Source organism: Nonomuraea sp. MTCD27, from assembly GCF_041950495.1.
Taxonomy (GTDB): domain Bacteria; phylum Actinomycetota; class Actinomycetes; order Streptosporangiales; family Streptosporangiaceae; genus Nonomuraea.
In genome coordinates this window covers 1-55,748 of record NZ_JBGNUW010000029.1, presented here as the reverse complement: position 1 = coordinate 55,748, position 55,748 = coordinate 1, and the positions used below count along the sequence as shown (strand labels likewise).

Genomic DNA, 55,748 nt, shown 5'->3' with positions numbered 1-55,748 from the left:
CTCCCAGTAGTTGCGGGCTGATGAGACGGTGAACGCTTCGGCGTGCAGGCGGCTGCGCGCGGGCATCGCCTGGTGCAGCGTGGCGAGAGCACGGGCCGCGTTCTCGCGGATGCCGGACAGGACCGTCGGCACGGTCTGGAGCGCGACCGCCGTGGCGACGGCCTGGTCCTCATCGAAGACGACCGGCGGCAGGCGGGTAGCACGACCGAGCCGATATCCCCCACCCGCTCCGCGGACGGCCTCGATCTCGTACCCGAGATCCCGGAGCGTATCGATGTCGCGACGTACGGTTCTCACTGACGTTCCAAGCCGGGAGGCGAGTTCCTCGGCGGTCAGGGTCGCACCGATCCCGAAGATGGACAGCAGCTTGAGCGTCCGCGCGGAGGTAGCAGCCATGATTGTCGGATTTTCTCACCTGTAGCGGTCACTCGATGGCAACTATGCCGGTGATGGTGGCCCGCATGACCGATTCACCGAGCCCCGGAGGGGGCACCCGTACCACTGAGGCTTCTCCGACACCCATCGCCGGCGCCGGCGGGACCGCGGCGCTGTTGGTGGTGCTCTTCGGTTCCTTCATGGACCTTCTCGACGCGACGATCGTCACCGTCGCGGCCCCGGCGATAGCCCGGGACCTGGGTGCCGGCGACGCTCAGATCCAGTGGACGATCGCCGCCTACATCCTCGCCCTGGGCGCGGGCCTGATCACCGGTGGACGCCTCGGCGATCAGTACGGCCGCAAGCGGTTGTTCGTGATCGGGCTGGCCGGATTCATGCTCACCTCGGCGCTGTGCGCGCTGGCCGTCGATCCGGGGATGCTCATCGGCATGCGGGCCGGGCAGGGGCTGACCGCCGGGATCATGGTTCCGCAGGTGTTCGGGATCATCCGGGCGTCATTCGCTCCGGGCGAGCGTGCCAAGGCGTTCGGCGCCTACGGAGCGGTCCAGGGCCTCGCCTCGGTCGCCGGCCCGCTGCTGGGCGGGCTGCTCGTCGACACCAACCTGTTCGACCTGGGCTGGCGGACGATCTTCTGGATCAACGTGCCCGTCTCGATCCTGGCGCTCGTCATCGGCGCGAAGGTCCTGCCGGAGTCCCGCTCCGCCTCGACCGCGCGACCGGACCTCCCAGGCGCGCTTTTCGCGGCCACGGGCATCCTTCTCCTGCTGCTGCCGATCGTCCAGACCGAGACATGGGGATGGACCTGGGCCAGCTACGCCCTCCTCGCAGCCGGAATCATCGTGCTCGGGATCTTCCTCGCCCACGAGCGCCGCCTCACCGGACGCGGAGACGAACCCGTCTTCGACCCGGCTCTGCTGAGAATCCGCGCCTTCGCAGTCGGCCTGAGCGCTTCGGTGCTCTTCTTCGGCGGCATCGGGTCGTACTTCCTCACCCTCTCGATCTACCTCCAGAACGGAACCGGCCGCACCGCATGGGAGACCGGCCTGGTGATCCTCCCGTACGCGCTCGGCTCGATCATCACCTCCGGCCTCGGCGTCGCGCTCGCCGCCAAGGCGGGCAGAACGCTCCTGATCGCCGGCTCGCTCACCATCGCGGCATCCCAACTCGTCCTGTGGTACATCGTCAAGGACGGCAACGATCCCGGATACTGGCTCCTCGCCCTCGCGCTCTTCATCGGTGGCCTCGGGCTCGGTCTCGCCGCACCCGTTCTCGTCAACGTCGTCCTCGCAGGCGTCCCCGGACGCAACGCGGGCGCCGCGGGCGGGGTGCTCTCCACCGTCAACCAGATCGGCGGCGCCGTCGGCATCGCCGTTCTCGGCACGATCTTCTTCACCTCCGTCACCGGGTCAGCCACCGGAGCGCCGGTGCCGGCCGACTACGGTCACGCGCTCAGCATCGTCCTGATCGTCTCCGCCGGGCTCTACCTGATCACGGTGCTCGTGCTGCTCGCACTCCCGAAAGCCGCAGTCGAGCATGCCGAGTAGAGAACCCCTGCCGCCCCCACGTCACGAGCGGCCGACCGGTCGGCAAGCCCGTACGTGATCAGGTACGTGAAAAGGGCCGATATCACGTACATGAGCGATCATGCGACGGCGGCGAGCCCCCAGGGCATCGGCCCGCCGGACCGCTGCGCGACTTCGGTACGTCCCATGACATGGTGGCGGCGACCTTGGCAAGCTGCGCAATCACGAGGTGGTGGCGGCGTTTCTCAACGTCCCACGTGAGGTTTTCGGCCCGGAAGCCACGAGTCTGAAGGCCGCCGACGCGGTCCACGAGGTCATCCGGACCCGGTTCGACGAGCGCGGGCGGGCCACCAGCTCTGTCAGTGCCCCTTGGTTGCAGGCGCAGATGATCGAAGCGGCACGGATCGGGTCGGGTGACCGGGTGCTGGAGATCGGTTCCGGTGGCTACAACGCCGCCGTCATCTCCGAGATCGTGGGACCGGAAGGGCACGTCGTCACCGTCGATATCGATCCATGGGTGTGCGAACGTGCGAGCAGATTCCTCGCCGAGACCGGCTACCCGCAGGTACAGGTCGTTCTCGGCGACGCCGAACACGCGGTCGACGATCTTGGCCCGTTCGACGCCATCTTGGTGACGGTCGGGGTCTGGGACTGCCCGTGGGGCAAACTGCTCGCACCGGGCGGTCGCCTGGTCGTTCCGCTGATCTTCAAGTCGACCACCAGGTCGATCACCTTCGTCCAGGAAGGAGATCGGCTCGTCGGCCGTGACCCCACCGTGTGCGGGTTCGTCGCGCTGCAGGGCGAGGGCGCCCACCGGTCCCAGGAAGCGGAACTGGCCGGCGGTGCCGTCTCGTTGACGATCGACGGCGGACCTGAACTCGACGAGGCCGCGCTCAACCGTGCCCTGGAGGGGGACCGGACAGAGTTGTGGACGGGGGTCACGGTCGACAGCCATGAGTCGTTCGAGACACTGAACCTGTGGATCGTGACCGAGGACGATCTGTTCGGGCTCATCTACCGCGACCCCGCCAGTGAATGCGCCCTCGTTCGCACCGCCGCCCGCTGGTTCTGCCCGGCACTCATCGCGCCCGACAGCTTCGCCTATCTCACGGCCCGCGAGGCCCACCGTGACGACCAGAGTGGCAAGGTCCGGCATGAATTCGGCATTTACGGACACGGCCCGCAGGGCGCCGATCTGGCCCGCCGGCTGCATGATCACGTACTGACCTGGGACCGTGACCGGCGGCACCGCCCCGGGCCCGGCTTCACCCTCTACCCGGCGGGCGCCGCGGTCCCCGAACCTGCCGTGGGACGGGTATTCCGCAAGCGCCACACGCAGCTGGTCATGCAGTGGCGGACGTGATCAGGGTTCAGGCCGAACCCCGCGGGGTGCGAGCGGCGGTGGAGGCGGCGTCTGGGTGGTATGCCCGGACGCAGGCCGTAACGTGTTCACGGGATGGGAGCGCAGACGCCGGTTGCCACGGGCGACCAGGGCGACCGCCCTGGTCGCCCGCGCGTGCGGTGGCGCCACCGCCACCGGTGACGACCGCGACCGTTCCGTCCAGCGATGGGTGTCTCATGCCGTGGGGTCGAGGACGGCGCGGAAGCGGGCGTCGCCGTTGATCATGTGCTGGTAGGCCTTGGGCGCCTCGCTCAGCGGGAACACCTCGTTGTGGGACCGGATGCCGTGGTCGAGGGTGAAGTGCAGGTTGTCCTCGTTCTCGATCGCGGTGCCGGTCAGGCTGCCCCGCACGACGTGCTCGCCGAAGATGAGGTCGCTCGTGGCCACCTGGATCGGGTCGGGGGCGGCTCCGACGACGACCAGTTCGCCGCGCCGGCCGAGCCCTTGCAGCAGTGGCGACATCGACGCACCGGAGGCGGCGGTGGCAACGATGACCGCGGCCCCGCCGAGCTGGCGCAGGGCGGCGCCGGGGTCGGTCTGCGTGCTGTCGATGTAGTGGTGGGCGCCGAGTTCGGCGGCGAGCGTGGCCTTGGCGGTGCCCCGGGCAATGGCGACGACCCGGTGGCCCAGCGCGCGGGCGTACTGGATGCCGAGGTGGCCGAGGCCGCCGATGCCCTGCACCGCGACCAGTGAGCCGGGCCGCGCCGAGGCCGAGATCAGCGCGTTGTACATGGTCAGGCCCGCGCACAGCAGTGGCGCGCCGGCGAGAGCGTCGAGGCCGGGCGGGATCCGTACGAGGCCGGTCGCCCGCGCGTAGGTCACTTCGGCGTAGCCGCCGTCGATGCCGGTGCCCGTCTGCGGCTGGTCGGAGCAGTTGACGAAGTCGCCGCGCCGGCACGCCTGACAGGTGTTGTCCTGGCCGCCGAGGAATCCGACGCCGACGCGGTCGCCGACCTGCCACGTCGGATCGACCCCGTCGCCGAGGGCCTCGATCACGCCGATGATCTCGTGGCCGGGCACGATCGGCGCCGAGGGATCGGGCCGCAGCCCCTCCACGGCGAGGACGTCGGTGTGGCAGATGCCGCAGGCCTCGACCCGGATGCGCACCTGACCGGGTGACGGCTCGTGCCGCTCGCGCTCGACGAGGGTGAACTGCCGCTGGCCGGTGACGATGAAGGCCCGGTAGGTGGAGCCCTGGCCGGCGGAGGCCGGATGGGTGGAGCCGCGGTAGGTGTTCTCGCTCATGCCGGCAGCTCCCTTCCGGCCTGCTCGCGTACCAGGTAGTCGGCGTACCAGTCCGGCCAGTTGGGGTCTTCGGCGCCGGTGCGCGCCTCGTGCTCGCCGTGCGCGGCGGCCGCGCGGCGCAGCGCGGCGGCGAGGTCGGCGGTGGAGGCGTACGTGGTGGCGGACGGGTCCACCCGTCCCGGGAGCCGGGTGGTGACCTCCTGCAGCACCCAGCCGTTGCCGTCCGGGTCGCTGAACGACAGGAACGAGCCGTAGCTGCTGCGCTGCGGATCCGCGCCAGGGATCCGGGCGTCGGTGCCGGCGTGGTGGAAGACGCCGCCGGCGTCGTGGAAGACCTCGCTGGGTTCGGCGCCGAGCCGCTTGAGTTCGTCGTGGGCGGCGGCGATGTCGTCGACGATCAGGTGCAGGCCCTGCGCCGAGCCCGGCGTCTGCGACGTGACCGACGTACCGAAGATGACCGAGGCCGGCGAGCCGGGCGGAGTCACCTGCACCACCCGAAAGTCCTCACCGGTGGCGATGTCGGCGTCCAGCCGCCAGCCCAGTCCCGTGTAGAAGTCCTTGGCCCGGTCGACGTCCGCGACCGGTACCACGACCACTTCTAGCTTCATGTCCATGATGTGCGCCTCCTGCGCTTGGTAGGAAATGCCGGCAATGCGAGAGGCTCGCGCAGCCGGCTGCGATCGCTTGTCCTCAGTCGAGGTGGGAGACCTGGTAGTGGGTGATGCGCCAGCCGTCTTCGGTCCGTTTCACGAGCACGCTGAGCCACACGTGGAGGGTGGGCCGGTCGGTGAAGGTGAAGTCGACGGCGAGGTAGCCGAGAACGAGGTCGTCGGCGAGGGCCCGGGTCTCGACGATGCGGTAGGCGGCGGCCAGCCCGGGCGGCTGCGAGTCGTAGTAGGCGGCGATGCCGGGCCGGCCGACGCTGTAGGGGCGCAATCCCTGGAAGATCGCGTCCTCGGTGAACAGGGCGGCGACCTGCTCCGGCCGGTGTGCGTCGACGCCGGCTCTCCACCGGTCCAGGACGTCCCGGAGCACCGCTTCGGTGTCGGTGTTCATGGTCAGTGTCCTGCGCTCATGCCGCCGTCGACATGGAGGATCTCACCGGTGACGAACGGGGCCTGCTCCAGGAACACGACCGCGTCCACCACGTCGCTGATCTCGCCGAGCCGGCCCACCGGGTGCAGCCCGGCGAGGACTTCGTGGGTCTCCTCCGGGTGCATGGGCGTCTTGATGGTGCCCGGCGAGACGGCGTTGACGCGGATGCCGCGCTTGGCGTACTCGATGGCCAGGGACTTCGTGGCGGACTGCAGGCCGCCCTTGCTGAGGCTGGCCAGCACGGACGGGACCCGGGCGTCGGCGTTGTCGACCAGGCTGGTGGTGATGCTGACGACGTGACCGCCGCCATCCTGAGCGAGCATGCGCTCGATGGCGAGCTGGGTGATGTGGAAGAAACCGTCGATGTTGACTCCCCTGACGGCGGCGTAGTCGTCCACGGTGTAATCGGTGAACGGCTTCGCCACGAAGATGCCGGCGTTGTTGACCAGGCTGTCGACCCGGCCGAAGCGCTCGATGGCGGCGGCCACGGCGCGTTCGGCGGTGGCGCGGTCGGCGACGTCGCCCTGGACGGTCAGGACGCTCGGGTCGGTGGAGGGAGCGATCGTGCGCGAGACGGCGACGACGCCGTAGCCGAGCTTGCGGTAGGCGTCGACGACGGCGGCGCCGATGCCCTGCGAGGCGCCGGTGACGATGGCGACCTTCTGAGAACTCATGATGACCTTCCTTGAAGAGTTAGTAGACAACCGGTCGTCTATTTGGGTGAACGTAGACGGCAGGAGAAGGGAAGTCAAAGGCGTACGCCGCCCGCGCCAGGATCGGCTTTCTCCTACCTGATAGGCGTAGGCTCCTACCGCAGGTCAGCGGCGGTGCGGGGAGCCAGGGGGCAGCCGGGCGTCCGAGCTTTGGATGCCGAAGTCCCCTCGTCGCCCAGGGCCTCGGCGACGGCCAGGACGGAGGGGCGGGTGGCGCCGCGACGCCACACCGGGGACCAGGCCCAGTGGAGCTCCGGCGTGACGACGGACGCAGGACGAGGTCCGGGGTAGCGGGGGTGTTCTGGCCTTTCGGCGAGTTGACGCCGGTCGGCGCCGATGAGCCGGGCCCGCGGTCCGCGCTGCTTCCTCTGGCCATCGCGGGCGGTACGGGCAGTCAGGTCAGGAGGGAGCCAGTTGGCGTAACCGAGCCGTAGCGGCTCCGATCCGGACAGGTGGCGGACCCGGCTGTGGAGGTTGTCGGCGGCGGCCGGCAGCTCTGTGGTGCGCGGCAGCGGGGCGGCGCCGACCGGGGTCAGCTCTTCGGCGACCGCGGCGAAGTCTTGCGAAGCTCTACGAGCCTGGGTGCGAGGCTGTGCCTACCACCAGGGAGGACGCCGGTCGTGGCGGCCGGCCAGGGGAAGCGCGCACCATGAAACCATGACCGCCCGATTTCGAGTGATCTGCCCATGACCGGACGATCCCTGACCGCCGCCCTCCCGGTCCGGACCGGTGCGGCTGCGCTCCGCTCGCCCTGGGTCCACGTCGGCCAGGCAGCCGCGGCGCTCGCCGCGGGCATGGGGATCGGCCGGTTCGTCTACACCCCGATCCTGCCCCTGATGCACGCCCAGGCCGGCTTGTCCGCGACGACCGGGGCGAACCTGGCGACGGCCAACTACGTCGGCTATCTCCTCGGGGCGCTCGCGGGCAGCGTGTCGCCCGCGCTGATCCGCAGGCCCGCCCCGCTGCGGGCAAGCCTCGTCGTGCTGACCATGAGCCTGTCTGCGATGCCGTTCACCGGCGGTGCGGCGGTGTGGATCACGCTGCGGCTGATCGCCGGGGTGAGCAGTGCGCTGATCTTCGTCACCGCGGCCAGTTCCCTGCTCAGCCACCTGCGCGAGCATCCCACGCACCTGCCGGGCTGGGCGTTCGGAGGCGTCGGGGGCGGCATCGCGCTGTCCGGCCTGCTCGTGCTCGTGGTGCGTTCGGCCGCCGACTGGCGGGCGGCCTGGTGGGCGTCGGCCCTGCTGGTCGCGCTGCTCACCGCCGCCGCATGGAACCTGCGCCCGGAGACCCCGCCGGCCACGCCCGCCAGGTCCGGTGGGGTGAAGGCCGGTGGAGCGGCGCTGCGGGGTCGGTTCGCCGTGCTGTTCACCTCGTACACGCTCGAAGGCGTCGGTTACATCGTCGCGGCCACGTTCCTGGCGGCGGCGATCGAGGAGACGAGCCCCGGGTGGGTGGGGAGCTGCGCCTGGGTGCTGGTCGGGGTGGCGGCCGTGCCGTCCGCGGCCTTGTGGGCCCGGCTCGGGCGCCGCTGGTCGGTGCCGGGGCTGTTGCTCACCGCCCTCGTCATCCAGGCGGGCGGCATCGTGCTGCCGGCCCTGGTGCCGGGGGTGACGGCCGCGCTCGTCGCGGCGGTGCTGTTCGGGGCGACGTTCATCGGGGTCAGCACGCTCTCCCTGGACGCGGGCGCCCGCCTGCGTTTTCCCCGCTCCGTCGCGCTGCTGACCGCCGGGTACTCCATGGGCCAGATCCTCGGTCCCCTGGTCGTGGCCCCGCTGCTGCGCCACGGTTACCACCGGGCGCTGATCCTGGCCGGCGCCATCGTTCTGGCGGCAGCCGTGGCCGCTGCTGTGCTGCGCGTTAGCTACCCGCGCCACTCCGCTTAGCGGCGGGGGTCAAAGGGCCTCGGGCACCTTGTTCTGCGCCTGGGCGCCGGGGATCGGCAGGCAGTTCGCCCACATGGGACCGAGCGGGTGCGGGTCGTTGGAGAGCATGCGAGCAGCACCTGCCTCTCCAGCTGCGCCACCACCGACCGCGCGGCCTCCCGGGAGTCGGCCACGGTCACCTTGCAGGTGCCCGGAACTCGGCCATCGGGTTGGCCTGGGGTGGGTTCGGCGTTCCCGTTCTGGTGGGCATGATCGCTGCTCATGGTGCTGTGGTCGCTTCATGCCCGGCTTGCCGGGTTGGCTGGTGCTGCCGGCTCGCTCCCCGCCGACCTCATCGACCGGCATCAGCTTGCCTGCCGGCCCATCCGGGACATGGCCCTCAACCAAGATCGAGAACAGGCTCAAGAAGTGTGCATCAAACGCCCTTCAGAACACGATCAAGTGCCGCCCGGCCTGCAGGTCGCCAGCTCGGTTTACCGCCGGGAAGGCCCCGATCTCCGTTCTGCCCCATGAGCATCAGGAAGAGGCTCTTCATAGCGGCCAGCCCGCGGGCGCGCCGGATCGTCGCCTCGTCGGCGTGCGCGTACGCGTCGAAGAACCGTGCGGCCGCGCCCGCGGGCAGCAGCACCCACGCGGCGCCGAGGTCCCACGCCGGGTCGCCGGCGAACAAGGCACCGAAATCGATCACGCCCGAGAGTGTTCCGTTCGAGACGATGACATTGGCGGGATGGAGGTCGCCGTGCACCCACACCGGCGGGCCTTCCCACTCGGGGGCCGCGACGGCATCGGCCCAGACGGCCCGGACGGCGCGGACATCGCCGACGGCGTCGGGGTCAATGGCCTGCAAGAACTGCTCGAAGCCGCCCGTGCACCTCTTGGGGTGAGCGCCGAAGTCCGAACTGGCCGGGGCCTCGGCGGGCGCCTCCCCATGGAGCGCCTGGAGGAAGCCCGCCAGTGTGTCGGCCGCGTGGGCGCCGCGGCTGATCGAGCCGTGGTCCAGCGGCTCGCCGGGAACCCACGTCATCACGGTCCAGTGTTTGGGGAAGCGCGCGGACGGTTCGCCGAACCGCACCGGGGTCGGCACCGGGAGCGGCAGGCGCGGGGCCAGCACGGGTAGCCACCGCCGCTCCTTGAGCTGGAGCTCCGGGGTGGGGTCCATGCGCTGCATGCGCACGGCCAACTCGTCCCCGAGACGCCACATCTGGTTGCCCCAGCCACCCGCCACCTCGCGGATGGCCAGCCCTGCAAGGTCTGGATGTTGATCCTGCAGCAGGTCGCGGACCAGGTCTGCGGTGATCTCGATCTCGGTGTCGGTCATGCGAAGTCACAGTACTGAGGTGGCAGGCGGAGCGGCTCTCGCTCTCCGCGCGGCCGGTTGGAGGAGATCCGTGACAACCTCGTCGCCCGCATCGCTGAGGCCGAACGCGAAGGCTGGCTCGGGGAAGTAGTAGGACTCAAGGTGAGCCTCGTCGGCGCAGAAGACAAACTTGCCCAGATCGACCGGCGTTCCCACCAGCGAACAGTCGTCGGCCTCGGCATGCCTACCGCCAGGAGTAAAGATCATTGAGCACCGAAGTCGTACATACAACTCGCCTGCTGTGACGTTACTGTGAGCGGATGAGTGAGGAGTTGTCGCCGCAGGTGTTCTCGAATCGCTGGGCTGAGGCCGTTGGTCCCGGCGGCCAAGGTTCGCCTCGTGATCTCTGCGGGTGCATCGAGCAGACCAGCACCAAGCCGCAGCGAACGACCCGCTTCCACCGAGAACGCCAGGACACCACGGCATCCGGATGGATCCGCCTTCTCGAGCTGATTGAAGAGGCAGCAGCCGACGGAAGGGAGGTCTTCAAGCCGCTGGTCGAACTCACCGCGGAACAGCGGCGCCAGGTCGTCACGCTCCCGCCAACCATCGCCAAACTCACCTCGGTGAAACACCTCGTGCTCTATGGCAGCAATTTGGTGCGTATCCCGCCTGAGATCGGCGCTATGCGAAGCCTTGAGGAGTTCACCCCGTACACCTCCTACCGCCTGCACTGGTTCCCGTACGAGATCACCCGGTGCCCCAACCTACAGCGCAGCACGGTGAGCACCCGCGCCCTCTACGGTAACTACAAGCGGCGACCGCCCTTTCCGCTGTTGTCGGCCGTAGCGGCAGGCACCCAAGACATTGGCCTCGAAGACCTAGACCCCGGTGTATGGGGTGCCTCCGCCATCCGTACGTGCAGCGTTTGCGATCAGCACGTCGAAGGCGTGAACCTCCGCCAGGTCTGGATCTCCCTATGGACGTCGGGCGCTGACATTCTGCCCTTGCTGGTCAACGCCTGCTCGACGGCATGCGTCGAGGCGCTTCCCGTGCCTGCCGAAGGCTACGTCCAGATGCCGCACACGGGCGGGCCAAGGGTCGAGCAGCCCTCCGCTGGCCGACGACCTCGTTAACGTGGTGCGGACCCAGCAGAAGACCGTAGTTCAGAGAAGCCTGTGTCAGCTGTGCTCTTCTTCGCGTTGATCCAGCTCAGATGCCTCGACGTGAAGAAATTCGCGCCAACCCGATCGACCGCCTCTCCGAAGCCAAGGATCAAGGCTGGCTCGGTGAAGTCTCCGCGATCGAGAGCACTCTCGCCGCCGCTGAGCAGAAGCTTCAGGCCATGCGGGCAGCGGCTGCGCGCACAAGCATCGTGAGCCTGGGTATGCCCAGTGTCCACCGTGACCCCCTCGCCGGTGAGTGGCCCAGATCGCCAGTGGGGGAACAAAGCTCGCAGGCTCAGCCGATAACAACGCGGCCATGTCTTGACCTGAGAGGACGGGCGGGATCCCGCCCAGCAGGCTCGCCAGCGCTTTCTTAGCATCGGCGCAATTAGCGATCCGTATTGTTGAATGGTGATCACCCGACGAGCTCTGGAGAATGGCATGGTGCTGACCGAAACAGCCTCGGAGGCGTTACCGAAGCAGCGGAGGAGGTGGCCATTCTTCGTGTGTCTCGCGCTCCTGGCTTCGATCGTCGCCTACACCCTGGTGTTCGACGTTTCCCAGTGGCGCAACGACGAGAAGCTGGCCCGGCTGCACGAGCGGGTGAGCATGCTCTCCCTTCCACCCGACACCGAGCATGATCTGCGGGCCGAGGCGAGCGTGGTGGGTCTTCTGTCGGGCAACAGCAACCATTGCGACTATCTGGTCCACCTGGCCCTGGTCACGAAGCTGTCCGATGCCGAGATTGCCCGCTACTACGAGTCCGTCACGGTCGAGGGCATCGAGGGCGGAGAGCTCTCCGGCACCGTATACGTCAACCCGAGCGGGTCATGGCGAGGAGACGACTCCAAGGACGTCATCGTGGAATTCTTCGACGGAGGCCACGAAGCCGGGTTCGACATGCGTTGCCACTGACCCAAAGCCCCGGCCATCGCCGCGACACGCCGAACAACCTCCTCCTCAGAACTGAATGTGGTCACAAAGAGTTGAGCTTGGATGATCTGGCCTGATGTCTCATCGACGACTCGGACGGGCAGATAGCCGCGGCTGCGTTGGCTGTGCCGGTCGTGGGGGGTGGTGACGCGCCGGTAGGTGCGCCCGTTCAGAACGAAGCTGTCGCCCTCGGCGGCGGTACTGGCCCGCTCCAAGAGCGCGCGAGCGTGTTCGCGATGAACGCCCAGGTCATCGCCTCCCCGAACGGGACGATCCGGTGGACCTCTGGCGCGCTGCCCGGCAAGGCCCACGACCTGAGCGCCGCCATCTGGGGCATCCTGCGCGCGCTGGAGCAGGCCGGGATCATCACCCTGGCCGACAAGGCGTACCAAGGAGCCGAAGGCCCGGTACGCACCCCGTACAAGGGCAAGAACAAACCCGAATCCCAGAAGCAGGCCAACCGCTCCCACGCCAAGCTCCGGGGACCCGGTGAACGGGCGAACGCCCAGCTGACGAGCTGGAAGATCCTCCGCAAGCTACGCTGCAGCCCTTCGCGGCTGGCAGCTCGCGCTGCTGGCCGAGGCCGCCCGGTAGGCGCGTACGCGGAGGTATGGCGCATGATGACGATCCTCCTACCCGCGCTGTGCCCGGCTCGGGCGAGGCCGTGGGTCGTGCACACCGAGGCGGTGACGCTTGCGGCGGACGTCACGGTGGCGGGTGCGGTCGCAGGCGGTACGCCTGACTTCAGATAATGGCATGTCACTGCGGCTCGGCACCGAACGAATTCGCATATTCAGGGTGGCCGTAAAAGGACGGAGGAAGACGTGTCTCATACGTCGCCAAAGCGAAACCTCCCTCCCCCTTGGCTGCGTGAAAGATACTCTCTAGCGTGCGGATCGGGCGGTCGGTGGTGAGGGAGACTGCGTGCTGGACCAGCGGAACCATCAAGGCAAGTTCGCTGAAGACTACGTGAGGGTACTTGCTTCGGCTGCGGGTCTTCTCGTCTATCAGGACGATCTCGACTATGACGGCATCGACCTGGGCTTCCGATATCCCGGAAGGACGGGATATATTGCCTCGCCTGCTATCGAGGTACAGGTCAAGTCATGGTCGGCGCCGCTGTGCAAGGGCCCGGATCTGCAATTTCGCGGACTGAACGAGGTGCAGTACAACAAGCTCGTCGCCGGTCCGTTTCTCGTTCCGCGTTACCTGTTCCTCGTCGTGGTCCCGTCGGAAAGCGACCGCTACGCACGTGTGGAGACCGAAGGGCTGACGTTGAGCCGGCTCTGCTACTACCGCGGGTTCGAGGGTGAGCAACCCGTCGCCTCTCCGAGTACCAAACGGCATGTCCCTATCCAGGTGCCGTTGGGGAACGTTCTCACGGTCCGCGCGTTACGCGAGCTCGTCGGGGCGCCCACGGGGTTGCTCGCGTGATGAGGAGTGTGTCGGTTTCCGATGTCAGCAGCTATCTGGCCTCTACTGGCTGGGTTCGCCAGCCGGAGGGCTGGAGAGGTGCGGCTGTCTGGGTGCATGACGGCGATCACGAGATCCTGGTGCCGGGGGCGGACGATCTGGCTGACGGGCCGCGGCGGCTCAGAGAGATCTTTTCGCTGCTGGCGAGGGTGGAGGGCCGCTCTGCCGAGGACATTGCGTCCGACATCAGCTCGCCCATGGCCGATGTCCAGTGGTACCGCGCACCCATCGTCCCCATGAATGGGCAGTTCGGGTTGGTTGACGCGGTCACAGCTCTCAACAGCGCCCAAGCCGCCTTGAGCGCGGCGGCTCGTGCCGCTCTGAGCGGTCCTCGGCCGGTGTTCGACGGTACAGCACCAAAAGCAGTGCGTGATCTGCTCGCTCGCGTATGGATCGGGCCAATCGTGCCGTCTGCAGACCTCCTCACCGTACGCATTCCGTTACAAGAGCAAAAGTCCGACGACCCTCCGCTGGCGCGCCGCACCTTGACCCTGCTCCAACGTGCCACGCTGCTCCTGCGCGAAGCCAGCGCCGAGGTACACAGCACCGGCGACATCAGCGTCTTCGACGGCATGGTCCGGGACGGCGTGTCGGCCGAATTGTGTGTCGCGCTCGCCCGATTCGCCGGACCCGATCCCGGAACCCGCTTCGAGGTCGGTTTCCGCTGGGCCCGAGCGCTGCCCTCCGAGGTGCCCGCGCAGACAGTGGTCTTCGAGGCCGAGAGCGGGACGTTGCTGCGCCGCGTCGCCCATAGGCTTCGGCGTCTCCACCGCGAAAGCGCTTCGGTCACGGGCTTCATCGGCACTCTCTTCGACAACGGGGGCGAGGATCGGTTCCGCGTTCACGTACGTGGCCAGGTGTCGATCGGAGAAGACGAGCCGCGCGGCTCCATATGGGTGCGCCTGCCCGACGAGGCGGCCTACGACGTAGCCGTCGATGCGCATCGAAACCGAACCGTTGTGCGTGCCGTTGGCACGCTCATGGACGTCAACGGCCGTCGTGAACTCATCGCGACCAGCTTCAGCAAAGTTGTGGACGATCGATCCGAGGAGAGCTGACCATGGAGAACACCGCGTTCGGAACCCGGGAGCGGGCCTTGCTCCTGGGTCTGATGACGCTCGGCGGGACGGCGTCCAACCCGGAGCTTCGTGCCCACGTCGGGGACGCACTCGACGGTGAGCCGCGGCGCCGTGTGAACAAGCGTGCGCTCGTCGCGAGCGAGAAGCTGGGCAGGTCCTACCACCACACGCTCACCGAGGATGGCTGGGCCTGGTGCGTGGCAGAGCTGGAAGGCTCGGCTCCGGAACGCGGAGGGTCGCTCGGCCGCACCCTCTACGGTGTCCTGCGTGTGATCAAGGGATACCTCGACGCGACCGACCTGAGCCTGGCCGAGTTCGTCGTCAAGGCCCGCGAAGGCGGGGCCGCGGCCTCGGGCGATCTGACCAAGGCGATCCGCGACGCCTACTGGCACCTGGTTCGCGAGCCGCAGGACTGGGTGCTCCTGACACAACTGCGAGCACAACTGGGAGACGCTTCCCGTGAGGAGGTCGACGAGGCGCTGCGGCAACTGGAACAGCTCCCGGATGTTCATCTGGTACCGGAAGCGGACCAGAAGACCCTGACCGACGAGGACAGGAAAGCGGCCGTCGTCATAGGCGGTGTGAGCAAGCACCTGCTGGCGATGGAGGCCCGATGAATGAGAACGAGGAACGGGCGCTACATGCCATCTCCAGAGTCCTCAACTGGGCGACAACGGCCGAGCATGCTTGGAACCCGCCCCCCTTCCACGTCGACGGCATGCATCCGCGGGCGGAGCAGCTGATCCTCGACGGCATCGATGAGGCGTCCGTCGCATCCCGGACCAGCCCGCTCGGCGTGGTGATCCAGGGTGAGGGAGGCGCCGGCAAGACTCACCTCCTCGGCTGGGTGAGGAGCAAGATCGCGCAGGCCGGCGGCTACTTCTTCCTCGTGGACTTCAGCGCGGGAGACGACTTCTGGCATCGGACCACGAGTGCGATGGTCGAGGACCTGGGCCGGTCGGTCGCAGGCCCGGACACTCCGAGCCAGGCGATGGTGGCCCTGCGCGCCCTGGCCACCCTCGCGGGAGCCGATGACCAGATCAGGGCAGCGATGGATCGTGAATCGGGTATCACCCGCAGCGACCTCGATGCTCTGGTGAACGGGCTGGTGGCCAGGAACCGGCAGTTGCTGCGGTGCCGCGACACCATCCGGGCGCTCGCCCTCTACGCCGCCGCCTCGGGTCCGGCCCTCGACGTCGCTCACGATCACCTGATGTCGACCGAGGAAGCCGAGGAGGGCGATCGCAAGGCCTGGGGAATGGGCCGAGGAGTCAAGAAGCCGCACGACATCGCGGTCGAGCTGTCGATGATCCTCGCGCTGACCGGCCCCAGCGTCATCGCTGTGGATCAGATCGACGCGCTCCTCGAGCACTCCCGCGTGGCCGCCGCCACGGGCTCCGCCGCGCTGCCGCCTGATGCCGAACCGCGGAAAGATGTGATCGACGAGATCGCGAGCGGCCTCATGGCCCTGGTGCACGCCACTCAGAGAACGCTCTGTCTGGTGGCCTGCCTGCCCTCGTCGTGGAATCTGATCAGGAATCGGGCCATCGGAACGGCACAGGACAGGTTCCGGCCAGCCCTGATCCTCACCACCATCGCGAGCGCGGACATCGCGCAAGTCCTGATCGAGCGAAGGTTCGCCGTGGCATTCGCGCACGCGGGTTTCACCGCGCCCAGCCCCGCCTGGCCCATCGCTCCTACCGCGTTCGCCACAGCGCCTGGTCACACTCCCAGGACACTGCTACGGCTCATCAGCGCACACGTTGCGACATGCCGGGCAGAAAGCGAAGTACGTCCGCTGGAACGTTTCGATCGAGAAGAACCAGCTCCCGCTGTCACATCTCTCGTCGAGACCGCTCCTTCCGTGCCGGAGACGAACCTGGCCCGGCTCGACGCGCGATTCGCCGGATTGCGCGGAGGGGCTGACGTATCGAACGCATTCGATCCGGAACGGGAAGACGAACTCGCGCCTCCCTTGCTCGCCGCCGGTCTTAACGCCTGGATCAAAGAGCAGGACAAAGCGGGCATAGCCTTCTCCGTCGATCCGCCTCCGGGCCGCCGCCCCAGCCTGCACGCGAGATTGCGGCAGGCACTGGACCCCGATTCCGAGGAGCAGCGACACTGGACGTTCCGGATGATCGGCGCGCCGCACCACATCGCAGCACTCAAACGGCTGAACGACGGCATCACGGCGTCCGGCCTGGGCCCGGAGACGCCCGACCGTTGTTTCGTCGTGCTCCGCAACCTCGCATGGTCGGATGGGCCGGCCACTCAAGCTCGCCTGAAACAGCTCAAGGAGTGGGGTGGGCAATCACTCACCGTCCGGGGTGACGACCTGCGCGTGTTCGAGGCGCTGCGGCAAATGGCAGCCGATGAGGACCCGGAGTTCGAGAACTGGCTGCGTGCCCGCCGCCCGGCCAGTGATACCGAGCTGTTCACCAGCCTGCTCGGCGCGCTGACACTCATCGATCCATCACCGCCGCCTCAGCCATCGACCACAGGATCCGAACGGTCGGCAAGGGACCTCCTGGAATCCGCCGACGGCCGCACCGCGGTCATCCCGGTCGGCAGGCGTCTGGATACCGGCACCGATCTCGAACTGAAGCTGAGCACCCTCACCCGCCACACGGCCGTGTTCGCTGGATCCGGCTCCGGCAAGACCGTGTTCCTGCGGCGGCTCATCGAGGAGTGCGCGCTGCACGGGGTGTCGTCGATAGTGCTCGACTCCAACAACGACCTTGCCCGGCTGGGTGATCCCTGGCCCAGCCCGCCTCATGGTTGGAGCGACGAGGACGCCGGCAAGGCGGCTCGCTATTTCGCCGAGACTGAGGTCGTGATCTGGACTCCGGGACGTTCTCGAGGACGCCCGCTGACCTTCCAGCCGCTCCCCGATTTCGCACCAGTGCTCGATGACCGTGACGAGCTGGACTCCGCGCTTGGCCTGGCTGTCGAAGCGCTCGCCCCTCGGGCGAGCGTGGACGGGACGAGTGCCAAGGCGCGTAAGGGGAAGGCCATCCTCCGCCAGGTGCTGGGCTACTTCGCCCGCTCGGGCGGTGGCGACTTCGCCGCGTTTCTCGGTCTGCTCGCCGCCCTGCCGCTGGAAGTCAGCCAGATCGACCGCGCGGATCAGATCGCCGCCGAACTGGGACAGCTCCTCACCGCCGCGACGATCAACGACCCCCTCTTCGCGGGCCGCGGTGAGGCGGCGAACCCCGAGCAGTTGCTCAGCCCATCCACGGGCAAGCGGGCACGCGTCTCCGTCATCAGTTTCATCGGTCTAAGTGATGAGGCGAGACCAGGATTCGTCAGCCAGCTTCAGATGGCCCTGTTCTCCTGGATCAAGCGGAATCCGGCTCGTGGTCGCTCCCTCAATGGCCTGTACGTGATGGACGAGGCGCAGGCGCTCGTACCGGCGACACCGAAGACCGAAGCGCTGGCCAGCACACTGACCCTGGCCTCACAGGCGCGTAAGTACGGCCTCGGCCTTGTCTTCGCCACCCAGACACCGCGGGGCCTGCACAACCACATCGCGGGAAACGCCACAACGCAGTTCATCGGGAGGATCAACAGCCCCACGCAGATCGAGGTGGTCAAAGGGCTGGCGCGAGCCCGCGGAGGCCACGCCGACCGAGTTGGACGACTGGAGACCGGGCAGTTCTATGCCGCGAGCGAAGGCATACCCGAGGTGCTCATCCGGGCACGACAGTGCCTGAGCCATCATCCCGCCGATCCACTCACCGAACAGGAGATCATCGAGCGGGCATCCCGCTGATATCGCACATTGGCTCTGTGAGCCGGGTTGAGCGGGATCAGCCGGGCGCGCACCGCCGCGTTCAGCGCGGTCCGCAAGGTGGCGTGGATGCGTACCACCGTGGCGGGCGACAACCGGCGGCCGCCCGGCGAGGGACGCGCGGCCGGCGCCGCGAGGAGATCGTTGACGTCGCTTGAGGTCAGCTGGTGCAGCCGGATCCGTCCCAGGCGGGGGACGAAGTAGCGGCGTATCCCTGCTTGGGCGACGGCCACAGTGTATCCTTGGTGGTCAGCCACTGCTCGAGGGTGTATCCGGTCCCGGCGCCGTCGCGGTCAGCGCCTACCAGCGCCTTGTCGGCGGTCTCGGCTTCCTCGCGGTCGGCGTAACCGCTCTGGCGGGTGCGCCACCGACAGGCGCGAACACTGCGTCCCTCGCTGATGTCCGGTCTCGGGATCGACACAACCGCATCTCCTGCCGACCTGCGCATGAGCCAGTGCGCCAGGAGCGGGCGCGAGAGCTTCTCAAGCTCAGCATTCAGCCTTGTCTCGTCGGATCCGTGTCGTCGTGTCCTTGGATGGCTACCGCCAGGGAAAAGACATCCCCAGAATCAGAGATACAGGCGCTATCGGTCTCGGGCCCCGAGGCTGGCCTGATCGGCGGCGGTACGGCCGGCCGCCCAGCCCTCCCGATCCCAGGACGTGCGGACCGCGTGCGACACCAGGTTCGGGAACATGCGCTCGACCGCCTGCTCTACCTCCTGTTCGCGGGCCGCCAGCACCGGCACCAGGTCGGTGCCCCGGCCGGCGCTCTCCTGCGCGACCACACCCGCCGTGGCCTCGGCGAGCCGCTCCCCGATCCTGGAGGCGAACGCCGACAGGAACGACTGGCGGAACGTCTTGTTCCTCGACCGGCCGGTGCCGTGCTTCTTGGTGCCCGAGTTCACCAGCGCGGTCTGCGCCTGCACCAGCAGCGAGGTGAACAGCACCTCCACCCAGGACAGGTCCGCCCAGAACCCCAGCACGGTGGCGAACCCCAGCTCTTTCGACCAGATCACCCGGCACCTGTTGGCCTCGGCGATGAGGTTGAGCAGCACGGCCTTGGACTGCTCGTACGGCGCGTCGATGCCGACCCGGATGCCCGCCGGGGCCTCACCTCCGCCTGGCTGCGCCTCCAGCATCGCCGCGTTGATGCTGTACTTCGCCATCAAGCTCTGTGCCGCCGACGTGAACGTCTCCGCCTCCGCCTCGTACGTCGTCGACTCCGCCTTGGCCAGCAGCGCCCGCACCCGCGCGAACGTCTTCTCGCTGACCGCGTGCGGACGTGCCTGGACCGTACGGCGAGCGGCCCCGGGCCGCGGGCTCAACGACTCCAGCCGCGGCAGCCCGGTCAGCAACCCCAGCAGTTCCAGCCCACCGGAGACGGTCACCAGTCGGCTGGCCCCGTCGCGTGCCTGCCGCGCCGCGAGGTAGCCGCCCGTCCACCACACCGTGGCCTCCAGGCCGGCGAGTTGGTCGCGCCAGCGCTCATCCACCGTGGCCGGCGGGTAGGCCCGCATCTCCCAGGCGATGAGGTCGGCCGCCGTCCGCCCGTGCCAGTCGGTCAGCCGCCTGGCCGCGATCCTGACCACGTCGGCGGGCTGCCAGCCGTTCCGCCACAATCCCGAGATCGCACGGGTCACGACCTCCACCAGGACGCGATCGGCGTCGTCCCGGTCGGCCAGGAAGGCGGCGGCGGAGTCGAAGGCTGCCTCATCCTCGCGGGCAAGGGCCTCCATCGCCGCGCCGATCAGCTCATTAGCCTTACTCACACGTGCCGTCCATCTTGAAGAAAGTCCGCCAGAACCCTACCGCGACGGAGCCTCGTCCCTGCTCACCGGCGCGGTGGAAGGCGGCCAGGTCGTGACCGTCCCCGGCTGACCCGCCTTCCAATGACGATCAGAGCCGAGCATAGGGGGTGTCCATGGCAGGCCACCCGTACGCGCCGGTGTACCGCTCGAAGACGTAGTCACGCGGCGTGGTGGTATTCGTTGGTCGTGCCTGTGGCGACGGGTTTTCGGCGGACGTCGGTGCCGGGGACTGGTGCGGCCGGTGCCCGTTGTGCTGGATGGCCGTGCTCGACGAAGACCAGCACGTACACCCGGTTGAGCGGCACGGTCTCGATCACCGGGAAGTCCGCATGCCCTCGCGGCCTGTCCCGCGCCGAACGGCTCGGACGGCCGCGATCACGCCGAGATGAACGGCTCCGTCAGATGCGGTGTCGCCAGGTGCAGCGTGGTGGCGGTTGCGCGGCCGAGCATGCGCTTCCTTGAGTGCCTGGCCGCCTCAGGGTCGATCTCGTGCGCGTAGGCGAGCTCGGGGTGGAGCAGTTGGAGCGCGTGCACGAGGAGGTCGCCGGTGACGAGCGCCAGCTCGCGCCCGTCGGCGACCAGCACGCTCTGGTGCCCGGGCGTGTGACCGGGCGTGGCGACCGTGCGCCCGGCGCGCAGCGGCGTGTCCCCGTCGAGAAGCCGGAGCCGGCCGGCCGCCGCGAGCGGGTCGGTGAGGGTCTCGCGGAGCTGCGGGTTGAGCGCGTCGAGGGCGTCGAACTCGGCCCGCTGGAGCAGGTATTCGGCGTTCGGGAAGTAGGGGCGGCGGTCGCTGGTCGCGCTGCCGGGCGCGGCGGAGCCGCCCGCCGCGCTGCTGGTCGAAGCGTTGCCGTCCGCCGCGCCGCCCGCTGATGGGACGGCCGCCTCGGTCACGACCGCCCATCCGACGTGATCGGTGTGCAGATGCGTGAGCACCACGGTGTCGACCTCCGCCGGGTCGATGCCCGCGGCGGCGAGTGACTCGGGGAGCGCACCGGGGACGGGGGCCCACGAGCCGGCCGGGCTGTCCGCCGGACCGATCCCGGCGTCGACGATGGTGAGGCCCTTGTCGCTGCGGATCGCGTACGCGCGGAACTGGAGCCGCCAGCGGCCCTCGGCGTCGACCGCGCCCGGGTCGTAGCGGTCGGCCTCGGCCCACTGAGCGGCCGTGGCCTCGGGGAAGGCCTCGGCGCGCGGGGAGAAGAACGGGCCCTCGCCATCGGCGAGGGCGATGATCTCGGTCGAGCCGATCCGGAGGCGGGGAACGCTGAGGGACATGGCGCGATCCTGCCATGCCCTGCCACGCCGGTGGTGGCTCGCCCCACCACCGGCTCCTGTACGTGCCGTGCTCGCGCGCCTCGGCCTGTGTGAGCACGACGATGAGGTGACGCACGCCGGCCCGCACCATGGCCGACGCCATCCTAAGCATCCGGCGTCAATGACGGTTCGCACGGCGAGATCGGGATCAACACCCGGCTGGCGGCTGGCGAGTGGCGGGCTCGAACGGCGTGTCCGTCGTGCTGGCCGGCGGCTCACCCGGCGGCTCACCCGGCAGCGGCAACTCCTCGGCGTGGTCCTCGTGTGGTCCGGGCTGCGCCCGCGCGGCGAGCACCGTACCGGGGCCGTTCCGGTGGGGGAGGAAGCGGGGAAGGGAACTGGCCGCGCCGTCAGGGGCTGTCGGTGGGGAACCGTTCGTGCCCCAGCACCGCGAGCAACTGCAGCTTCTCGTAGCCCTCGCTGCGAGGAGGAGCGGTGAGCACGAGCAGCGCCTGGGACTGATCCTCGGTGAACAGCACCTGACAGTCGAGCTCGATCGGGCCGAGCTCGGGATGGATGAGCGTCTTGTGGTCCTCGAAGCGCCTGGCGACCTCATGTCGTTCCCACAGCTCGGCGAACTCCGCGCTGGCCTTCCGCAGGGCCCGCACGAACTCTCCGGCCCGCGACTGCGGGCCCATGGTTCCGTACGCGGCACGCAGGTTCGCGACCAGGGCGCGGCTCTGCCGGTCACGGTCGTCGGCCGGGTAGCGCAGCCGCTCCGAAGGATCGGTGAACCACCGGTAGATCTCGCTTCGGGCGAGACCCGTGTAGCCCGACTTGTCGCCGAACAGGGCGTCGGCCATCCGGTTCTGCACGAGCGTCTCGCCCAGGCTGGACAGGATGAGCGCCGGGGTGTCGCTGAGGCGGTCGAGCACGCGCAGCAGCGCTGGAGCGACATGCGAGGCGGCGGACACGGACGCCGGGGCGTTCTGCCCCGCCATCTGGAACAGGTAGTCGCGCTCGTCAACCGTCAGCCGCAGTGCCCGGGCGATCGAGGCGAGCATCTGCGGGCTGGGTTGCGGGGCGCGCTGCTGTTCGAGCCGTGTGTAGTAGTCGGTCGACATCGCGGCGAGTCCCGCGACCTCCTCGCGCCTGAGGCCCGGGGCACGGCGGCGCGCTCCCGGGGGGAGCCCGAGGTCCTCCGGCCGCAGCGCCTCACGACGGCGGCGCAGGAAGTCGGCGAGTGCTGCACGGTCCATGTGTCCAGTATCTGCCCGTGCCCCGAGGAGCGACGACCGTGAGCCAGGGATCGTCGATCCCCCGATAACCGCTCTCTGCACCGGCGCCGGCCGGCGAGGAAACCTTGGAGCATGAACATCTCCGGAAACACCGTCTTCATCCCGGGCTCCACGAGCGGCATCGGCCTGGCCCTCGCGATCGCGCTGCAAGCCGAGGGGAACACCGTCATCGTCGGCGGCCGGCGCGCCGACCTGCTCGATCAGATCGCCGCCGAGCACCCGGGCATCGACACCGTACGGATCGACACCGCGGATGCCGCGAGCATCGAGTCCGCCGCCCAGGAGGTCCTGGCCAGGCACCCGGACCTCAACGTCCTCGTCACGATGGCCGGCATCATGCGCGTCGAGGACTGGCACAAGCCCGACGCCTTCCTGGCCTCGGCCGAGGCGGTCATCACGACCAACGTGCTCGGCCCGATCCGCCTCATCGCCGCGTTCATCCAGCATCTGCAGACGCGGCCCGACGCCACGATCCTCACCGTCTCCTCAGGTCTCGCGTTCGCACCCCTCAAGATCACGCCGAGCTACAACGCGTCGAAGGCCGCGATCCACATGCTCAGCGAGTCGATCAGGCTGCAACTCGCCGACACGAACGTGAAGATCGTCGAACTCGAGCCGCCGTCCGTCCGCACCTCGCTGCTGCCCGGCCAGGAGGACAGCGAGCACGCGATGCCGCTCGAGGAGTTCGTGGCCGAGGTCATGGCACTGCTCGAGTCGGCGCCCGACGCGAAGGAGATCCAGGTCGAACGCGTGAAGTTTCTCCGCTACGGCGAAGCGCGCGGCGACTACGAGCAGGTCGTGGAGATGCTCAACGCGTCCGACCCGCACGGGAAGTAGTCCGGGCTCCCCGGGTGGCGGCGGCGTGCCACCCGGGGGTGAGGATTCGTCGCTCCGCCCCTCTTCCCATCTGGCCGGCGATCCCACATGGTGGGGGTCTGCAGCCGACGTCGATCAACGGAAGGCGCCCGGGACCCGGGTCAACGAGCCCTTCCGGCACGGAGAGGACTCGCCCTTCCATGGCCCTTGCCAGCGTCTTCCTGCCCATCGCTCTGGCGATCATCATGCTGGGGCTCGGCCTGAGCCTGACGGTCGCCGACTTCCGCCGCGTGCTCGCCTACCCCAAAGCCACCGTCGTGGCGCTGACCTGCCAGATCCTCATCCTGCCCGCCGTCTGCCTCGGCCTCGTGCTCGCCTTCGGCTTACCGCCCGCCCTCGCCGTCGGCATGATGTTGCTGGCCGCCTCGCCGGGCGGCACGACCGCGAACCTCTACAGCCACCTGTTCGGCGGCGACGTCGCGCTCAACGTGACGCTCACCGCGATCAACTCGGTGCTGGCCGTCTTCACGCTGCCCCTGGTCACCAACCTGTCGCTGAGCTACTTCGGCAACGCGGGCACGCTCGGCCTCCAGTTCGACAAGACGCTGCAGGTGGTCGCGATCGTGCTGGTCCCCGTGGCGGTCGGCATGCTGGTACGCGCGTTCGCCCCGCGTTTCGCCGACCGCATGGGCACGCCCGTGAAGATCACCTCTGCCGTCGTCCTGGTCCTGGTCATCCTCGGCGCGCTCCTGCAGGAGCTGGACAACCTCAGCGGCTACATCAGCTCCGTCGGCCTGATCACGGCCCTGTTCAGCGTGGTCAGCCTGACCGTCGGCTACTGGGCTCCCCGCCTGGCCGGGGTGGGCCGTCGCCAGGCCATCGCCTCCTGCATGGAGATCGGCATCCACAACGCGACCCTCGCGATCGCGGTCGCGCTCAGCCCGGCGCTGCTGAACAACGCCCAGATGGCCGTCCCCGCGGCGACGTACGGCATCCTGATGTTCCTCACCGCGGCCGCCGCCGGATTCCTCGTGAGATCCCGCACGCCGGAAGCCGCGGCCGAGACGACCGCCGCCTAGTGTCCCGGTCTTGAGTCTCGTCGTCTGATGGAGGGATGGCGGGCAGACCACGACGTCCGCTCGTCAGTGGTCATCTCGGGTTCTTGGCCTCTTCTCGCAGTTGCATCCAAGGCCAAAGCGTGCCCGAGCGTGTTCGGCGAAGGCAGGCGAAGTCAGGCGATGGCGCGGTCCATGGCCGAGGCGTAGGCGCGGGGTGTCGGCTGGTGCGCTGGGTTCGTCTGTCGTGGAAGGGCGACGATCGGGCTGAGACCGGTGTGTCCGCAGGTCACTGCCGCTTCGTGTCAGAGATCATGGGTCTCGTGCGAGCAGTGTGGAACGATCAGACCATCGCCGAGAGCGAGGACACGGTTGTCGTCGAAGGCAACCACTACTTTCCCCGGGAGACGCTGCGCGATGACGTGCTGCGTGAGTCCGGCACCCACACCATGTGTCCGTGGAAGGGGCAAGCGTCCTACTACACGCTGGAGAGCGGCGGCGTGCGTAGTGAGGACGCGGTCTGGTACTACCCCGAGCCGAGGGAGGGGGCCGAGATGGTTCGCGGGCGGGTCGCTTTCTGGAAGGACGTCCAGGTCGTGGACTGAACAGGCACCTTGGCCTCCAGGGGGAGGACGATCCGAGAAACCCCAGCCCGCATCACCCACGAGCACGATACCGCCGCCCGCCGCCCGCCGCCGGGCACGCTGACCGCCACGCAAGTCTTCTACCGGCTGGTGAGCGCGCGGAGGTCGTCGAAAGCTTGGAGGAGATGCGCGTCCAGGCTCTTCGAGGGGTCGTCGATCCAGGCTCGGGCCGCCTGGTGGAAGGTGGCCCAGCCGGTCTGGGCGGCCAGGGCGGCCAGCCGGTCGGCGACGCCGCGCCGCCGCAGGGCCTCCGCCAGGGCGTCGGTGAGCAGCGCGGCCTTGGCCAGGTCGCGTTCGCGCAGCGCGGGTGTGGCGGCGATGACCTCCAGCCGTGGTTCTGAGAACGGGCGGTTGTCCTCCAGGATCCGCCCGGCTTGCCTGAAGGCCCGCAGCAGGATCTCGAACGGCCGCAATCCGTCGGGCGCTTCCGCCACCGCCCGCGTCAACGCGTCACGCAGGTCGGCTTCGCCGTCGAAGAGCACCTCGCGCTTGTCGGGGAAGTGCCGGAAGAACGTGCGCTCGTTGACCCCGGCGCGTGCGGCGATCTCGGCCGTGGTGGTCTGGTCGAACCCGCGTTCCCTGTACAGCTCCAGTGCCGCCTGCTGAAGGCGGCGCCGCGCTTCTGCTCCGCTCCGTGGCACACCCCGAGACTACCGCAGGTTGCGCCAGTGACTGACATTATGTGTAGAGTCAGTGACTGGCGCTAAGTAGTGCCAGTCACTGACACCAAGCGGAAGAGTCCTCATGCATGTCTTCGTCACCGGTGGTTCAGGCCAGACCGGCCCGGCGGTCGTCGCCGAGCTCATCGCGGCCGGTCACACCGTCACAGGTCTGGCGCGGTCGGAAGCCGCCGCCGCCCGGCTCTCGTCACTGGGGGCCACGCCGCACCCCGGCTCCCTGGACGACCTCGACATCCTCCGCAGAGGCGCCGAGGCCGCCGACGGGGTCCTGCACATGGCGTACGGCGGCGACTTCTCCGACCTCGACGACATGATGCGGCGCGACACGACCGCGATCGAGGCGCTCGGCCGGCCGCTGGAAGGCTCCGGTAAGCCGCTCGTCGTCACCTCGGGCACGCTGGTCCTGCCCGCGGGCCGGGTGAGCACCGAGCGGGACGAGCCCGACATGGCCGGGATCGCCGCCTTCCGTATCGCCAGTGAACGAGCCTGCCTGGACTTCGCCACCCGTGGAGTACGCGCGAACGTGGTACGCCTCGCCCCCACCGTCCACGGCCCCGAAGACCACGGTTTCATCCCCCAACTCATCGCCACCGCGCGCGAGACCGGCGTCTCGGCCTACGTCGGCGCCGGCGCCAACCGGTGGCCCGCGGTCCACAGGCTCGACGCCGCGGTCCTGTTCCGCCTGGCGCTGGAGCAGGCAGCGGCGGGCAGCGTGCTGCACGGAGCGGCCGAGAGCGGCGTCGCCTTCAGGAGCATCGCGGAGACGATCGCCCGGGTTCTCGATCTGCCGGCGGTCTCGCTGACTCCCGGCGAGGCCGCCACGCACTTCGTCAGCCCGTTCATGGCCCTCTCCCACGCTTTCGACGGGCCCGTCTCCAGCACCTACACGCGGGAGTCGCTCGGCTGGTCGCCGACCCACCCGACGCTGCTCGACGACCTGGAGCACGGCGACTACCTCGCCACCCCGGTCAGGCCATGAGCACCCGTGCCACGGGCGTTCGCGGGCCCGCGGCGCGGTGCCGTCGACGACGCGGGCCGTTCTGGTCGCGGCTTCGAGACAAGAACGCGGCAGGGACGGCGACATCAACCGTGGTACGTCCCAGTCCGGACTGGCGGTCCCGGCCGCGGTGAAGCGGCCGCGTCATGCTCGGATGATCACGGGCAGGTACTCGTGGACTGGGCCACCACGTGGGCGGCCGCGAAGTCCTCGACCTTGACGTACGCCATCGACTTACCTCTCCGGTCGTACCTGGTGTGGTTGTCGGGCTGGCCGGGCAGGGCGAATTTCACGTAGTAACACCAGCCCGCGTCTATCTGCACGACGTCCCAGTCCTCGTTGGACGGGGTGCGCCCGCCCCTCGGGGCGAGGCCGCGGGATGCCTGGTCGCTGCCGCAGGTCGGTCTGGTGGTCGTCAAGGTGCCCGTGGAGCCGCCGCTGAGGCACCAGTTCCTGATGGCCGTCGCGGGGTAGGCGCTGTCGTTGATCACCGCGCCGTTCAACAGCGCGGTTCCCGCGAACGCCGGCGGCGGCGCGACGGCCGTCAGCGTGACGATTCCGGCGACGACGGCCGTGGAGACCAGTGCGGCTCGCTTGATGATGGACACGATCGCTCCCTACCTCGGGTATCCGTGCGCCTGGTCAAGATGTCTTCTTGATCGGCGGTTTCGCAGGACCAAAAGCTAGTTCAGCCTGGTTTGTCCAGCGAGGGCGCGATGTGCTGAACAAACAACACGGGGCGCCGTGAATGCCAACGGGACTGCGATGCGGGACCAATCCAGCGGTTCGCGCACGAGTTGCGCGGTCTGCATGATTCCGCAAGCCGGCGGAACGGGGACTGGGGATGGGCGCGATGAGGGGCTGCCGGTCAGATCGCGGTGTCCCAGCGGTATCGCCGTCTCGCGGTGTACACGGAGCCGCCCGTATTCCGGCAGCCGTCACCATCGGGGCCTGGTGACCCCTGGGGGACGGCTGTTCTCGCGTCCGGTACCCCCACGACCCTGATGCGCGCCGTACGCTGCGGAGTTTGCCGTCGGCAGCGGAGCGTCTCGCTGCCCTCGGATCTTGGAACTCCCGATGGCGCCTTCGTACGACAAGCCGCATTGGTTTGTCCGAAAACATAACTTTCGGTCGGAAAGTACGACAGGATCGTGCGGGTGAGCCCCCGGAGCGTCGTCCCGTTCGTTGTCCTCCTCATGGTCGCCGCATGCACCGCGCAGGAGGCGGCGCCATCAGCCGCGCCGGCACCCTCGACCGCGCCGCCCTCGACCTCCGCGGCCGCCACCCCGAGCGCGTCCGGTCAGGACGCCCGGCCCGCGCTGGCGGAGACCCGAAGCACCAAGACCCCGGAGCTCACGGTCGCGGTCGTCGGTCTGAACCGGGTCAAGGGCAAACACCTGGTGGCCCAGCTCAGGCTCACCAACACGGGCACGGAGGCGAACCTGTCGTGGCCGGGCCAGATGGGCGACAACACGCGCCCGCTCGGGCAGATCCGCTGGGCATCCGGCATCGGCGTGCTCGACGCGCAGGCCCGTACCTGGATCCTGCCGTACAAGCCGGCCGACTTCCCGTGTCTGTGCAGCGACGAGGACCGCGACGGTCTGGGCATGTTCATCGACGGGGGACAGTCGATCACCGTGTACGCGGTCATGCCCGCCCCGTCGGGCAACCCCAGCACCGCCACCGTCGTCACCCCGGTGGGCCCGCCCATGCCTGACGTGCCGATCAGTGACGACCCGCCGGTCCCGGCGCCCGGCATGACCATCCCCGACCCGGACGCCGAGCCCGTCACCACCGTCACCCGCCGGCTCGTGACCCCGTCGGAATCGCTCGACAAAACGGAAGAGACGGCAGACACCGGCACGGATCTCCAGGTCAACCTGTCGTCGGACGTGCTGTTCGCCCTGAACAAGGCCATGCTCACCCCCAGAGCCAAGGCCGTGCTGGCCCGCACCGCCAAGCTGATCGACGCCTCGCTCGGCCCCTCCGTGCAGGTGGACGGGCACGCCGACTCCTCCGGCACCGACGCCATCAACAACCCGCTCTCCGCGCGCCGCGCCGCAGCCGTGCGCCAGGCGCTGTCAGCGCTCGTCACCAGGCAGGACGTACGGTTCCGAGCCAAGGGGTACGGCTCTCGCCAGCCGCTCTACAGCAACGACACCGACGAGGGCAGGCGGCGCAACCGGCGGGTCACGGTGACGTTCGCCAAGCCGCAGGCCGCCTCCGAGCAGCCGGCCACGTCCACCACGTCCACCACGTCCGCCGCCCCGGGCGCGACCGGGCTGACGGCCACCGGCAAGGCGGATGGCCAGCCGATCTCCATGGAGGTGACGGGGCTGCGGCGGCTGCCCGGCGGCCTCGGCCTGCTGACCTACCGGATCAAGAACGAGGGCGCCGCCGAGACCTGGTTCAACGAGCTGCACCATGCGCAGGACTGGATGTCGTTCAAGTATCAGGCGGCCACCAACGTGACGCTGACCGACGTGGCCGCCAGGCGTCAGTATCTGCCCGGCCGCCTCCAGGTGCCCGCCGAGGGCGGGAACGTGGACTCGTACTGCGCCTGCACGGACCTGTCCGGCGTGCGGCTGGGCACGGAGAAGTTCGGGCCCGGGGCGGAGAAGGTGTTCTGGAACCTGTTCGCGCTGCCCGAGGGTGTGGCGACGATGAAAGTGAAGATCGGGACCTTCCGTGACCTCCAGGTCCCCGTGCGGTAACACGCGCCCAGCCTGACAGGCCGGCGACGAGGGCCGCGGGGATCAGGGCGACCGCGAGCGCGACGGCCCACCACCGAGGAGCTGGGCCGTCAAGCAGCACGGTGATACCGAGGGGCACGAGCAACGCCCTGGCCGAGTCCCTCGAACAATAGACGCTGCGGGGCGGCGCACGGCTCGCATGGGAAGTCTGGACTCCCAGGTCAAGCGCCTGGCTGCTGGAGCGCGGCGGATCGGAAGGCGGGCGCGTACCGAATCTCCTCACAACGACACTTTCGCGCCCTCCAGCACGCGCATGAAGGCACGCGACCATTCAGGCAGGTCCGGCCAGCCACGACAGGAGACCATCGCGCCGTCCACCACGTCGGGGGCGTCCACGAAGGTCGCGCCGGCCATCTCCATGTCGGTCCTCAACGGCGGGAACGCCGCCGTGGTACGGCCGCGCAGCAGGCCCAGCGCGGCCGGCACCTGCGGGCCGTGGCAAATCGTGCCCACCGGCAGGCCGTGCTCGAAGAAGTAGTGCACGATACGGGCGACGTCGGGATCGGTGCGGATGTACTCCGGCGCGCGGCCGCCCGGGATCACCAGCGCCTGGTAGTCCTCGGGTTGCACGTCGGCGAACGCGGACGCGTGGTGGGGGCGGCCACGACCGCCTCGTGACCCCCTTCCCGGAGCCGGAAGACGGGGTACATGGAGTCCAGCTCTTCCGCCGCATCGCCGGTCAGAACCAGCACTCGGGCCATGACTCACTCCTGTTCTCCACGGTAATCCGCGTGGGACTGGAATGGCAGACCCCCGCCGCAGGCCTCGCTCGAGCCCGCGCCCGGCCCTCGGGTGCTCGACCTCGGCGTCGCAACCGGCAGGCTGACCGACCGTGTTGGGTGCGAGAACCCGATCGCCGTGTTGATCTGAAGGTCCGTGGCTCGAGCGCGAGGTGGGTTCGGGCGTCCTGCCCGTGGTGTGGTGGTCTTCGCTGTATGTGCCTGGGCGTTCTGGCCGATGGGCGGAGTGTGGCTGAGCTGGCTCCTCGCCGAGCGGCTGCGCTTCGGCGCGGATGAGCGCTTCGCGCGCGAGCGGGCGTGGCCGGTGTTGCGCGGGGCCGCCGAGTTCTGCCTCGACTGGCTGGTCAGGGACCCCGACGGGACCGTCGGTACGTCGCCCTCGACCTCGCCGGAGAACCACTACCTCACGCCGCAGGGGCACAGCGTCGCGGTCGGCCGCTCCTCGACGATGGACCTGACCCTGATCTCCGGGCTGTTCACGGCGCTGGCCGCCCTCGCGCGGCGCCTCCACCGCACGGACGACCCGGTCGTCGCGGCGGCCCGGGCCGTGCTGCCGCTGATCCCGGAGCCGGCCACCGGCCGTGACGGCCTCGTCCGCGAATGGATCGACGACGCGCCGCGGGCCGAACGCGGGCACCGGCACCTCAGCCACCTGATGTTCGCCTATCCCGGGGACACTCCGGCCGACCCCCGGCTCACCGCGGCCGTGGCCCGTTCCCTCGACGATCGGGGAGACGACTCCACCGGCTGGTCACTCGCCTGGAAGCTGGCGCTGTGGGCCAGGCTCAGGGAACCCGCGAGGGTGTCGCGGCTGCTCGGCCTGGTGCTTCGCCCGGCGCCCATGGAATCGGCGGGCGAGCGCGGCGGGCTGTACCCGAACCTCTTCGGGGCGCATCCGCCGTTCCAGATCGACGGCAACCTCGGCTACGTCGCGGCGGTGGCGGAGACTCTGGTTCAGAGCCACGACGGCAAGATCACCGTCCTGCCGGCCGTGCCGCCGGAATGGCGCAGCGGACGGGTGCGCGGAATCGTCGCCCGACCGGGGGTCGCGGTGGACGTGGCCTGGGACACCGAGGCCGGGCAGGTGCGGGCGACAGAGATCGCGCTGCGCGCTCGGCGGCCGGCCGGCCGTACCCAGGTCGTCGTGCGAGCCGGTGGACGCGAAGGCCGGATCGACCTCAGCGCGGGCGGGCGGGTCCTGGTGGATCCCGAGACGCTGGCGGCGTCCCCTCCTCTCGTCCCGGACGGCTCCACGGAGAGGGCCGGCCGGTGAGGACATCGCTTGACGTGGCCGACTTCGGCGCGGTCCCCGACGGGGGAGGCGACGCGGCGCCCTCGGTCGTGGCGGCCCTCCAGGCGGCCGCGGCCCACGCAGGTCCGGCGACGCTCCGGTTCCCCCCGGGCGAATACCACCTCTGGCCGGACGCCGCGCAACGACGTGAGCTGTACGTTTCCAATACCGTGGGCGACGACCCGCGCGTACGTGACAAGACGATCGCCCTGCTCGTCGAGGCGGCAGACGATCTCGTGATCTCCGGCGCGGGCGCCCGCCTGGTCCTGCACGGGCTCCAGACGACCTTCGCCGTGATCGACTCTCGCCGGGTACGGATCGAGGGGCTCGAGTTCGACTTCGCCGTCCCGACCGTGGTCGACGCCACGGTGGTGGACGCCGGGCTCGCGGCAGGACGGGCGTACCGGGTGATCAGCGTGCCCGAGGCCACGCTGTTCTCCGTCGACGGCCGTTCCGTACGCTGGCACGGGGAGCTCCTCGGCTCGGGAACGTACGCCTGGGAGGGTCACGACGCGCTGGAGTACTCACAGATCCACGACCCGGCCGCCGGGCGGACCCGCCGTGCCCCCAACCCCCTGTTCGACGGGGTCCACCAGATCGTGGCGGCGGGTCGGCGCGAGATCCGGATCGTGTACGACCACGACGAGGAACCGGCTGACCTCGGCCTCGTCTACCAGATGCGGCTGACGACGCGTGATCATCCAGGCGGGCTCGTGCTCGACAGCACCGGCGTGACGTTGTCCGGCGTACGGTTTCGGTTCCTGCACGGCTTCGGCGTCGTGGCCCAGGCGAGCCGTGACATCTCCATCGAGAGATGCGAGTTCAGGTCACCACCCGGCACCGGGCGGCACAGCGCGGGTTTCGCCGACTTCGTGCAGTTCTCCGGCTGCTCCGGCCGTGCGGTCGTGCGTGACTGCCTCTTCGACGGGCCACACGACGACCCGGTCAACGTGCACGGCACCTATCTGCGCGTAGCCGGTCAGCCCACCCCGCGCACGGTGGAACTGGAGTACGCACACCGGGAGACGGCGGGCATGCCCCAGTTCTCAGTCGGCGACGAGGTCGAGATCGTCGACCGCGAGACGCTGCGGCCGATCGCCCTGGCGACGGTGGAGCGGGTGCGTCAGCCCAGCGGCCGGGACCACGGCGGTCCTCTCAGGACCATCACGCTGACGGTCGGCTCCACGCTTCCCGGAGAGCTGGCGGGACGAGCCGCGGTGGAGAACGTGACCAGGACCCCGACCGTGCACATCGTCCGCAACGTCTTTCGCAACGTGCCCACGCGTGGAGTGCTCGTGACCACCCGCCGCCCGGTGCTCATCGAGGAGAACCGGTTCGAACGCACCGGAATGGCGGCTGTCTACGTTTCGGGCGACGCCACCGACTGGTGGGAGTCGGGGCCGGTTCGGGACCTCACCGTGCGGGGCAACGAGTTCGTCGAACCAGGCGGTCCAGCGGTGTTCGTGGATCCCCGGACCGCGACGTCCGACCCCGCCCACCCCGTCCACCGCGGCGTCGTCGTCGAGGGGAACCGCTTCATGCTGGACGGCGTGCCCGCGCTCGACGCCAAGGGCACCGGGGGCATTCGGTTCAGGGACAACACACTCGCCCGCCTCGGCACACCCACCTGGGACATCGTCCTAAGCTCGTGCCCGGATGCGGACATCGGACATGCCGTGAGCGAGCCGCCACTTCGGGTGCTGCGGAGCGCGCCTCCACGCTGACTCCTTGACACCTCGGAGGGCGGCGCCCGCGTGCCCGGGAGCCAATGCGCATCAGGTGGGCGGCCACTGCCGTAGGGCCATGTCGGCCACCATGTGGAGCTCGTCGCGGGTCGCGCCACCGGCGGCGTGCACGGCGATGCCGTTGGCCACGGCCATGAGGTATCGGGCGAGCAGGCCGGGATCGCTGCCCGCGGGCAGGTCGCCCGCATCGACGGCCCGCTGGAACCGCTCCCGCAGGAGCGAGATGCCGTTGTCACGCCAGGCTGCCAACGTGTCCCGGGCGCTGAGACCGGCCTCGCCCGCCGCCAGGGAACCTTGGACGCCGAGGCAGCCGGCGGGACAGCCGGGAGTGGTGGTGGCCCGTACGCACCCGTTGAGGAACGCCGTGGCGACCTGCCGCGCCGTCGGCTTCTCCAGAGCCCGCGGGACGTACGCGGCGGGGCCGTCGGTGTAGCGCTGCAGGGCCTTGTGAAACAGGTCTTCCTTGCTGCCGAAGGCGGCGTACATGCTGGTACGGCTGATGCCCATGGCGTCGGTCAGGTCGGTGAGGCTGGCGCCCTCGTAGCCCTGCTCCCAGAAGACGCGCATGGCCCGGTCGAGCGCCTTGTCGACGTCGAAGCCGCGCGGCCGGCCGATCGGCGCCTTCCCCTGGGTGTTCACGTCACCGATCATACCTCTTCTGTACCGATCGGTGCGGAAGTGCTATCGTCCACTTCCGTACCGATCGATACAGATTTCTAACGAGGTGGAAAGCATGGGACAGTTCGAAGGTAAGACCGCGGTCGTCACCGGCGGCGGAACGGGGATCGGCCTGGCCACCGCCGTACGGCTGGCGGCCGAAGGCGCGCACGTCTTCATCACCGGCCGCCGGAAGGCGGTCCTTGACGCGGCGGTGGAGCGCATCGGCCCGGCGGCCGTGACCGCCGTGCCGGGCGACATCTCGGACCTGGCGGACCTGGACCGGCTCTACGACGCGGTCCGGGCCCGGGGCCGGGGCCTGGACGTGCTGTTCGCCAACGCCGCCGCCGCGTCGTTCGCGACGCTGGAGCAGGTCACCGAGGAGCACTTCGACGAGATCTTCGGCGTCAACGTCCGGGGTACCCTGTTCACGGTGCAGAAGGCGCTGCCGCTGCTCAACGACGGCGCGTCGGTGATCCTGAACAGCTCGGTGCGCGCCGGTGACGGTGTCGCGGCGTTCGGCACGTACGCGGCCTCCAAGGCGGCGATCCGGTCCTTCGCCCGGACCTGGGCCAACGAGCTCAAGGGCCGGAACATCCGGGTCAACGCGATCTCCCCGGGCACCATCGACACCCCCGGGCTCGACGGCGTGGTCGGGACGGGGGACACGCCCGTCACCAAGTCGGATTTCGCTGCGGCGATCCCGCTCGGCCGCATCGGGCGCCCGGACGAGATCGCCAACGTGGTGGCTTTCCTCGCCTCCGACCAGGGCAGCTTCTTCCTCGGCGCCGACCTGGTCGTTGACGGGGGCGAGATGCACATCTAACGGGTGTCGTCCTGTCTGCTTCCCGGCCGGTTTTCCTGGCCTCGACCGACGTGTGCAGGACGTATAGAAGCGGACGTCAGCGTTTCGTCAACTCGCGAGCCGATGGCCGGGGCTAGATTCGTCAGCGATCCCACCAGAACACCGGGGGAGTTGCCACGTGGCTGCCGCACATGGGCGCGATCACCGTACGACCCGTCCCGCTGTGTTCGCTCCGCATCACCTCTCAACGCTCACCAGCTGAACGGAGTGGACATGGATCTGCAACTGACGGGGCGGCGCGCCGTGGTCACCGGCGCAAGCCGGGGAATCGGATGGGCGGTGGGCCGCGCGCTCGCGGCCGAGGGCGCCGCCGTGGCCCTGGTCGCCAGGAGCGCCCGGCACGTCGAGGAGCAGGCGGCCCGCCTGAGCTCGGAAACCGGTGCCCGGGTCATCGGCATCGCCGCGGACACCGGCGACGACGCGTCCGTGGCCGCGATGGCGGAGGCCGCCGTGCGCGGTCTCGGGGGAGTGGACATCCTCGTGAACAATGCGGCCGCCACCAATCCGGGGGCGATCCCCGACGACGATCTGGAAGCCGAGATCAACGTGAAGGTGCGCGGGTACCTCCGCTGCGTCCGCGCGTTCGCCCCGGCGATGGCGGAGCGCGGCTGGGGACGTGTGATCAACATCGGCGGGCTCGCGGCCCGCCAGAGCGGCTCGATCACCGGCTCGATCCGCAACGTCGCGGTCGCCGCCATGACCAAGAATCTGGCGGACGAGCTCGGGCCCAGCGGCATCAACGTCACCGTGGTCCACCCCGGCGGCACCCGTACGAAAACCATGCTGGACATCGCCGACCGGCGGGCAGCGGAGAGCGGGAGCACCAGAGAGGAGGTCGAACGACGGATGGCCGCCTCCGTCTCCATCGGACGGCTCGTGGAGCCGGAGGAGGTCGCGTCGGTGGTCGCCTTCCTGGCGAGCCCGCTCAGCGTCGCCATCAACGGTGACGCGGTCATCGCCAGCGGGGGAACGAAAGGCCCGATCCACTACTGAGCCGCATCGTCCCGGACAGGCAACTGTTCTGACGCGCTCCCCGGCCATCGCCCGCTGGGCTGAGCCCCCTTCGCCGCAGCCCGTGACCGTCGCCCATCCTGACGCCGGCGTAACCGACCTCGCGCCCGCAGCGCAGGTGAAGACCTCGCTGTGCTCGTCGTCGCCGCGGTCAGGTCGGCAGCCAGGCCACGGCCGCTTGCTCACCCCTTGCTTCCCTCAGGGCCGGGGGCAGAGCGGGTGAGCCGGACCATGGCCCGGTACAGGGCGGTGGGTGTTGGGGCCGGCTCCAGCGGGGGCAGGTCGGCGCCGGGGGTGGCGTAGGCGCGGAGCATCTGGCCGACGAGGCGGCGCCAGGTGTCGGGGGCGGCGTCCTGGCTGGCGGCGATGACGCCGGCGTTGGCCATCAGCAGGATGACCATGTCCTGGTCGGTGAAGTCGTTGCGCAGGTGGCCGGTGGCCTTGGCGCGGGCGATGAGGTCGAGGAAGCTGTGGTACGCCTCGGCGCGGCGCTTTTCCAGGGCTTTGGCAGCGGGGAACGTCATGGCCAGCACCTCGGCGAAGCCGCGGTCGGCGGCCTGCATGGCGCAGACGGCCTGGACGTAGCCGGTGAAGCCGTGCCAAGGGTCGGGGTCGGCGAGGGCCTCGGCGACGGCGGCGGCGTAGGCGTCCATGCGGTCGGCGAAGACGGCGTTGATGAGTTCTTCGCGGGTGGCGAAGCGGCGCGACAGGGTGGCCTTGCCGACGCCTGCCTCGCGGGCGATGCATGCCATGGAGACGTCGAGTCCGTGGCCGGCGTACAGGCGGCGGGCGGCGGCGAGGATGCGCTCGCGGTTGCGTTCGGCGTCGGCGCGCAGCCCCGGTCCGGGCTGCTCGCCCGAAGGCTCGGAGGAGTCGGCGGGAAGATCCATGCCGTCTACTCTACCCAAGTGGAACAACCTACCCACTTCTGTTGCTACGCTGGGCAGCGGAAAACGGGTAGCCCGTTCCACTTTCTGAGAGGTGCAGCTCATGCGTGCCGTAACGCTGAACTCCGTCCCCGAGACCCCGGCCCTGGCCGAGATCCCCGCCCCGCAGCCGGAGGCAGGGGAGGTGCTGGTGAAGGTTGCCGTCTCCTCGGTCAACGGCTTCGACCTGTCGGTCGCCGCCGGCTACCTGCGGCAGATGATGGAGCACCGCTTCCCGCTGGTGGTGGGCAAGGACTTCGCCGGCACCGTCGAGGCGCTCGGCGAGGGCGTCGAGGGCTTCACGGTCGGGCAGGCGGTCTTCGGCGTGGTGATGAAGCCGTTCCTGGGGCCCGGCGCCATGGCCGAGTACCTCACCGTGCCGGCCGGCTACGGCATCACCCTCCTTCCCAAGGGGCTGGCCGTTGCGGAGGCGGGCGCGCTGGGCCTGGCCGGCACCGCGGCGCTGGACAGCCTCAACGCCGTCGCCCTGGCCGAAGGCGAGACGGTGCTGGTCTCCGGCGCCACCGGCGGGGTGGGCGCGCTGGCCGTGCAACTGGCCGCCGCCCGCGGCGCCCGCGTCATCGCCACCGCCCGTCCCGGCGCCGAAGCCGACTTCGTCACCGGCCTCACCGACGCCAAGGTCGAGCTGGTCGACCACAGCGGCGACCTGCCGGCCCAGGTCCGCGCGCTCGCGCCGGAGGGTGTGGACGCCGTGCTGCACCTGGCGGGCGACGGCGCCGAGCTGGCGGGGCTGCTGCGCGAGGGCGGCCGGCTCGCCTCCACCCTCGGCCTGACCCCGGACGCCGTCCAGGGCGTCGAGGTCACCGTGCACACCATCATGGCGGACCCGAACCCGCAGACCCTGACCGAGCTGGCCGCCCACGCCGCCGCCGGCGCGCTGCGCGTCCCGGTCACCGCGACCTACGCGCTGGAGCAGGCCCCCGAGGCGTTCGCCGCCTTCGGTGCCGGAACGCTCGGCAAGATCGCCGTCACCTGCTCCTGATGCGCTCGCCATGAGGTCCGAGAACGTCTGCGCCGGCTGACCAGCCGCCATGGCCATGCCGGAGGCCCTCGCCCCGGCCACCCCCCGACCCGCGAAGAAACCTTGATGACCATCGCCCTGTGGATCGTGCAGGCCGTGCTGGCCGTCATGTTCGGCATCGCCGGCGTGACCAAGTCCACCCAGCCCAACGACAAGCTCGAGCCCAAACTGCCCTGGGCCGCGAACCGGTCCCACGCGGCCTGGCGTGACGCCCCCAGAGCCTCGCCGATCCTGGCCCACGTCACCCCGTGATCCCGCGGCAGCCGCACCCACGCGCGCAGGTCACGCCCGGCCTCCGTATGGAGATCAGGGCCGTCCGGCCTGCTCGTTGCCGAAGACCTCGGCGAACAGGCGCTGGGTGGCCTGCTGGAAGGCGGCTCCCAGGGACATGGCGGCATCGTCGGGGTAGTTGAGTGCGGCGGTGAGGGTCTTGCTGCCGTCGGGGGTGCTGTACATGAGCGCGGCGTGGCCGGCCATGCCGCCGTTGTGGGTGATGACGGTGCCGCCGCCGGGCGTCTCCTGCACGAACACGCCCAGGCCGTAGCCGGCCTTGGCCTCCGGGGTGCACATCTCGGCCAGCAGCTCGCTGGGCAGGAGCTTGCCGCCGACCAGCGCGGTGATGAAGGTGTGCAGGTCGCGGGTGGTGGAGATCATGTCGCCGCCGCTGGAGATCCAGGAGGGGTTGTGGCGGGTGACGTCGATCGTGTGCTGCTCGCCGTCTTCGTCGTAGCGGTAGTAGGCGTGCGCGTACGGCTCGGGGATGTCGGTCTGGGTGGTCGGCTGGACGGTGCCGGTCAGGCCGAGCGGTTCGAGGATGAGCCGGTGCATCTCCTCGGCGACCGGGCGGCCGGTGACCCTCTCGATCAGCAGCCGGGCCAGCACGTAGTTGGTGTTGGCGTAGCTCCAGTCGGTGCCCGGCTCGAACCGGGCGGGCTTGGACAGGGCCAGGCGTACCAGCTGTTCGGGCTGGTAGGTGTGGAAGCGGTTGTCCACCCATTCCTTGCCCGCGGGGGTGGCGGGGATGCCGGGCACGAACGTGCCGTCGGGGTCGAAGTCGCCGGTGAAGTTGAACACGCCGCTGGTGTGCTGCAGCAGCATCCGCACCGTGATCCGCCGGTCCAGCCCGAACTCGGGCAGGTAGTCGTCCACCGGGGTGTCCAGCCCGATCTGGCCCTCGGCCACCAGCTGAAGCACCACGGTGGCGGTGAAGGTCTTGGTGTTGCTGCCGATCCGCACGTGCCCGTCGACCGGCGGCGCTTCGGTCCCGCCGAACTCGGCCACGCCCGCGCTGCCGGTCCACTCGCCCCGCTCGTCGTTCACGCGGAGCGTCACCCCGACGAAGCCGGAATCGACCATCTCCTGGATGACCTTGTCCAGCTCCGGGCGATCCTGTCCGGCCTCCGGCACGGCCGGGGCGTCCGTCCCGGTCGCGGCGGAGGCGGCGTCGAGCGCTGCGGTGATCTTGCGGGCCATCTCCGCCATGGCGGGGCCGGCCTCGCCCCGGGTGGACGCTTCCACGGCGACCAGGACGGTGCGGCGGAAGTCGGCGGCCTCGGCCGGGTCCCGCTGCTGGAGCAGGCTCATGGACCGCGTCAGGGCGGGCAGCACCTGGTCGGCGAGCTCGGCCACGGTCCTGCCGTACTTCACGCCCTTGGGCGCCTGGGCCAGCACGTGCCCGACCAGGCCGGTCGCGGACGTCAGCGCGATGGAGCCCTCGGTGGCGGCCTTGTGCGCCGAGCCGGCGGCACCGGCGGCGGACATCAGCGACACGGCGCCCCACGCGGCGGTCCGCAGGGTGAGCTGGTCCTGCTCGGAAAGGGTGATGGACATGGCTATGTGCTCCTTCAGTTCTTGTTGGGAGAAATCACGTGAGCGGACGGACGCTGGAGTGCGGGTTTCCGAATGGCTCAGGCCGGGTCGCCCGAGAAAATCGCCCCAGCTTCGAGGCCACCGTTGCCGAACCGTTCATGGCATCCACGATCGCCGACCGCTCTGACACCAGGCCGTCGCCGTCCTGACGCCGCCGCTGATACGACCCGGCGGTGAGCGTCAAGGCCGGTCGGCGGGGATCAGGACGTTCGTACGAGGGCCGGCGTCCGTGATCGCCGGCGGGGATCGTGCCGTCATGGTCCCCATCGGTCACGTTCGCTTCGCGGCGAAGCCGGGAGCGTAGTCCTTCAGCCTGACGATGGGCGCGCGGGCCGTCCTCGGTGCGTCGGCGGCGACCATGCCGAGCCCTTCCTGGATGGGCGCGCCCATGAAGAACCGGTCGGCCCCTTCGCGCCCCATCTGCTGATGCTCGGTGACGAAGCCGCGCATCTCCCGCTCGTAGGCGGCGAACGCCACCGTGTGCTCGCCGCCGGCCACGGCCAGTTCGCCGGCCAGGACGTAGGCGCCGATCAGCGCCTGGCAGGCGCCGCGGCCCGAGGTCGGCGCCGCGCAGTAGCCGGCGTCCCCGAGCAGCACCACCCGGCCCGCGGACCAGCGGTCCATCTCCACCTGGGCGTTGGCGTCGAAGGAGAAGTCCTCCGCCCTGCTCATCTCCTCCAGCAGGTGCCAGATGGGCCCGCCTTCGCCGGCGAACTGCTCGGCCACGATGCGCTTGTGCTGTGCGGCGTCGTCGCGGTCGTAGGCCAGCGGCCCGGAGGCGAAGTGCAGCGCCGCGTACGCCTCGGTGTTGCCGCGGGTGCGGAAGATGTCGGCCGCCTTGCCCGGCATGCTGTGCAGCCGGCCGGTGTCGCGCAGGACGAGGTTGATGGGCAGGCTGAACGTCGCCGTGTAGATGCCCAGGTGCCGGACGAACCGCTCGCGCGGCCCGAAGACCTGTGAGCGGGTGCGCGAGTGCAGCCCGTCGGCGCCGGCCACCAGGTCGAAACGGCGTGGCCGGCCGCGTTCGAAGGTGACCCGCACGCCGTCGGCGTCCTGCTCCAGAGTGGCGATCGAGTCGCCGAAGACGTACTCCACCTCCTGGCGGGTGACCTCGTGCAGCAGGCCGATCAGCTCGCCCATCCGCGTGCGCAGCGCGCGGACCTGCTCCAGCAGGGCCATGCGGTCCAGCACGTCCAGCGCCTCGCCGCGGAAACCCACCGCGTACCCGCCTGCCCGCACCCGCGGGGCCCGCTCCACCACGGTGGGGGTGAAACCGTGGTGGCGCAGCCAGTACGCCAGAGCGGGCCCGGCGACGCCGGCGCCGGAAATGAGGACGTCCATCAACATGCTCCATCGAACGAACGGTTCGTGCGATTCGAGGATCAAGTACGGTAAGCACCCAGAACAACGACGAATCCCGAAAGATCATCTTCGGTGGGAGTAAACGGAGCAGGCCAGGCGTGGAACTTCGCGACATCGAGATCTTCCTGACCCTGACCGAGGAGCTGCATTTCGGCCGCACCGCCGCCCGGCTGTGCCTGTCACCCGCCCGCGTCACCCAGGCGATCCAGAAGCAGGAACGGCAGATCGGCGCCCCGCTGTTCGAGCGCACCAACCGCACGGTACGGCTGACGCCGGTCGGGCAGCAGCTCCGCGACGACCTCCGGCCTCTCTACGCCGGGCTGAAGGACAGCATGGAGCGCGCCCAGCTCGCCGGCCAGGGCATCACCGGCACCCTGCGCGTCGGCATGCTGCCCGCCAACGCCTACGACCTGCGCCCTTACTGGGACGTCTTCCGCCTCCGGCACCCGCAGTGGAAGCTGCGCGTCCAGAAATCCCAGTTCAGCGACGCCTTCGCCACGCTGCGCCGCGGGGACATCGACGTCCTGATCGCCTGGCTGCCCATCGACGAGCCCGACCTCACGGTGGGACCGGTGCTGCTCGCCGAGTCCCGGGTGCTGGCCGTCTCCACCGGCCACGAGCTCACCCGCCGCACGTCGGTCTCGCTGGAGATCGCCGCCGACTTCCAGCACCCGCAGTCCGACACCCGGCCCGGCTACTGGTACGACGCCTACATCCCGCGCGCGACCCGCCGCGGCCGCACGATCGAGCGTGGCCCCGTGGTGCAGAACACGGAAGAGGCCATCACCCTCGCCAGCATGGCCGAGATCGTCGTGCTCTTCCCCGTCCACATGACCCGCTACTGGGTACGGCCGGACATCACCTACCTGCCGGTCACCGACATGGGGCCGCTGCCGTACGCGCTGGTGTGGCGCAGCGAGACGGAGAACGAGCTCGTCCGGGCTCTGGCCGAGGTCGTCCGCGATCTCGGCCCTCTGGCGCCGGAGAGCTGAGAAGCGGTTCGGCGAACCGGACGCCATCAGGTTCGGCGCCCCCTAAGCACCGGGTCCCGACGATACCGACACGCTGATCATCTTCGCGCGTTTGCTTGTACGTCCATGACTCTAGGTAAGTGGTGGCCTGCCCGGGACCGGGGCGTATCCCGCGCCGCCGGGCCTGGCGTTGGCCTTGAAGCCGGCCGAGTCCGCTCAACAACCCCCGAGAAGGCAGTGGCATAGCCTCAGACTCGACCAGGCTGGAGTCCTCATCATGAACCACGTCCCGCTGCGCTTGGAGCGCACCACCGATCGTGATGTCCACGACGACTTGATGCTGCGACTGGGCACCTATCGGCATGTCTGCGATTCGTACTATTTAGCCGTCGACGAGTCCGCACAGACAGATCAGAACATTACGGATGGCCTCGTGCGGCTCCTCGACCAGTGGGGTGCGCACCTCCGGCGACTGCGGCTCACTGGAGGCACCGTCTTTCTGCCCTTCGATTTCTCGGACCAGTGCACGGCCTGGTTGCGCGTGTCGTCGCCGGACGGTGGCCAGGCCATCGTTCAGGCAGGCTGGAGCAGCATCGAGGGCTGGAGCTTCTACCCCTCTGACTTCGCTGAGACGGCGGCGAGGGTCCACGACTTCAAAGCCGTCGTCAATGCTTCCGTGGAGTGTGATCTCGACGATCTCATCGCAGCGGTCACGCAGAACCGGGAGTCGCTCGCCCTGCACACGAAGAGTTGATCCACGGGTCTCGACGATCGCTCGCGTTCGCCACCCTGCCCAGGCGTGTCGGCCGGCGTTCGCAACATCGTGCCGGCGCCTGCCACGTCAAGCACGCGCTCGCGCCCTGCGAGCCGCCGACCGCAGGGCAGCCGTCGGCCTCAAGCTGCGAGTCCACGAACCCGTACAAACCGCGGGGAGGGCGCGCGGGGGGCCGCCCTGAGCGGATCGGCCCCCGGTGCGTCCGAGGTCAGTCGATGCTGAAGTCACCGTCGAAGGAGGTGCTGTTCACCGTGTCGAACGATCCCGTCGCGCACTTGCCGGACCTGCCCACCAGGTTCATGTCGAACATGCCGGTGAAGCGGCGGTTCTTGAAGACGCCCTTGGTCACGACGCCGCGGATCTTGATGTCGTTGAGCATGGTCTCGTCGATGTAGACGTCGAGTTCGCTGATCTGCTTGGCGCCGTTCATCTTCCATTCGATGATGGCGGTGCCGGTGCTGCCGACGCCGCCGAAGTGGGTGGCTGCGCAGCTCAGGGGGACGTCGTCGAACGTGACGCTGAACCGGGCGGAGGTGATGCCCGCGCCGCTGTGGTCGATGCAGCTCCGCTCCTTGCCCCGGTAGCTCACGTCCGTGGACTCGGTCGCCATGCCCACCTCTGAGGAGAAGGAAGCATCTCCTGCGCCGAAGCAGGAGATCTCGGAGTATGCCTGGGCGGGCTGAGGGGCGGCGAGAAAGAGGGCGGACAGGCCGGCCACCGTCACGGCGGAGAGGGTTCTGGTGAGCGTGGACATGTTGCTGCTCCTAATGACTCCAGGGCGAGACGAAGCAGCGGCGTAGACGGGAGCAACGCCGTCCGCTTCGGTGAGAGGGTTCTCAGCAACGGACGCTATGGGCCCTGACGCAAAGATCATTCAAAGCCACGATCCGTGGCGTCCTACGTGCCTTCGGGGGTTGCCGCCGGGAGCAGGGGCCGGGGGACACCCTCGCCCTCGCCGAGGACGGGCCCGTCATCACGCCTTGCGTGCACGGCCGAGGCGTCGCGGCCGCGCACAGGCGTACACCGTCCAGGCGGCCCGGCGCCGCGCATCCCTGCCGTCGCCCGGTGGAGCGGCTCGGTCCCTCCTGCGATCGGCAGGTCACATCTCCCCGGCGAGCGACCTTCGACCGGTGCAGGTCCTTCCGGAGCGCGGTATCGGCGAGGCACGCAATGAGCAGGTGGCCGGCTATCCGGTGCAGGCTCTGATCGCAGACGCAGAAAGGATCTCATGGCATTCGACCACGCGCTGAAGAAGCCGTGAAATCGCCTGGATGGTCTCCGTACGCCATGCTCGGACTTTCTAGGGCTGGCGTGGGTGACGCCATGTGTTGTCGGCCCGCTCCCAGGCGAGGTCCCATTCCCGGTACCGGACCTGATCCGCCCACCGCCGCCAGCCCGCGTAAGAGCCCAGTGCCGAAATCGCGGCGGCGAGCACGATCAGCAGGCCCGTCGCCATTCCCCTCATCTGCAGGACCAGGGGGTCGGTGGGCGGTGGGGCGGGCTTACCGGAGGCATCGAGCCACACCGCGACCGTCGAGCCGGCTCTGGCGAGCGCGGGCGCGGGGATTCGGGCCGTCCGTTCCTCGCCCGCGGGAGTCGTCCAGCGCGCCGCCGCCGTCGGCCGCTCGGAGGGGACCTCAGTGAAGGAGATGCGGGTGGAGGGGGCGTCCTCCAGCAGCGTGGCCGTGACCTGGTGGCGGGTGCTCAAACGGGCGTGCTCGTCCTGCAGAGCGGCCTCGTAGCCCAGCCGGCCGGCCAGCACCGCCGGCCAGATGCTCACCAGTACCAGGGCCACGGCGGACAGCACCAGGACGGACTCCAGCCTGTCGGAACGCCGCCGCAGGCGGTTGCCGTCCGGGAGGTACAGGCGCAGGCGCAACATCATCGGGTTGATCGACTTCATCATCGGGACCTCCTCGGCCATCAGAGTGCGGGGAGTCCGCGCGGGTGGGCAGGGTCGTACGGCTCCCGGGAGCGGGACCTTCGCCCCCTTACAGGGACCGGGCGCGGCACGGATTCGTGACGGGACGCCGCCGGATCGGGACGTACGTCCGCTCCAGCACGTCCCGCACGGTCCTCGCCGTGGTGGCGATCTGGACACTGGGCGGGCGTCGAGCGCGCGGGCCGATGAGGGTCCAGGCCACCCGTCAGTACGGCAGCGCGTCCCGAAGGGGGTTCTCAGCCCTGTCAGACCGTCCTCGGCTGATGGTCCTTCGGCTCCCGGCCGCCGGACTTCCGGCCCTGAACATCGTCCGCCGCCTCCGGTCTGATGGAGCGTAGACGAAGGAGGAAGCCATGATTGTTGTGGGGGTCGACGGTTCCGTACCGGCGCGTGCCGCGGTGGCCTGGGCCGCCAATGACGCCTTTCGCATGCACCAGCCCTTGCGGCTCGTCCACGCGGTCGACCGGCAGCCGCACCAGATCTCGAAGTTCCCGGATCCGGACCGGCCCGACCAGTTGCGGCGTACCGGGCAGAAGGCTCTCAACGAGGCGGTGGCTCTGGTCCACGAACGCCAGCCCAGCGTCGAGGTCACCACGCGCTTGGAGGAGGGGTCTCCCGCGAGCATCCTGCGCGAGCAGGCGAAGGCGGCCGCCGAGATGGTGGTGGGCAGCCGAGGGCTGGGCGGGTTCACCGGCGCGCTTCTGGGGTCGATCAGCGACCAGGTCGCCGGGCACACCGAGGGCCCGGTCGTGGTGGTGCAGGGCGCGCAACGGCCGACGTACGGACAGGTCGTGGTGGGGGTGGACGACACACCTGAAGGCCGGCCCGCGCTGGCCTACGCCTTCGAGCAGGCGACCCTGCGAGGCAGCACGCTGCGGGCCGTGCACGCCTGGCGGCTGCCCGTCCAGGCGTTCGGGACCGTGTCGCCCCATGAGGACCCCGCCCGCGAGGAGATGGTGAAGGAACTCCTGAAGCCGTTCGCCCGGCAGTACCCGGACGTGACCGTGGTCGTGGACATCCGGTACGCCGGCGCGGTCGAGGCGCTCACCGCGGCGTCGGCGGAAGCGGATCTGCTGGTCGTAGGCTCGCACGGGCGCGGGGCCGTGAGCTCGGCGCTGCTGGGCTCGGTCAGCAAGGGCGTCCTGCACCACGCGCCCTGCACGGTCGCCGTGGTCCGGGCGAGTTGACGTCCGGGTGGCGTGCTTGGGAGATGCCGGTCGAGTCCCGGATCGGGGACTCGACCGGAACCGGCCGCGACGACCTCGGGCAGGTCCAGCGAGAGTGCGTACGGCGGCGCGAGCACGTGCTCCAGCCGCACGGCGTTCGGTTCGTAGCGCGCTCCCCGTCGACGTGCTCGTGACGCTCTGGTCCGTGGGCTGACGGTAGCCGCCGAACGAACGGGTGCCGCTCAGAGCAGGGTGATCCATGCTGACCGAAGGCAGGGGTGAGCCGGGTGGCGACCCCACCCGCCGCCAGAAGTGGCACACCTGGCCTCGCCGCCTGTCGCCATGGGTGTCCGGCCCCACGGGCAGGTGTTCAGGCCGCCGGCGCCTTGGTCTGGTCGTTCTGCACGACGGTGACGTCCACCGAGTCCTCGACGTCGGCTGCGTCCTGGAGCTGCCGTTCGATGTCGATGGTCCATTCCGCGGCGAGGGCGGCGACCGCTGCGGCCACGGTGAGGAACGGGGCGGCGACGAACGCCACGGCTCCCATGGTCACCGGGAGTTCCATCACGGTGCGCCCGTGCGAGTCCTTGACGATGATCCGGCGGATGTTGCCCTCGTGCAGGACACTCGACGGCGAGGATTACGAGGTGACGCCGGTCATCGCGCCGGACGGGCGGCTGGAGCGCGTCACCATGCGCCGCTGGGGCGATCCCGGCGGTCACCCCTTTCGCGAGCACCGGCTCGGCATGGAGTGTCTGGAAGAGGGCACCTTCGATGGGTTCACCAGCCCCGCCCGCGTCCGGGGCGGGTGGTGGCCGGGAACGCGGGTCAGGCGGCGGGCGGTGAGATGGTGATCGGCTTGCCCGGTCGCATGAGCTCGGCGCGCCACGTAGCGCAAGGCCGGGGCGCGTACCGGTGCGGCAGGGTGGTCATGAGCTCGGCATGTGCCGCCGGAGGAACGCGCTCGCCACGGCCTGCGCCTGGTTCGCCTTGGGGCCGAGCCAGAAGCCCAGGTGGTCCTCGTGCTCCATCCAGTGATGCTCGGCCCCGGGTATCCGCCCGGCGGCGGACTCCCCGTGGTCGAACGGCACGTCGCCGTCCTGCGTGCCGTGGATCACCAGGGCCGGGGACCCGATCCGCTCCAGGGGTGCGCCGCCCCGCCGGGCCTGCGCCGCGTCGTTGTCCGTGCCCGGCCAGCGCTGCTGGTAGGGAAAGGTGGTGGCGAACATCGCCTCGAAGTACTCTCGCGCGTGCGGCGTGTTCATGATGTACGCGACGCGCTCCGTGCGCTGCTCCTCGGTGAAGGTGCTGGTCTCGTCCAGGGTTCCGGCGACGATGGTCTCGACGGAGACCTTCGCGGTCAGCAGGGCGAGCTTCTGGCCGACGGTGTTCAGGAACGTTCTGCGCACCGGCGAGCTCGCCCCGGCCGCGGGACGCGGCTTGCTGATTCCGCCGATGGAGACCAGGCCCCAGGTCCGCTCCGGATGGCGGGCGGCGAAGGTGTAGCCGACCGGACTGCCGGCCGAGACCGCGAGGATCCCCACCCGGTCGATGCCGAGCTCGTCCAGCAGTGCGGCCAGCAGGTCGGCCTGCTCCTCGCTGGTCCGGCCGCTCTCCAGCGGGGTGCCGAGGTAACCCGGACGCGAAGGGCTCAGGACGCGGAACCCGTCTCTCTCCAACCAGGCGGCGAACAATCGTCCCTGGTCCGCTCCGCCGAGACCGGCGTGGACCGACAGCACCACGGGACTGCCTTCCGCACCGTGCAGGTCGTACTCGACCGGCCCGTGCCGCGTCATGGCCGTCCGCAGATCGATCCGGACGCCGGGGAGAACCTCCCGGCGTGGATCGCCGTCGATGCCCCCGTCCCAGACGAGCAGCCCGCCAACCCCCAGCAACGGCAGCCCGACCAGGACGGCGAGAGTCACAGCGATGATCTTTCGCGTCCGTGTCACTGCGTGGACCCCTCGATCTCCAGGCCCCGTATCGCGGATGCGGCCCGTGGAGCGCCAGGGGATGCCGTACGGGCTCGGCGGGCGGGCGGTGCGAAGACGGCCAGGATGATCAGGGAGGCGAACGCGGCCAGACCGGTCAGGGTGCGGATGGTGTGGAAGGTCTCCCACTGCCGCAGGATCTCCGCGTAGCCGGCCGGGGCGGTCGTGGCCGCCCATTCCCGGATGTCGGCGTGCAGCGGGATGTTGCCGAACACCGTCACCAGCAGCGAGGTCAGCGCCAGCACGCCGGCCCCGGCCGCCAGCCGCCGCGGCAGGCCGCGGGACATCACCGCCAGCGTGAAGGAGGACAGGATGGCCAGGGCCATGGCGCTCTGCATGACCGGCTCGTTGACCTTCATCATCGCGGTGTGGAAGGTCAGGCGCACCTCCAACGGCACGGCGTTGAACGTGGGCACGACATTGGCGGCGCCGTATCCGAACGCGCCCGCGAGCAGCCCGGTGGCCAGCAGGGCGATCCCCTGGACGTACTGGAGTGAGGATTTCATGATCCGGATCGTCCACTACCGGGCGCGCTCCGGTCGTCCGGCCGGAGGGGCCTTCCGGGCTACGGCACCGGGATGCGGACCGGGCCCGTCTACCGCAGCGGGAGTAGCCCAGGGATACGACAGGTCGTCCTGCCGGACACCGGGGTGTCACGGCCACTCCGCGCATCGCTCGTTCCTCCTTGTCGGTCCCTTCACGGCCCGTCGCGAACGGCGTGCGTCAAGGGGCGAGAGCAGTCGTTGGTCTTCTGACGATCAAGTTCGAGGGTCCAAAGTCCCTACGCGGAGCGGACCTCTGGCTCTCGTGCCCGATGGGCGGTGCGTACAGGCTGAAAAGGACCGGCATCCAGCGGGAGGCGAGGCGATCGTGATGAAGGCCGCAGTGGGCGATCGGATGATCATCGAGGGCACGTACGGGGGAGAGCACCGCCGTGAGGGGCTGATCGTGGGCGTCGAGCACGCCGACGGCTCGCCGCCCTACACGGTGCGCTGGCTGGACAGCGACCGCGAAACGCTCGTCTTCCCGGGTCCCGACGCGCGGGTCGTACAGCACGCATGATGAATCCCCGCGCGCAGGCGGGAGCGGTACCTGGTGGCGATGCTCGGCAAGACCACGAACTGGGTGCTCAACGTGCGCGCGGCCGATGGCCGAGCGGTGTTGCGGCACGGCCGACGGGCCAGTGTCCGGCTGGTGGAGGTCGAACCCGCGGCCCGGGCTCCCGTTCTGCGCCGCTATCTGGCCCGCGCGCCGGGTGCCCGACCTCACGTGCCGGTTGACCGGCACGCGCCGCTGGAGGAGTTCGAGCGAATCGCGGCCGGCATACCCGTCTATCGCGTCACGGCTGCCCGGTGAAGAGCCGCATGTCGTGCCTCTCGGCCTGCCCGTCCGGGCGGCCACGCCGCCTCCACCTGGCGCTCGCCCTGGTCGGACGGCCGGAGCCAATGGCGCGGTGTGTGGCCGCCTGGTCAGCCAGACGTTCAGGCTTCACAGCTTGGTGACCGTGGATGCCGCGTTCCCCGCCGCGCCGATCAGGACCGGCCAGCCTGCGCCACTCAGGAATTGCGCCGTCTCCTTGAGCTTGATGCGCTTTTCCTCATCCGACTCTGTCTCGGCGGCTGCTTCGAACCCGGCGACGATTTTCCTTGCGAGTATCTCCGCCGGCCACACGCCTGCGATGCGGCGTGCTTCACCGGTCGGGCTGTGAATTCCGTCGATCTCCCGATTTTGCGAGTCGGAGCCGGTGACATCGGTGAACTGAAAGAAGGGCGGCCTCTCACCGGCCAGAGCGGCGAGCGAACGCCGCACGTCCTCCGGGTCCATGCCGAGCCTTTCGACGATCTGGTGTGGCTGGATCAAGACCGCACCCTCATCTGCCATCTGGACGATCGCCTTGAGTACAGGCAGGTCGTGGTCTTTCCAGGTCATGTCGTCTCCGCCACTAGGTCGCCTTGTCGTGGACAGTCTCCTCCGTCTTGCCGAGATAAGCGCGGAAAAGTCGGTGAGATGATCCCTGGCTTCTCCGCGCGCTCCCTGCCGCGCCCGAGCCTGCGAGACAGAGCGTCGAAGGAAAGATCGCGTGCCTGTGGTGGATGCCGGGCTGCCGCTCCCGCCGCTCTCCACGACAACCGTCAGGCGCGTGGTTACGTCAGCGGATCGCCAAGATCGCCGGACGGGGCTTGATGGGCCCCGCCCGGCGATGTGCTACTTGGCGATCGGCGTTACCGCGATCCTGTCGATGATCGGGGCGTACTTCGATCGGAGCAGGATGTCGGGGAAGGTGTCGGAGATGTAGCTGTCGCCGTCGAAGTTCGGCAGTTCGTGGGAGGCGAAGGCGACGGTGTTGGCTCCCTTCCTGAGCGCGACCGGGATGGTCTGCTCCCAGAAGTTGTCGGCGTGGAAGGAGTGCGGGAACCAGGACCGCTGTGGCTGGGCGCCGTTGACGGAGATCTCGGCGTGGCGGGCCAGGGGGTCGGGGTTGTAGTGGGAGGCGGGGGACTGTTCGGGGTTGGAGTAGCGGACGGTCAGCGCGTACGTGCCGTCGGCCGGGGCGGTGACGTCGAAGGTGAGGGTGTTGGCGTTGCCGGGGGCGCCGCCGACGTCGGTGACGGCCTTGCCGCCGCCGGCCAGGGGGAAGGCGGCGACCTTGGCGGTGCCGGCGACGCGGGCGGCCTCGGCCTCGTACCAGGTGGGCTTGAGCGTCCCGTCGGTGTCGGTGACGCGCAGGCGGTCCAGCAGCAGCCTGCCGGACTGACCGGTGAGGGTGATCTTGTTGACGCCGCCGGACAGGAACGCCTTGACCCTGGTGTCGGCGTTGACGCCGGTGAGGCGGTGGCCGTTGACGTCGAGCCAGGCCCGGCCGCCGCCGAGGGTGTCGATGTCCAGGGTGGATTCGCCGTCGTCGGGGGAGTAGACCCAGAAGGAGGCGGTCTGGTCCTTGGAGATGGTCGCCACGCCGGAGCCGGAGACCTTCTTGCGGGTGTAGTCGGTGCCGGCGCCCTTGAGGGTGGCGTACTCGGCCTCGTAGATCTTCTCGGCCGCCGCCGGGTTGGCGAGGGACAGGTCGATCTTGTCGACGAGCGCGTCGCCCTTGGTGGAGCGGGAGCCGTCTAGGCTCTTGGCGGCCAGGGTGATGATGTGCTCGCCCTCGGTCAGCTCGACCTTGGTGTCGGCGTGGTCCCAGACCAGCCAGCGGTAGCTGAGGGGCAGGTGGATCTCCTGCTCGGCCTTGCCGTCCACGCGGAGGAAGGCGTTGGTGGGCCCTTGCTCCTTGACGGCGTCGGCCAGGTTGTGCGAGCCGGCGAAGACCGACAGGTCGTAGGTGCCGTCCTGCGGCACCGAGATCGTGAAGTCGAGCGTCAGGTCGGAGCCGGTGCGCAGGCCGCCGACGTTGTGGCGGCCGGAGGTGTAGTACTGGCCGACGTTGTCGGGCGAGCCCTGGGGGCCTTCGCGCCGGTAGGAGCTGCCGGTGTGCGCGGCGTCCTCGGCCTCGTACGTGGCCTGCCAGAGCTTGGTCGCCTTGGCGGGGGAGGTGGTGTCCCGCCCCGGGGTGAGGATGATCTGGTAGGCGGAGGCCTCCTTCAACTCCGGCAGTACGTCACCGAAGTCGAAGGCCACCGAGCCGTTGTGCACCTGCCGGTCGAGCTCGGCGACGACGTCGGGCTGGGCGGAGTCGCCCACCTGGCCGGTCCATGGGATCTCCTGGACCAGCGCGTGCACGGTGCCGCCGAACAGCGCGGGGTCCACGTGGTCGAAGCGGATGCCCGCCTTGCCCGAGGTGCCGCCGAACAGGGCGCGGGCCTGGGCCCTGGCCCGGTCCAGGGTGGCGACGCCCTGCAGGGTGTAGCTGACGTTCGGGCGCGGCGGGACGACCTTGAGGGTGTTGCCGGTCATCTGGCCGTAGGCGTTGAGCAGCCACCACTGGCCGTTGCCGCGGTTGGCCTGGACGGCGGAGTCGGACAGGTTGCCGTCGATGTTCCAGTACGCGATGTCGGCGTCGACCTTCGACTCCTCGATGGCCGAGGCCCACTGGATCATCTGGCCGGGCACCGAGGTGTGGTAGTTGAACGCGTACTCGTTGAGGTTGATCGGCAGTTGCCGGCCCTCGTAGGCGGTGCCCTTGAAGGCGGCCTGCTCCCACTTCCGGTACGTGGCGACGCTGGTGCGGATGCGGTCGGGGGCGCCCAGTTCGTGCCAGGTGATGGCCTCGGGGACGGTGCCGGCCTCCAGCGTGTGCTTGAGGAAGCCCTGGATCTGCTCGTACAGCATGCTGGTGTTGGGGCCGGCGATCCTGGCCTCCGGCATCTTGCCCTTGATCAGGGCGTTGACCTCGTCCCAGGCCTTGAAGTAGTACTGGGGATCGCTGAGCCAGTTGACCTTGTTGTAGCTCCACGCGCCGCTGCCGAACATGTTGCCCTCGGGCTCGTTGAACGGCACGAAGACGATGTTGTCCTGATATTTCGGGTCGAGCTTGAGGACCTGGTCGACCTGCTTGGCGATCTTGGCCTTGTAGTCGTTCAGCCGTTCCTCGGGGGTGTTGCCGGGCCACTGGTAGGGGAAACCGCGGTAGATGTCGGTCATGTAGATGTACACGTCGCCGTCGGTGGCGTCGGCCAGCGGCTTGACCACCTCCAGCGCGTCGGCGCCGGGGTGTTGCGGGCCGTCCTGGGCCTTGGTCGACACGGTGCGCAGCCTCATGCCCTCCAGGAGGTTGCGCGTGGGGACGCCTTCGCCGTAGACGCCGTACAGGGTGCCGGACGCGCCGCCGTGGAAGGCCCCGGTCTCGGTGCCGAGGTCGACGGTGAGGTTGTTGTCGATCACCTTGACGGTCGCCACGACGGGCGTGCCGTACGCGCTGCCCTCGACCGTGAACTGGCCGGCCTCGGCGTACCGGGCCGGATCGATCGCATCCCACGTGACCGCCACGCCGCGGCGGATGCCGTCGGAGAACTCGGCGGTGGCGGTCCTGGCCAGTTCGGGCGCGATGCCGGTGTAGGTGGTGACGTCGAAGGTGGTCTGCTCGATCTTCTTCAGCGTCGCCAGGTGGTCGCCGGCCAGGTCGGCGACCTGCTCGGCGTTCATGGCGGCGTCGTAGACGCGGAAGTCGTCCAGGTCGCCGGACAGGAACGGGTGGCCGCCCCAGAAGGCTTTGCCGAGGAATCCGGAGGTGGTGTTGCCCTCGGCGTGCATCACCGCCGCCAGGTCGATCTCCGCGGTGGTGCTGCCGATGGGCGCGCCGTTGACGTAGTAGGTGAGGGTCTTGCCGTCGATGGTGGTGACGAGGTTGACCCAGGTGCGGGCGGGCAGCTTCTGCCGGCCGGGGACGCCTACTTCGACGTTGCCGTTGACCGGCTTGATGGAGGAGCGGGTGGTGGCGTCGCCGGCGAAGGACGGGGTGACGAAGGTGGCGCTCCCGCCGTCCTTGCCGAGGTTGTAGACCCACTGGAAGTCGGGCCCGCCGTCCCAGTTGAGCCAGGTGGAGACGGTCATGGCCGCGCGGTCGCGGAACAGGCCCTGCGGAATCCTCACGTAAGGGGCGGTGGCCGAGCCGTCCGCGCCGCCGGGCAGGGACAGGGCCTGGGTGCCGTCGGCTCCGGTGGCGGTGCCGGCGCTGCCGGGGTTGACCAGGGTTCCGTCGAGCCCGGAGGGGGATCGGTCCTCGACGGCGCCGCTCGACAGGTCGCCTTCGAAGTCGTAGTGGAGGACGAGCGCCGGGTCGGCCCCGGCGGCCGGTAAGGCGGCCACGGGGATCGCGGTCAGGACGAGGGCGGAGGCGAGGATGGCGTGCGGCATGCGCCCGCCTATCCTCCGGGACAAGGGGTTGGCCATGCGCTTTTCCCGTTCGGGGAGTGCGGAGGGTGAGTCGAACCGATTCGGCGAATCGATTCGACTGGACGATAAGCGTCCTGCCGCGCGATGGTCAAGAGCCGGAAACGCGGTCGACATGGCGAGGCCATGTCGCCGTCACGCGCGGTCGTACGTCGAGCGGCGCGCTTGACGAGGGGTGGTGTGTCGGCCGCAGGCGGCGGCCCGGACAGGCCTCTGGTCAGGAGCGGGGCCGGGCGGGTCCGGTCGTGCCGCGGAGCGAGATCGGCGGGGCCAGCAGAAGATGGCGATGCGGGGCGCGCGGGTCGGCGATGCGCTGGATGAGCAGCTCGACGGCGTGGGCGCCCATCTGGCCGGCGGGTACGTCGGCGGCGGTCAGCGGCGGATGGAGGTTCTCGGCCCAGTGCTGAGCGGCGACGCCGGCGATGGAGAATCGTGCGGGCACGGCCAGGTCCGCCCCGGCCAGCGCGCGGTACATGCCGGGGATCGCGGCCTCGTTGATGGTGGCGACGGCGGTCAGCTCCCGGTGCTCGGCCAGCAGCCGCTCGACACACGTCTGCCCGGCCTGGGCGTCGTCGGCGGAGCAGACGCGCACGCCGTGCAGGCCGCGCTCGGCCACGGCGCGGTCGAAACCGGCCTGGGCGCGGTGACCCGGCCCGTACCCGGCGGCGACCAGCTCGGCGTTGCGGTTGACCAGGGCGATGTGCCGGTGCCCGAGGTCGGCCAGGTGGTGCACGCAGGAGGCGATGAGCCGTTCGTAGTCGACGTCCACCCAGGACATCTCCTCCGGGTGGCTGGTGTGGCCGATGCCGACGAACGGCAGGCCGCTCTGCCGCAGGCGGGCGACGCGGTCGTCCTCCAGCCGGATCTCCATGAGGATGACGCCGTCCACGCGCCGGCCGGTCACCACCCGTTCGAACGAGCGGTCGTGCTCGCCCCCGGAGGGCGACAGCAGCACGTCCAGGTCGGCGTGGGCGGCGGCGTCGACCACGCTGGCCACGAAGCCGAGCTGCATGTCGGTCAGGCGCCGGCTGGCGGGCGGGATGACCAGCCCGATCGTGCGGGTCCGGCCCTCCTTCAGCGCCCTGGCGGCGGCGTTGGGCCGGTAGCCCAGCTCGTCGATCACCGCCTGGATGCGCCGCTTGGTCCCCTCCGACACCGGACGCTTGCCGGTGAGCGCGTACGACACGGTGCTGCGCGACACGCCTGCCCGCCTGGCGATCTCCCCGATGTTCACCCGCGCTCCCTAGCTCTGGCAATCGGCCGCGCCTATCGTAGTCGAATCGTTTCACGCATGGGACCGGCCTCGGAGCCCGTGACGAGGATGTGTCATGGGCCGCACATCGGGCTTCGACCTCTTGGTGAGCACCCCATTGACGCACGCGACGGGCCGGGCCTATGTTCGATCGAACCGATTCGCCGAATCGGTTCGGCTAAGGCCTGAAACAGCCGCGTCACGCTGTCAGCGGAGGTCACGTCAATGAGATCAGCGTCAAGGAGCCGGCGCGCGGCCGGCATCGGTCTGGCGGTTGTGGCCGCCGCCGGCGGGCTGGTCGCCTGCTCGTCATCGTCACCGTCGTCAGACGGCGGTGGCTCGGCGAGCGCGAGCCAGACCGCCGGCGCCTACACGATCTGGGACCCCTATCCGCAGTACGACAAGAGCTCGGAGTGGGTGAAGTTGCTGGAGACGTGCGGCACCCAGGCCGGGGTGACGGTGGAGCGGACCGGCTACGACACGACGGACCTGACGAACAAGGCGCTGCTGGCGGCGCAGCAGGGCAACTCTCCGGACGTGCTGATCGTGGACAACCCGGTGGTCTCCACGCTGGCCGAGGCGGGCGTGCTGACGACGACCGAGGAGAACAAGCTCGACGTCACGGCGATCGCGCCGAACCTGCTGGCGGCCGGGCAGAGCGGCGGCAAGACGTACGGCGTCCCGATCGGGGCCAACACCCTGGCGCTGTACTACAACAAGGCGGTCCTGAAGGAGGCCGGCGTGGACGTCGCCTCGGTCAAGGACTGGGCGACGCTGACGGCGGCGCTGGGGAAGGTGAAGGGTGCTGGGAAGAAGGGCATCACGTTCTCGGCGATCGGCACCGAGGAGGGCAGCTTCCAGTTCCTGCCGTGGTTCTGGGGCTCCGGCGCGAACCTCACCAAGCTCGACTCGCCCGAGGGCGTCTCGGCGGTGGCGCTGTGGACCGACTGGGTGAAGAAGGGGTACGCGCCCAACTCCGTGATCAACAACACCCAGACCACCAGCTGGCAGG

General features: G+C 69.6%; 53 protein-coding genes and 1 pseudogene (1 of these 54 running past the window's edge). 28 read left to right on the top strand and 26 right to left on the bottom strand.

Going from position 1 to position 55,748, the window contains the following annotated elements:
* Positions 1–396: the 5' portion of a helix-turn-helix transcriptional regulator gene (locus ACBJ59_RS53540; RefSeq protein ID WP_375117697.1), read on the bottom strand. 573 nt of this gene lie to the left of the window's left edge; 396 of the gene's 969 nt are visible here — the first part of the coding sequence; the start codon lies at positions 394–396; the stop codon falls past the left edge of the window.
* A gap of 35 nt (positions 397–431) precedes the next feature.
* Here ACBJ59_RS53540 and ACBJ59_RS53535 point away from each other — a divergent pair, with 35 nt between their 5' ends.
* Together ACBJ59_RS53535 and fxlM are read left to right on the top strand one after the other, a co-directional pair.
* Positions 432–1,940 (top strand): MFS transporter, encoded by a 1,509-nt coding sequence (locus ACBJ59_RS53535; RefSeq protein ID WP_375117696.1) that lies wholly within the window; start codon positions 432–434, stop codon positions 1,938–1,940.
* Between the two features lie 193 nt (positions 1,941–2,133).
* Positions 2,134–3,282 carry a methyltransferase, FxLD system gene (gene fxlM / locus ACBJ59_RS53530; RefSeq protein ID WP_375117778.1) on the top strand — a complete coding sequence of 383 codons (1,149 nt, stop codon included), beginning with the start codon at positions 2,134–2,136 and terminating at the stop codon, positions 3,280–3,282.
* A gap of 213 nt (positions 3,283–3,495) precedes the next feature.
* Here fxlM and ACBJ59_RS53525 read toward each other — a convergent pair whose 3' ends face one another.
* From ACBJ59_RS53525 to ACBJ59_RS53510, 4 genes are all read right to left on the bottom strand, one after another.
* Positions 3,496–4,566, bottom strand: coding sequence for an alcohol dehydrogenase catalytic domain-containing protein (locus tag ACBJ59_RS53525; protein ID WP_375117695.1), 1,071 nt, complete (start codon positions 4,564–4,566; stop codon positions 3,496–3,498).
* Complete coding sequence (locus ACBJ59_RS53520) at positions 4,563–5,180, bottom strand: VOC family protein (protein WP_375117694.1); 618 nt, start codon at positions 5,178–5,180, stop codon at positions 4,563–4,565. The genes ACBJ59_RS53525 and ACBJ59_RS53520 overlap by 4 nt, the downstream gene beginning before the upstream one ends.
* A gap of 76 nt (positions 5,181–5,256) precedes the next feature.
* On the bottom strand, positions 5,257–5,622 hold the full coding sequence (locus tag ACBJ59_RS53515) for an SgcJ/EcaC family oxidoreductase (RefSeq protein WP_375117693.1): 366 nt from the start codon (positions 5,620–5,622) through the stop codon (positions 5,257–5,259).
* A 2-nt stretch (positions 5,623–5,624) separates the two neighbouring features.
* A complete protein-coding gene (locus ACBJ59_RS53510; RefSeq protein ID WP_375117692.1) occupies positions 5,625–6,335 on the bottom strand; it encodes an SDR family NAD(P)-dependent oxidoreductase in 711 nt (236 codons plus the stop codon).
* 725 nt (positions 6,336–7,060) lie between these two features.
* On the opposite strand from ACBJ59_RS53510, the gene ACBJ59_RS53505 reads away from it, so the two are divergent.
* Complete coding sequence (locus ACBJ59_RS53505) at positions 7,061–8,260, top strand: YbfB/YjiJ family MFS transporter (protein WP_375117691.1); 1,200 nt, start codon at positions 7,061–7,063, stop codon at positions 8,258–8,260.
* Positions 8,261–8,675: 415 nt separating this feature from the next.
* On the opposite strand, the gene ACBJ59_RS53500 is transcribed toward ACBJ59_RS53505, so the two are convergent.
* Positions 8,676–9,578, bottom strand: coding sequence for an aminoglycoside phosphotransferase family protein (locus tag ACBJ59_RS53500; RefSeq protein WP_375117690.1), 903 nt, complete (start codon positions 9,576–9,578; stop codon positions 8,676–8,678).
* 299 nt (positions 9,579–9,877) lie between these two features.
* On the opposite strand from ACBJ59_RS53500, the gene ACBJ59_RS53495 reads away from it, so the two are divergent.
* The 7 genes and pseudogenes from ACBJ59_RS53495 to ACBJ59_RS53465 all read left to right on the top strand — a co-directional run bounded on the left by ACBJ59_RS53495 (position 9,878) and on the right by ACBJ59_RS53465 (position 17,980).
* Positions 9,878–10,693, top strand: a complete 816-nt coding sequence (locus ACBJ59_RS53495) for a hypothetical protein (protein WP_375117689.1) — start codon at positions 9,878–9,880, stop codon at positions 10,691–10,693.
* 471 nt (positions 10,694–11,164) lie between these two features.
* Positions 11,165–11,638, top strand: a complete 474-nt coding sequence (locus ACBJ59_RS53490) for a hypothetical protein (protein ID WP_375117688.1) — start codon at positions 11,165–11,167, stop codon at positions 11,636–11,638.
* 257 nt (positions 11,639–11,895) lie between these two features.
* Positions 11,896–12,213, top strand: a pseudogene (locus ACBJ59_RS53485) (transposase family protein); the annotation flags it as partial.
* Positions 12,214–12,580: 367 nt separating this feature from the next.
* Positions 12,581–13,090, top strand: coding sequence for a DUF4365 domain-containing protein (locus ACBJ59_RS53480; protein WP_375117687.1), 510 nt, complete (start codon positions 12,581–12,583; stop codon positions 13,088–13,090).
* A complete protein-coding gene (locus ACBJ59_RS53475) occupies positions 13,090–14,187 on the top strand; it encodes a hypothetical protein (RefSeq protein ID WP_375117777.1) in 1,098 nt (365 codons plus the stop codon). Before ACBJ59_RS53480 ends, ACBJ59_RS53475 begins: the two co-directional genes overlap by 1 nt.
* A gap of 2 nt (positions 14,188–14,189) precedes the next feature.
* Positions 14,190–14,825, top strand: a complete 636-nt coding sequence (locus ACBJ59_RS53470) for a hypothetical protein (RefSeq protein WP_375117686.1) — start codon at positions 14,190–14,192, stop codon at positions 14,823–14,825.
* Positions 14,822–17,980: a helicase HerA domain-containing protein gene (locus tag ACBJ59_RS53465; RefSeq protein ID WP_375117685.1), complete on the top strand. Its 3,159-nt coding sequence runs from the start codon at positions 14,822–14,824 to the stop codon at positions 17,978–17,980. Before ACBJ59_RS53470 ends, ACBJ59_RS53465 begins: the two co-directional genes overlap by 4 nt.
* Here ACBJ59_RS53465 and ACBJ59_RS53460 read toward each other — a convergent pair.
* The 5 genes from ACBJ59_RS53460 to ACBJ59_RS53440 all read right to left on the bottom strand — a co-directional run bounded on the left by ACBJ59_RS53460 (position 17,926) and on the right by ACBJ59_RS53440 (position 22,318).
* On the bottom strand, positions 17,926–18,231 hold the full coding sequence (locus ACBJ59_RS53460; RefSeq protein ID WP_375117684.1) for a hypothetical protein: 306 nt from the start codon (positions 18,229–18,231) through the stop codon (positions 17,926–17,928). The two genes, ACBJ59_RS53465 and ACBJ59_RS53460, sit on opposite strands and share 55 nt — an antisense overlap.
* Before the next feature lie 350 nt (positions 18,232–18,581).
* Positions 18,582–19,766, bottom strand: coding sequence for a DUF2786 domain-containing protein (locus ACBJ59_RS53455; protein WP_375117683.1), 1,185 nt, complete (start codon positions 19,764–19,766; stop codon positions 18,582–18,584).
* A 197-nt stretch (positions 19,767–19,963) separates the two neighbouring features.
* Entirely contained in the window at positions 19,964–20,122 is a 159-nt protein-coding gene (locus ACBJ59_RS53450; protein ID WP_375117682.1) for a hypothetical protein, read from the bottom strand.
* Between the two features lie 58 nt (positions 20,123–20,180).
* On the bottom strand, positions 20,181–21,080 hold the full coding sequence (locus ACBJ59_RS53445) for an MBL fold metallo-hydrolase (protein WP_375117681.1): 900 nt from the start codon (positions 21,078–21,080) through the stop codon (positions 20,181–20,183).
* A 389-nt stretch (positions 21,081–21,469) separates the two neighbouring features.
* The gene (locus tag ACBJ59_RS53440) at positions 21,470–22,318 is read right to left on the bottom strand and encodes a helix-turn-helix transcriptional regulator (protein WP_375117680.1); all 849 of its coding nucleotides are present in this window, start codon (positions 22,316–22,318) and stop codon (positions 21,470–21,472) included.
* Positions 22,319–22,429: 111 nt separating this feature from the next.
* Between ACBJ59_RS53440 and ACBJ59_RS53435 the strand changes: the two genes are divergently transcribed.
* From ACBJ59_RS53435 to ACBJ59_RS53425, 3 genes are all read left to right on the top strand, one after another.
* Positions 22,430–23,194 carry an SDR family oxidoreductase gene (locus ACBJ59_RS53435; protein ID WP_375117679.1) on the top strand — a complete coding sequence of 255 codons (765 nt, stop codon included), beginning with the start codon at positions 22,430–22,432 and terminating at the stop codon, positions 23,192–23,194.
* Between the two features lie 179 nt (positions 23,195–23,373).
* Positions 23,374–24,252, top strand: a complete 879-nt coding sequence (locus tag ACBJ59_RS53430) for a bile acid:sodium symporter family protein (protein ID WP_375117678.1) — start codon at positions 23,374–23,376, stop codon at positions 24,250–24,252.
* 290 nt (positions 24,253–24,542) lie between these two features.
* Entirely contained in the window at positions 24,543–24,833 is a 291-nt protein-coding gene (locus tag ACBJ59_RS53425) for a DUF427 domain-containing protein (RefSeq protein WP_375117776.1), read from the top strand.
* A 119-nt stretch (positions 24,834–24,952) separates the two neighbouring features.
* Here ACBJ59_RS53425 and ACBJ59_RS53420 read toward each other — a convergent pair whose 3' ends face one another.
* Complete coding sequence (locus ACBJ59_RS53420) at positions 24,953–25,513, bottom strand: TetR family transcriptional regulator (protein WP_375117677.1); 561 nt, start codon at positions 25,511–25,513, stop codon at positions 24,953–24,955.
* A gap of 103 nt (positions 25,514–25,616) precedes the next feature.
* Here ACBJ59_RS53420 and ACBJ59_RS53415 point away from each other — a divergent pair, with 103 nt between their 5' ends.
* Positions 25,617–26,531, top strand: coding sequence for an SDR family oxidoreductase (locus tag ACBJ59_RS53415; RefSeq protein ID WP_375117676.1), 915 nt, complete (start codon positions 25,617–25,619; stop codon positions 26,529–26,531).
* A 176-nt stretch (positions 26,532–26,707) separates the two neighbouring features.
* On the opposite strand, the gene ACBJ59_RS53410 is transcribed toward ACBJ59_RS53415, so the two are convergent.
* Positions 26,708–27,157, bottom strand: coding sequence for a hypothetical protein (locus tag ACBJ59_RS53410; RefSeq protein WP_375117675.1), 450 nt, complete (start codon positions 27,155–27,157; stop codon positions 26,708–26,710).
* 549 nt (positions 27,158–27,706) lie between these two features.
* Between ACBJ59_RS53410 and ACBJ59_RS53405 the strand changes: the two genes are divergently transcribed.
* On the top strand, positions 27,707–29,263 hold the full coding sequence (locus ACBJ59_RS53405) for an OmpA family protein (RefSeq protein WP_375117674.1): 1,557 nt from the start codon (positions 27,707–27,709) through the stop codon (positions 29,261–29,263).
* A 258-nt stretch (positions 29,264–29,521) separates the two neighbouring features.
* Here ACBJ59_RS53405 and ACBJ59_RS53400 read toward each other — a convergent pair whose 3' ends face one another.
* Positions 29,522–29,872 (bottom strand): DJ-1/PfpI family protein, encoded by a 351-nt coding sequence (locus tag ACBJ59_RS53400; protein WP_375117673.1) that lies wholly within the window; start codon positions 29,870–29,872, stop codon positions 29,522–29,524.
* A gap of 306 nt (positions 29,873–30,178) precedes the next feature.
* On the opposite strand from ACBJ59_RS53400, the gene ACBJ59_RS53395 reads away from it, so the two are divergent.
* Together ACBJ59_RS53395 and ACBJ59_RS53390 are read left to right on the top strand one after the other, a co-directional pair.
* A complete protein-coding gene (locus ACBJ59_RS53395) occupies positions 30,179–31,315 on the top strand; it encodes a glycoside hydrolase family 95-like protein (RefSeq protein WP_375117672.1) in 1,137 nt (378 codons plus the stop codon).
* Positions 31,312–33,057 (top strand): hypothetical protein, encoded by a 1,746-nt coding sequence (locus ACBJ59_RS53390; protein WP_375117671.1) that lies wholly within the window; start codon positions 31,312–31,314, stop codon positions 33,055–33,057. The genes ACBJ59_RS53395 and ACBJ59_RS53390 overlap by 4 nt, the downstream gene beginning before the upstream one ends.
* Positions 33,058–33,108: 51 nt before the next feature.
* Here the strand turns inward: ACBJ59_RS53390 and ACBJ59_RS53385 are convergent, their stop codons facing one another.
* Positions 33,109–33,717, bottom strand: coding sequence for a TetR/AcrR family transcriptional regulator (locus tag ACBJ59_RS53385; RefSeq protein ID WP_375117670.1), 609 nt, complete (start codon positions 33,715–33,717; stop codon positions 33,109–33,111).
* Positions 33,718–33,811: 94 nt separating this feature from the next.
* Here ACBJ59_RS53385 and ACBJ59_RS53380 point away from each other — a divergent pair, with 94 nt between their 5' ends.
* A complete protein-coding gene (locus ACBJ59_RS53380) occupies positions 33,812–34,561 on the top strand; it encodes an SDR family oxidoreductase (protein WP_375117669.1) in 750 nt (249 codons plus the stop codon).
* Positions 34,562–34,813: 252 nt separating this feature from the next.
* Complete coding sequence (locus tag ACBJ59_RS53375) at positions 34,814–35,593, top strand: SDR family NAD(P)-dependent oxidoreductase (RefSeq protein ID WP_375117668.1); 780 nt, start codon at positions 34,814–34,816, stop codon at positions 35,591–35,593.
* Positions 35,594–35,793: 200 nt separating this feature from the next.
* Here ACBJ59_RS53375 and ACBJ59_RS53370 read toward each other — a convergent pair whose 3' ends face one another.
* Positions 35,794–36,501 carry a TetR/AcrR family transcriptional regulator gene (locus ACBJ59_RS53370; protein ID WP_375117667.1) on the bottom strand — a complete coding sequence of 236 codons (708 nt, stop codon included), beginning with the start codon at positions 36,499–36,501 and terminating at the stop codon, positions 35,794–35,796.
* Between the two features lie 100 nt (positions 36,502–36,601).
* Between ACBJ59_RS53370 and ACBJ59_RS53365 the strand changes: the two genes are divergently transcribed.
* A complete protein-coding gene (locus tag ACBJ59_RS53365) occupies positions 36,602–37,540 on the top strand; it encodes an NADP-dependent oxidoreductase (protein ID WP_375117666.1) in 939 nt (312 codons plus the stop codon).
* 105 nt (positions 37,541–37,645) lie between these two features.
* A complete protein-coding gene (locus tag ACBJ59_RS53360; RefSeq protein ID WP_375117665.1) occupies positions 37,646–37,831 on the top strand; it encodes a hypothetical protein in 186 nt (61 codons plus the stop codon).
* Positions 37,832–37,885: 54 nt separating this feature from the next.
* On the opposite strand, the gene ACBJ59_RS53355 is transcribed toward ACBJ59_RS53360, so the two are convergent.
* A complete protein-coding gene (locus ACBJ59_RS53355) occupies positions 37,886–39,409 on the bottom strand; it encodes a serine hydrolase domain-containing protein (protein WP_375117664.1) in 1,524 nt (507 codons plus the stop codon).
* Positions 39,410–39,718: 309 nt separating this feature from the next.
* Entirely contained in the window at positions 39,719–40,789 is a 1,071-nt protein-coding gene (locus ACBJ59_RS53350) for an FAD-dependent monooxygenase (RefSeq protein WP_375117663.1), read from the bottom strand.
* A gap of 119 nt (positions 40,790–40,908) precedes the next feature.
* On the opposite strand from ACBJ59_RS53350, the gene ACBJ59_RS53345 reads away from it, so the two are divergent.
* Positions 40,909–41,802 carry a LysR family transcriptional regulator gene (locus tag ACBJ59_RS53345; protein ID WP_375117662.1) on the top strand — a complete coding sequence of 298 codons (894 nt, stop codon included), beginning with the start codon at positions 40,909–40,911 and terminating at the stop codon, positions 41,800–41,802.
* 256 nt (positions 41,803–42,058) lie between these two features.
* Positions 42,059–42,535 carry a hypothetical protein gene (locus ACBJ59_RS53340; protein ID WP_375117661.1) on the top strand — a complete coding sequence of 159 codons (477 nt, stop codon included), beginning with the start codon at positions 42,059–42,061 and terminating at the stop codon, positions 42,533–42,535.
* Positions 42,536–42,764: 229 nt separating this feature from the next.
* Here ACBJ59_RS53340 and ACBJ59_RS53335 read toward each other — a convergent pair whose 3' ends face one another.
* Complete coding sequence (locus tag ACBJ59_RS53335) at positions 42,765–43,310, bottom strand: hypothetical protein (RefSeq protein WP_375117660.1); 546 nt, start codon at positions 43,308–43,310, stop codon at positions 42,765–42,767.
* 546 nt (positions 43,311–43,856) lie between these two features.
* Positions 43,857–44,462, bottom strand: a complete 606-nt coding sequence (locus ACBJ59_RS53330) for a hypothetical protein (protein WP_375117659.1) — start codon at positions 44,460–44,462, stop codon at positions 43,857–43,859.
* A 389-nt stretch (positions 44,463–44,851) separates the two neighbouring features.
* On the opposite strand from ACBJ59_RS53330, the gene ACBJ59_RS53325 reads away from it, so the two are divergent.
* The gene (locus tag ACBJ59_RS53325) at positions 44,852–45,685 is read left to right on the top strand and encodes a universal stress protein (RefSeq protein ID WP_375117658.1); all 834 of its coding nucleotides are present in this window, start codon (positions 44,852–44,854) and stop codon (positions 45,683–45,685) included.
* Between the two features lie 349 nt (positions 45,686–46,034).
* Here ACBJ59_RS53325 and ACBJ59_RS53320 read toward each other — a convergent pair whose 3' ends face one another.
* A complete protein-coding gene (locus tag ACBJ59_RS53320; protein ID WP_375117775.1) occupies positions 46,035–46,229 on the bottom strand; it encodes a DUF4342 domain-containing protein in 195 nt (64 codons plus the stop codon).
* 40 nt (positions 46,230–46,269) lie between these two features.
* Here ACBJ59_RS53320 and ACBJ59_RS53315 point away from each other — a divergent pair, with 40 nt between their 5' ends.
* Positions 46,270–46,518, top strand: coding sequence for a hypothetical protein (locus tag ACBJ59_RS53315; protein ID WP_375117657.1), 249 nt, complete (start codon positions 46,270–46,272; stop codon positions 46,516–46,518).
* A 75-nt stretch (positions 46,519–46,593) separates the two neighbouring features.
* On the opposite strand, the gene ACBJ59_RS53310 is transcribed toward ACBJ59_RS53315, so the two are convergent.
* Both ACBJ59_RS53310 and ACBJ59_RS53305 read right to left on the bottom strand, forming a co-directional pair.
* Positions 46,594–47,589 (bottom strand): alpha/beta fold hydrolase, encoded by a 996-nt coding sequence (locus tag ACBJ59_RS53310; RefSeq protein ID WP_375117656.1) that lies wholly within the window; start codon positions 47,587–47,589, stop codon positions 46,594–46,596.
* Positions 47,590–47,612: 23 nt separating this feature from the next.
* Entirely contained in the window at positions 47,613–48,161 is a 549-nt protein-coding gene (locus ACBJ59_RS53305) for a DUF1772 domain-containing protein (protein ID WP_375117655.1), read from the bottom strand.
* 367 nt (positions 48,162–48,528) lie between these two features.
* Between ACBJ59_RS53305 and ACBJ59_RS53300 the strand changes: the two genes are divergently transcribed.
* Together ACBJ59_RS53300 and ACBJ59_RS53295 are read left to right on the top strand one after the other, a co-directional pair.
* Positions 48,529–48,717 (top strand): DUF1918 domain-containing protein, encoded by a 189-nt coding sequence (locus ACBJ59_RS53300; RefSeq protein WP_375117654.1) that lies wholly within the window; start codon positions 48,529–48,531, stop codon positions 48,715–48,717.
* Between the two features lie 33 nt (positions 48,718–48,750).
* The gene (locus tag ACBJ59_RS53295; protein WP_375117653.1) at positions 48,751–49,011 is read left to right on the top strand and encodes a hypothetical protein; all 261 of its coding nucleotides are present in this window, start codon (positions 48,751–48,753) and stop codon (positions 49,009–49,011) included.
* A gap of 132 nt (positions 49,012–49,143) precedes the next feature.
* Here the strand turns inward: ACBJ59_RS53295 and ACBJ59_RS53290 are convergent, their stop codons facing one another.
* The 3 genes from ACBJ59_RS53290 to ACBJ59_RS53280 form a co-directional block, all read right to left on the bottom strand.
* Positions 49,144–49,584, bottom strand: coding sequence for a hypothetical protein (locus ACBJ59_RS53290; RefSeq protein ID WP_375117652.1), 441 nt, complete (start codon positions 49,582–49,584; stop codon positions 49,144–49,146).
* Positions 49,585–49,860: 276 nt separating this feature from the next.
* On the bottom strand, positions 49,861–53,448 hold the full coding sequence (locus ACBJ59_RS53285) for a LamG-like jellyroll fold domain-containing protein (RefSeq protein ID WP_375117651.1): 3,588 nt from the start codon (positions 53,446–53,448) through the stop codon (positions 49,861–49,863).
* 253 nt (positions 53,449–53,701) lie between these two features.
* On the bottom strand, positions 53,702–54,718 hold the full coding sequence (locus ACBJ59_RS53280) for a LacI family DNA-binding transcriptional regulator (RefSeq protein ID WP_375117650.1): 1,017 nt from the start codon (positions 54,716–54,718) through the stop codon (positions 53,702–53,704).
* A gap of 243 nt (positions 54,719–54,961) precedes the next feature.
* Here ACBJ59_RS53280 and ACBJ59_RS53275 point away from each other — a divergent pair.
* Positions 54,962–55,748 (top strand): extracellular solute-binding protein (locus ACBJ59_RS53275; RefSeq protein ID WP_375117649.1); only part of this gene is annotated, 787 nt, incomplete at its 3' end.

Coding starts and splice junctions, on each gene's coding strand:
- ACBJ59_RS53500 (WP_375117690.1), bottom strand. CDS start 9,578: ATGACCGACACCGAGATCGAGATCACCGCAGACCTGGTCCGCGACCTG.
- ACBJ59_RS53380 (WP_375117669.1), top strand. CDS start 33,812: ATGGGACAGTTCGAAGGTAAGACCGCGGTCGTCACCGGCGGCGGAACG.
- ACBJ59_RS53445 (WP_375117681.1), bottom strand. CDS start 21,080: ATGTCCCTCAGCGTTCCCCGCCTCCGGATCGGCTCGACCGAGATCATC.
- ACBJ59_RS53350 (WP_375117663.1), bottom strand. CDS start 40,789: ATGGACGTCCTCATTTCCGGCGCCGGCGTCGCCGGGCCCGCTCTGGCG.
- ACBJ59_RS53355 (WP_375117664.1), bottom strand. CDS start 39,409: ATGTCCATCACCCTTTCCGAGCAGGACCAGCTCACCCTGCGGACCGCC.
- ACBJ59_RS53365 (WP_375117666.1), top strand. CDS start 36,602: ATGCGTGCCGTAACGCTGAACTCCGTCCCCGAGACCCCGGCCCTGGCC.
- ACBJ59_RS53300 (WP_375117654.1), top strand. CDS start 48,529: ATGAAGGCCGCAGTGGGCGATCGGATGATCATCGAGGGCACGTACGGG.
- ACBJ59_RS53290 (WP_375117652.1), bottom strand. CDS start 49,584: ATGACCTGGAAAGACCACGACCTGCCTGTACTCAAGGCGATCGTCCAG.
- ACBJ59_RS53370 (WP_375117667.1), bottom strand. CDS start 36,501: ATGGATCTTCCCGCCGACTCCTCCGAGCCTTCGGGCGAGCAGCCCGGA.
- ACBJ59_RS53525 (WP_375117695.1), bottom strand. CDS start 4,566: ATGAGCGAGAACACCTACCGCGGCTCCACCCATCCGGCCTCCGCCGGC.
- ACBJ59_RS53415 (WP_375117676.1), top strand. CDS start 25,617: ATGCATGTCTTCGTCACCGGTGGTTCAGGCCAGACCGGCCCGGCGGTC.
- ACBJ59_RS53325 (WP_375117658.1), top strand. CDS start 44,852: ATGATTGTTGTGGGGGTCGACGGTTCCGTACCGGCGCGTGCCGCGGTG.
- ACBJ59_RS53520 (WP_375117694.1), bottom strand. CDS start 5,180: ATGGACATGAAGCTAGAAGTGGTCGTGGTACCGGTCGCGGACGTCGAC.
- ACBJ59_RS53335 (WP_375117660.1), bottom strand. CDS start 43,310: ATGTCCACGCTCACCAGAACCCTCTCCGCCGTGACGGTGGCCGGCCTG.
- ACBJ59_RS53430 (WP_375117678.1), top strand. CDS start 23,374: ATGGCCCTTGCCAGCGTCTTCCTGCCCATCGCTCTGGCGATCATCATG.
- ACBJ59_RS53440 (WP_375117680.1), bottom strand. CDS start 22,318: ATGGACCGTGCAGCACTCGCCGACTTCCTGCGCCGCCGTCGTGAGGCG.
- ACBJ59_RS53340 (WP_375117661.1), top strand. CDS start 42,059: ATGAACCACGTCCCGCTGCGCTTGGAGCGCACCACCGATCGTGATGTC.
- ACBJ59_RS53535 (WP_375117696.1), top strand. CDS start 432: ATGGCAACTATGCCGGTGATGGTGGCCCGCATGACCGATTCACCGAGC.
- ACBJ59_RS53475 (WP_375117777.1), top strand. CDS start 13,090: ATGAGGAGTGTGTCGGTTTCCGATGTCAGCAGCTATCTGGCCTCTACT.
- ACBJ59_RS53515 (WP_375117693.1), bottom strand. CDS start 5,622: ATGAACACCGACACCGAAGCGGTGCTCCGGGACGTCCTGGACCGGTGG.
- ACBJ59_RS53305 (WP_375117655.1), bottom strand. CDS start 48,161: ATGAAATCCTCACTCCAGTACGTCCAGGGGATCGCCCTGCTGGCCACC.
- ACBJ59_RS53435 (WP_375117679.1), top strand. CDS start 22,430: ATGAACATCTCCGGAAACACCGTCTTCATCCCGGGCTCCACGAGCGGC.
- ACBJ59_RS53510 (WP_375117692.1), bottom strand. CDS start 6,335: ATGAGTTCTCAGAAGGTCGCCATCGTCACCGGCGCCTCGCAGGGCATC.
- ACBJ59_RS53495 (WP_375117689.1), top strand. CDS start 9,878: ATGAGTGAGGAGTTGTCGCCGCAGGTGTTCTCGAATCGCTGGGCTGAG.
- ACBJ59_RS53470 (WP_375117686.1), top strand. CDS start 14,190: ATGGAGAACACCGCGTTCGGAACCCGGGAGCGGGCCTTGCTCCTGGGT.
- ACBJ59_RS53375 (WP_375117668.1), top strand. CDS start 34,814: ATGGATCTGCAACTGACGGGGCGGCGCGCCGTGGTCACCGGCGCAAGC.
- ACBJ59_RS53490 (WP_375117688.1), top strand. CDS start 11,165: ATGGTGCTGACCGAAACAGCCTCGGAGGCGTTACCGAAGCAGCGGAGG.
- ACBJ59_RS53315 (WP_375117657.1), top strand. CDS start 46,270: ATGTTGCCCTCGTGCAGGACACTCGACGGCGAGGATTACGAGGTGACG.
- ACBJ59_RS53285 (WP_375117651.1), bottom strand. CDS start 53,448: ATGCCGCACGCCATCCTCGCCTCCGCCCTCGTCCTGACCGCGATCCCC.
- ACBJ59_RS53320 (WP_375117775.1), bottom strand. CDS start 46,229: ATGGAACTCCCGGTGACCATGGGAGCCGTGGCGTTCGTCGCCGCCCCG.
- ACBJ59_RS53425 (WP_375117776.1), top strand. CDS start 24,543: ATGGGTCTCGTGCGAGCAGTGTGGAACGATCAGACCATCGCCGAGAGC.
- ACBJ59_RS53360 (WP_375117665.1), top strand. CDS start 37,646: ATGACCATCGCCCTGTGGATCGTGCAGGCCGTGCTGGCCGTCATGTTC.
- ACBJ59_RS53330 (WP_375117659.1), bottom strand. CDS start 44,462: ATGATGAAGTCGATCAACCCGATGATGTTGCGCCTGCGCCTGTACCTC.
- ACBJ59_RS53465 (WP_375117685.1), top strand. CDS start 14,822: ATGAATGAGAACGAGGAACGGGCGCTACATGCCATCTCCAGAGTCCTC.
- ACBJ59_RS53505 (WP_375117691.1), top strand. CDS start 7,061: ATGACCGGACGATCCCTGACCGCCGCCCTCCCGGTCCGGACCGGTGCG.